This is a genomic window from Tardiphaga sp. GW821-FHT12E02, assembly GCF_058807155.1.
The window spans coordinates 4,503,071-4,557,163 of record NZ_JBXAQK010000001.1; the positions used below are offsets into that span (position 1 = coordinate 4,503,071).

Consider the following 54,093-nt stretch of genomic DNA (forward strand, 5'->3'; position numbering starts at 1 on the left):
ATCTCGCCTGGCGCTCGACCATTCCCGGCCGCTTCCACGGCTGCGGTCATGACGGCCACACCACCATGCTGCTCGGCACCGCGCGCTATCTCGCCGAAACCCGCAACTTCGATGGCACCGTGCATTTCATCTTCCAGCCCGCCGAGGAAGGCCTTGGCGGCGCGCGCGCGATGATCAAGGACGGGCTGTTCAAGCAGTTTCCCTGCGACGAGATCTACGGCCTGCACAATGCGCCGGACATGAATCACGGCGAAGTCGGCATCTTCCCCGGCCCCGCCATGGCAGCCGCGGATTTCTTCGACATCCACATCAAGGGCTATGGCGCGCATGGCGCGATGCCGGAGCGCTCGAAGGATCCGGTGGTGATCGCGATGACGCTCGGTCAGGCGATGCAGTCCATCGTCAGCCGCAATGTCGATCCGTTCCAGTCGGCAGTGCTGTCGATCACCCAGATCCATTCGGGCTCGGCCTATAACGTCATCCCCGACGACGCCAAGCTGTGCGGCACTGTGCGCTGCTTCTCCGAGACCGTGCGCCAGCAGATCCGCGATCGCATGCACGCCCTCGCCAAGGGCATCGCCACGGCGTTCGATGTGGAGATCACCGTGGATATCCGCGACGGCTTCAGCGTGCTGGTCAATCAGGAAGAGCACAGCAAGGCCGTGGAAGATGTGGCCCGCATGATTGTCGGCGATGCGAACACGATCACGCGCTCGAAGCCGAAAATGGGCTCGGAAGATTTCGCCGACATGCTGCATGCGGTGCCCGGCGCCTATTTCTGGGTCGGCCATGAAGGCTCGGTGCCGGTGCACAATCCCGGCTTCTATCTCGACGACAAGATTCTCCCGATTGGTGCCAGCATGTTCGCGCGGATCATCGAGACAAGGTTGCCGGCGTAAGCTGGCTGTCATTCCGGGGCGCGCCCTTCGCGCGAACCCGGAATCTGGTAATAGCTAGAACACGATGAGATCCCGGGTTCGCGCCTGCGGCGCGCCCCGGAATGACGACAAAATCAAGAACCAAAAACAACCGGGAGAAACCGACATGGCCTATGAGACCATCCTCTACAGCGTCGAGGACCAGATCCTCACCATCACGCTGAACCGCCCCGAAAAGCTCAACGCCTATAATGCCACCATGCAGGCGGAGATGATCGACGCCTTCGACAAGGCGGATGCCGACGACAATGTGCGCGCCATCATCATCACCGGCGCCGGCCGCGGATTTTGCGCAGGCGCGGATCTCTCCTCGGGTGCCGACACGTTCGATCGCGATGCCCGCCGCGGGCCGGTGAAGCGCCATGCCGACGGCAAGGTGGATTACAGCGACGACATGGTGCGCGACGGCGGCGGCCAGGTGACCTTGCGCATGTTCAAATGCCTGAAGCCCGTGATCGGCGCCATCAATGGCCCCGCCGTCGGCATCGGCGCCACCATGCAGCTGGCGATGGATATCCGCATCGCCTCCGAGAACGCGCGCTTCGGCTTCGTGTTCTCCCAGCGCGGCATCGTGCCGGAAGCGGCCTCGAGCTGGTTCCTGCCACGCATTGTCGGCATCTCGCAGGCGCTGGAATGGTGTTATTCCGGCCGCGTGTTCCCGGCGCAGGAAGCCCTCGCCGGCCGCCTGGTCAGCAAGGTGGTGCCGCATGACGAGCTGATCCCCACCGCGCGGGCGCTGGCCAAGACGTTCATGGAGAAAACGGCGCCGGTATCGGTCGCGCTGATCCGGCAGATGATGTGGCGCCTCTCCGCCACCGACGATCCGATGGAAGCCCACAAGATCGACAGCCGCGGCATTTATGCGCGCGGGCGTTCGGAGGACGTGAAGGAAGGCGTCGTTGCCTTTCTTGAAAAACGCCCGGCTGAGTTCAAGAACAAGGTCAGCACCGACATGCCCGATTACTTCCCCTGGTGGGACGAGCGCGGCTATAAGTAGGGCGGATGAGCGCAGCGTCATCCGCCGGCGGAGTTAAAAGCTGAAACTCCGCGGCGGATGACGGCTTCGCCTTATCCGCCGCTACGGCAACACATTAGGCTTCTGAATGACTTCGCCCTCCTCCGATCGTCCATCCGAGGGCGTCGTTTTCCTGCACGGCATCAGCCGCTCGTTTCGCTCTCTCATCAAGCTGCAGCAGGCGGTGGACAAAGCCGGCTTCGCCACGCGCAACATCGGCTATCCCAGCCGCGAGAAGGCGCTGTCGGCGCTGGTGGATGACATTCATCCGGCCATCGCGCCCTTTGCCGACGCCAATGACGGCGCCACGCATTTCGTCTGCCATTCCATGGGCGGTTTGCTGGCGCGCGCCTATATCGCGCGCTATCGCCCGCAACGGCTCGGCCGCGTGGTGATGCTGGGCACGCCGAATGGCGGCAGCGAGATTGCTGACAAACTCAAGGACTGGCTGCTCTACCGGCTGTATTTCGGCCCGGCAGGACAGCAGTTGGTGACGGCACGCGATGCTGCGACGGCCGCCTTGTTGCCGGCCGTTGACTATCCCGTGGGCATCATCGCCGGCAATCGCTCGCTCGATCCGATCGCGTCGGGCTTCATGCTGCCCGGCGCGAATGATGGGCGCGTGACGGTGGCGCGGACGAAACTCGATGGAATGGCGGATCACATGGTGATCCCTGCCTCGCATGCGTTCATGATGCGCAACAAGGCGGCGATTGCCCAGACCATCGCATTCCTGAAGGACGGACGCTTCACGGCCCGCTAGCAGTTCCATACGCTCACCGCATACGCGTCTGCAGTGAGTTTGCTGCACCGCAGCGCCGATCGCCTCTATGATCCCCGCTCACGCAACGCGCTATGGGGACACGATGCGTCTGCTGACATTGCTACTTCTCACCTTGCCGCTGGCCGGCTGCGCCGACCGCGAAGCGAAATGGGCCACGCAGGGTCGCACCTCACTGATCGGTCTCGATCAATCCACCATCCGCATGTGCGCGGGATTGCCCAGCGGCACCGTGAAGGACGGCCGCACCGAGATCTGGATGTATGAGCGCAACACCTCGTCGCCGGCCGGCGTGGCGCCCGTGGCGGTGACGCTGCCGCTCGGCCTCAGCGTCGGGGGCGCGACACCTGTCGGCTATTGCCGCGTGCAGATGCGCTTTGCCGGCGGCAAGGTCAGCGAAGTGCATTATGCCGGCGCAACGGACATCGCGAGCCATCGCGATGCCGCCTGCGGACAGATCGTGCGCAGCTGCCTGCCCCGGGAAGGACGGCCGATCGACTAGGCGTCTAGTCGATCATCAGGGCCACGCGTCCGATCGCCTTGCGCTCGGTCAGCAACCGCATCGCCTGCGCGACATCCGCAAGCGGCAGCCGATGCGAGACATTGGGGCGGATCTTGCCGGCCTCCGCCCATGCGAACAGCGTCTTCAAGCGCGCCTCGCCGATTGTCGGATCGCGCCGCGCCGCTTCTCCGGCACGCACGCCGAGCACGCTGGCGCCCTTGATCAGCACGAGATTGGTCTTCGCCACGCCGATGCCGCCGGTGAAGCCGATCACCAGCAGGCGCGCGCCCCAATTGATGCAGCGCAGGCTCTGCTCGAAGATTTCGCCACCGACGGGATCGAACACGACATCGGCGCCGCGGCCGTCGGTGATGCGCTTCACGGCATCCCTGAACGGCTCGGCACCATAGAGAATGCCGTGATCGGCGCCGCGCGCCTTGGCGACGTCGAGCTTCGCCTGTGACGATGCCGCAGCGATCACCGTGGCGCCCAGCAGCTTGCCGATCTCGACAGCGGCCAGACCGACGCCGCCACCGGCGCCATGCACCAGCAACACCTCGCCGGGCTTGAGCTGCCCGCGATCCACCAGCGCATGATGCGCGGTGCCGTGGGCGGCAAGGAAGGTGGCGCCTTCCGCGTAATCGAAGGTGGACGGCAGATGCGTGAGCTGCGAGGGCGTGACGACGACCTCATCGGCATAGCCGCCGAAGCGGAGTTTGACGATGACGCGATCGCCCACGCTGAATCCTGCCCCGTCATCCGCGATCTCGCTGATATCGCCGGCGGCTTCCATGCCCGGCGTAAATGGCAGCTCGGGCTTGAGCTGATATTCGCCCGCGGCCATCAGGATGTCCGGAAAATTGATCCCGGCGGCGCGGATGCGGACACGCACCTGCCCAGGCTTCAGCGGCTGTGAAGGAAACTCTTCAAGGCTCAGCGTTTCGGGCGGGCCGAGTTCGCGGCAGACGATTGCTTTCGGCATCACGCAGCACTCCGGCGCTGCAGCGCCTCGCGGATCAATGGCATGCGGTCGTTGCCGAAATACATGTCGGTCTTGTCGAGATAGATGGTGGGTGAGCCGAAGCCACCGCGGGCCATGACTTCATCGGTGTTGAGTTTCAACTCGTCCTTGATGACCTGCTCGCTGATGCCGGCAAAGAAGGCCGCAGGATCGAGGCCGACGCGTTGGCAGACTTCGGTCAGCACCTCGTCCTTGGAGATGTCCTTGTCTTCGCCCCAGTAGATTTCGAACACCGTGCGCGCGAACGGCACCATGGTCTCCGGCTGCTCGTGCTGCAACCAGATGCAGCCGCGCATGGCCTTGACGCTGTTCACGGGAAACACCGTGGGCGGCATCTTGATGGCGAGGCCAGAGGAGCGCGCCCAGTCGGCGAGATCCTTCTTCATGTAGCGCGCCTTCGCCGGCACCGGCGTCTCGCGCGAGGCATAGACGGACGGATTGACGGTGTTGAAGATGCCGCCGACAAGGATGGGGCGCCAGGCGATGTCGACGTTAACTTCCCTGGCCAGCGGCTGGATGTTGTGGAAGGCGAGATAGGTCCAGGGGCTGGAACAGTCGAAGAAGAATTCGATCATGGGTGTTTCCTCATATTCTTGTTGGTGCTTGACGTGTCCGCCCTCTGCTTTGTCATCACCCGCGAAAGCGGGTGATCCAGTACACGCCGAAGCAGGGGTGTTTACGGGGTCACCCGGTCAAGCCGGGTGACGACAAGAGCGTTTTACTGCTGTTGTTGCGCATGCGCGGGCGCATCGACACCGAACATGATCTTCCGCGCCTGCTCGTCCATCGGCTTGCGCTCGGCCTTGCCCACCGCAAGCCCGGCCTGCACCTGCGGCCGGGCGCGAATGAGCGCGTACCAGCGCTTCACGTTGGGAAACTCATCCAGCGTCAGGCCTTGCGCCTTGTGGGTCATGATCCAGGGGAAGCAGGCCATGTCGGCGATGGAATAATCGCCGGCGATGTAATCGCGTCCCTCGCCGAGATGCGCATCGAGCACGCCATAGAGCCGCTTCGCCTCGCGGGTGTAACGATCGATCGCATAAGGGATCTTCTCCGGCGCGTAGAGCAGGAAATGCCCGTTCTGGCCGAGCATCGGGCCGAGCCCGCCCATCTGCCACATCACCCATTGCATCACATTGAAACGGCCACGCTGGTCCGCCGGCATGAAGCGGCCGGATTTTTCGGCGAGATAGATCAGGATCGCGCCGCTCTCGAACATGGTGATGTCAGCGCCACCATCGGCCGGCGCATGATCGACGATGGCAGGCATCCGGCCATTGGGCGAGAGTTTGAGAAAATCAGGCTGGTGCTGATCGCCGCGGCCGAGTTGCATCGGCACCACCGTGTAAGGCAGGCCGCATTCCTCCAGCATGATGGTGATCTTCCAGCCATTCGGCGTCGGCGCATAATGCAGGTCGATCATCGGTTTCCTCGCAGTGTTTTACGCGATCCTAGCCCTCGCCCAAGGATGCGCAATCCCATATACGCGGGACGCGGAACATGGCAGATAGGCCGCCATAACGAACAATTCCGGGGAGCGAACAATGCTGTTTCCAACCACCATCGCCGGCTCGCTGCCGAAGCCCGAATGGCTCGCCGAGCCGAACAAGCTGTGGCCGACCTGGCGCGCCCAGGGCGCCGAACTGCAGCGCGCCAAGCGCGACGCCACGCTGCTGGCAGTGAAGGTGCAGGAAGATGCCGGTATCGACATCGTCACCGACGGCGAACTGGCGCGGCAGCACTTCGTCCACGGCTTCCTCGAAAAAGTCGAGGGCATCGACTTCAAGAACAAGGTCGAGATGGGCATCCGCAACGATCGCTACAAGGCGATGGTGCCGCAGGTGATCGCACCGCTGAAGCTCAGCGGCCGCGTGCATGATTTCGAAGCGCAGGCAACGCGCGCGCATACGACCCGCAAATTCAAGTTCACCCTGCCCGGCCCGATGACCATCATCGATACGCTGTCGAACAGCCATTACAGCGACCGCGTCGAGATGGCGTTTGCCTTTGCCGAACTCCTCAATCAGGAAGCGCTGGCGCTGCAGGCTGATGGCGTGGACATGATCCAGTTCGACGAGCCCGCCTTCAACGTGTTCATGAAGGACGCGGCCGACTGGGGCGTGAAGGCGCTGGAGCGCGCGGCGCAGGGGCTGACTTGCGCCACCGCCGTGCACATCTGCTACGGTTACGGCATCAAGGCCAATACCGACTGGAAGGAAACGCTGGGCGGCGAGTGGCGGCAATATGAAGAGATTTTCCCGGCCATTGATGCCTCGCCGATCCAGCAGGTGGCCATCGAATGTCGCAATTCGCGGGTGCCGCTGGAACTGCTGGGACTGCTGAAGAACAAGGTGGTGCAGGCCGGCGTCATCGATGTCGCCAGCGATGACGTCGAGACGCCGGAGGACGTGGTCGCCACCATCGAGGCTGTCATGAAGCACGTGCCGAAGGAGCGTATCGTGCCGACCACCAATTGCGGCATGGCGCCGATGCAGCGGGATATTTCCGAGGCGAAACTGCGGGCGCTGGGTGCGGGCGCGAAGCTGGCGAGGGAGAAGCTGGCGTAAGGCTCGACTCCCTCCACATCTTGGCCGGGCTCGACGGGTGCAAAACACTCAGTCCCTCATGGTGAGGAGGCGCGCGACGCGCGCCGTCTCGAACCATGAGTTGCTCGCGCTCCGTCGCCATCCTTCGAGACGCGGCCGAAGGCGGCCGCTCCTCAGGATGAGGGTGGAGTGTGTGGGAACGCGCTAGAGTGGAATACCGGGCGATAGCCTGCGCCAAAGGCGCGCAGCGTTGACGGCGGTGTCAACAGTTGGGCATCGCGAAGGGCATCATTAATCGCCGCGTAACCCGCGAACGACCACCGCAGTACACGTCCTTGCGCAATCAGGTAGCTCTCGCCACCTACCTCCACCATCGCGCCATCCGGCAATGAGTCGAGAGGTCCATCCAGCGCATGCAATCGTTTCACGCGCCCATCCAGCCGCTCGGCATGCAGCACGCGATCGATCTCCGTCGCCTTCACGCCGTTCACCTCATTGCCCTCCTCCCAAGCCGCACGAAACCGATTGGCGTCATCACGTCGGCAGTAGAAACACGGACGATGGCCGGCGGCGAAGGATGTGGCTTCGTCCAGGAAGAACAGTTCGGTCCAACTCCGCGTCGCCATCACATCGCGGCGACGGCCGCGGAAGTCGCAGACGCAGGTGATCCAGGCCGGATTGGACCAGCGGCGGTTCAGCAGGGTCTTGGTGTCGGGATCATGGATGATGCCGCGATTGCCGGTGAACAGGCCGCGCTCGGATGTGGCGACAATGTCGCCGAAGGGAGTGACGCGGTTCTGAAGGGGCATGTCGCGCGTCTCGCTCACTCTCCTTGTCATCGCCCGGCTTGACCGGGCGATCCAGTACACTCCGACCTCCGTTTACTGGATCGCCCGCTTTCGCGGGCGATGACAGTCAGAGCTACGCTGCCCCGTCCCGCATCGGCGGCTGAAACGACAAACCAAGATCCCACGGGAAGAAGATCCACGTATCCTGCGACACTTCCGTGATGAACGTATCCACCAGCGGGCGCCCCATCGGCTTCGCATAGACCGTGGCAAAATGCGCGTCGGGCAACATCTCGCGGACCATGCGGGCGGTCTTGCCGGTGTCGACGAGATCATCGACGATCAGCAATCCCTTGCCGGTCCCCTTGCCGAGCTTCACGGTGGCATCGGAGACACCTTTCAGCACCTGCAGCTCGCCCTGCTTGTTATGCGCGTAGCTCGCGATGCACACCGTATCGATCACGCGCACGCCGAGTTCACGCGCGACGATCGCGGCCGGCACCAGACCGCCACGGGTGATCGCGACGATCGCATCGAACGGACCGGCGCTGTTGAGCCGCCAGGTCAGTGCGCGGCAGTCGCGATGAAACTGATCCCACGACACCGGAAACGCCTTGCCGGCGCGCTCTTGCGCGCTCAGCTCCGGATGGTCTGCCATAACAACACTCCTAAAAAATCACTTCGCGGCGGCAAGCCCCGCCAGCATCTCCTGCACGGCCGCCATGGCGGCATCGAGCTTGGCCTGGTCGCGCGAGCGCACCACGAGATTGGTGTTCGGCTTGCCCGCCTCGTCCATGAACGGATAGCTGCCGATGATCGTGTCGGGATGCGCCGCGGCGATTTCGCGCAAGGGGCCGCCGACATCGCCCTCACGGGCATTGGCCTTCACGGTGTCCGACAACATGCGCACGCCGGATTTCAGCTTCGGCGCCACGATGTCCATCATCGCCTGCATGATCGAGGGCACGCCGGCCATCACGATGACATTCTCGATCTTGAAGCCGGGCGCCAGGATGGTCGCGCTCTGGATCAGGTCGGCGCCATCGGGGATGCGGGCCATACGCAAGCGTGCTTCATTCAGGTCAGCGCCGAAGCGCTCCTGGAAACGCGCCACCACTTCCGGATGATGGTCGATGCTGACGCCAAACGCCTTGGCGACCGCATCTGCGGTGATGTCGTCATGGGTCGGCCCGATGCCGCCCGTGGTAAAAACGTAGTCGTAGCGTTTGCGCAGCGCGTCGAGCGCGGCCACGATATCCGCCTCGTCATCGGAGACCACGCGGACTTCCTTGAGGTCGATGCCGATATTGGTGAGGTATTCGGCGATATAGCCGATATTCTTGTCCTTGGTCCGGCCCGACAGAATTTCGTCGCCGATCACCAGAATGGACGCCGTCACGATCTCGGTCATGTCTCACTTCCTCGCCTGATCGGACACCATGCGCAGGCACGGAGCCGATGTCATCCGGTTATGCCGCCCAAACGTGCAGCGTCCAGCCGTTTTTTCGGGCAGCTTTTAGGCATCCCCACCAAATTGCCCGTCCGGAATGCATATTGTGCTGGCCCGCCCCTTGCTACCATCCCGGTTAGTCGTGCAGTCTTAGAAACGGTCTCGAACACAGTCAGGGGTATATGGCAGTCGCGTTCGACGAAATGAATGGGCATGATGGCGCACTTCGCCCAGCCTATGAGGAACTCTCCCGCTGGCTCGCCGAAACGCCGCCAGATGCACTCGACCATCGCCGCGAAGAGGCAGAGCTGCTGTTTCGCCGCATCGGCATCACCTTCGCCGTTTATGGCGAGGCTGAGTCCACCGAACGGCTGATCCCCTTCGACGTCATCCCCCGCATCATTTCCGGCAAGGAATGGACACGGCTGGAAACCGGGCTGAAGCAGCGCACCCGCGCCATCAACATGTTCCTGAGAGATCTCTATCACGGCCGCGACATTCTGCGCGCCGGCGTGGTGCCTGACGATCTCGTGTTTCAGAACCCGGCGTTCCGGCCCGAGATGAATGGCCAGGACGTGCCGCACGACGTCTATGTGCATATTGCCGGCATCGACATCGTCCGCACCGATCCCGACGAATTCTATGTGCTCGAGGACAATGCCCGCACGCCCTCGGGCGTCTCCTATATGCTGGAGAACCGCGAGATCATGATGCGGCTGTTTCCGGACCTGTTCGCGCGCCATCGCGTGGCACCGGTCGAGAAATATCCCGACGAGCTGTTGTCATGCCTGCGCTCGGTGGCGCCGCGCTCGGCCTCCACCGAACCGACCGTCGCGCTGCTGACGCCCGGCGTCTACAATTCCGCTTTCTATGAACATTCGTTTTTGGCCGACAAGCTCGGTGTCGAACTGGTCGAGGGCCGCGATCTCATCGTCAAGAACGACGAAGTCTTCATGCGCACCACCGAGGGGCTGAAGCGCGTCGATGTGCTGTATCGTCGGCTCGACGACGACTTCATCGATCCCCTCACCTTCCGCCCGGATTCCGCGCTTGGCGTGCCCGGCCTGATGTCGGCCTACATGGCCGGCAATATCACGCTGGCCAATGCGGTGGGCACGGGGATCGCCGATGACAAGGCGATGTACAGCTACATGCCGGACATCGTGAAATTCTATCTCGGCGAAGAGCCGATCCTGAAGAACGTCCCGACCTGGCGCTGCCGCGAGGCCGGCGATCTCGCTTATGTCCTCGACAATCTCGGCGATCTCGTCGTCAAGGAAGTGCACGGCTCCGGCGGCTACGGCATGCTGATCGGCCCGGCCGCGACGAAGGCAACGATCGAGGCATTTCGCGACAAGCTGAAGCGTGATCCGGAAGGCTTTATCGCGCAGCCGACGCTGGCGCTCTCGACCTGCCCGACCTGCACCGCCAGTGGCCTGGCACCGCGTCATGTGGATCTGCGACCATTCGTGCTGACGGGCGCCAAGGAAAGCAGAATCGTGCCCGGCGGTCTCACGCGCGTGGCGCTGCAGGAGGGGTCGCTGGTGGTGAATTCGAGCCAGGGCGGCGGCACGAAAGATACGTGGATTTTGGATGAGTAAACGCCGTCATTGCGAGCGCAGCGAAGCAATCCAAAAAGCCAAGAACTGGATTGCTTCGTCGCTTCGCTCCTCGCAATGACGACTGAGAGTATTTGAGAAAGACCATTATCGCCCATGCTGTCGCGCACCGCTGAAAATCTTTACTGGCTGGCCCGCTATATCGAACGCGCGGAATATCTCGCGCGCACCATCGAGGCAACGCTGCGTGTCACCGCATTGCCGAGCGCCTATATCGGCCAGACCAATGAATGGGACTCCGCACTGCTGACTGCCGGCATCGGCGCCGGCTTCTACAATTCCCATACGGTCGCCGATGAAGAGAGCGTCGTCCAATATATCGCTTTCGCGCCGGACAATCCGTCATCGATCCGCAACTGCATCGAGGCCGCGCGCCTGAATGCGCGCTCGGTGCGCACCGCGCTCACCGGCGAGATGTGGGACACCATCAACGGTGCCTGGCTCGAATTGCAATCGGTGTGGAGCAACGGCGCGAAATCACGCGAACAGCTCGCGCGCTTCCTGCGCTTCGTGCAGGAGACCTCGCTGCGCTTCGACGGTTCGGCCTACCGGACCATGCTGCGCAACGACGCCTACTGGTTCTCGCGGCTCGGCCTGCATCTGGAACGCGCCGACAACACCGCGCGTATTCTCGACGTCAAATATCATCTGCTGCTGCCGGAGGACGAACATGTCGGCGGCCCCCTCGATTACTATCAGTGGACCTCGATCCTGCGCTCGGTATCGGCGCTGACGGCCTATCACTGGGTGTATCGCGAGACGCTGAAACCGTGGCTGATCGCGGATCTTTTGATCCTCAACGACACGCTGCCGCGCTCGCTGGCGAGCTGTTACGGTAACCTCGTGCGCAATCTCGACCAGATCGGCGTCGCCTATGGCCGCCAGGGCGCGGCGCAAAGACATGCGAGGGGTGTGCGCAACAGGCTTGAACACAGCAATATGGACGATATCTTCCAGCGCGGCCTGCATGAGTTCATCCAGGAATTCCTGAGCGACAATAGCCGGCTCGGCGAAATCATCGGCAAACAGTATTTGATTTGAAACATGCGCCTCCGCATCGCCCATTCGACCACCTATCGCTATGAGCCGGCGGCGTCCGGCGTCATCCAGATTCTGCGGATGACGCCCGGCAGCCATGACAGCCAGTATGTGGCCGACTGGCAGATCGACGTCTCCACCGATTCGCGCCTCGACAAGCACGAGGATGCGTTCGGCAATGTCACCCACGTGCTGACCCATGGCCCGTTGTCGGACCTGACCGTCAGTGTCGAGGGGCTGATCGAGACCCAGGATACCGGCGGCGTGCTGCGCGGCACCGACGAGCGCTTTCCGCCCAGCATGTTCCTGCGGCCCACGAATCTCACCGACCTGACGCCGGCGATGGAAAGTTTTGCGCGCGAGCTGACGCCCTCGGCATCGAGCGACCCGCTCGGTTACCTGCATGCACTGATGCTCGGCATCAACACCCATATGACCTTCGACACCGACCCGACCAGCAGCGGCACCACCGCCAGCGAGGCATTCGCGGGCAAGCGCGGCGTCTGCCAGGATTACGCGCATATTTTCATTGCCTGCGCGCGGATCGGCGGCATTCCGGCCCGTTTCGTCTCCGGCCATTTCTGGCGGGCAGACGGCAAGAATCAGCAGGAGGCCGGCCATGCCTGGGCCGAGGCCCATGTGCCCGGGCTCGGCTGGGTCGGCTTCGACCCGGCCAATGCCATCTGCATCACCGATGCCCATGCCCGGATCGCCATCGGTCTGGATTATCTCGGGGCTGCGCCGGTACGCGGCACCCGCTATGGTGGCGGCGCGGAGACGCTGACCGTGGCGGTGCGCGTGGATAAAGTGCCGGAGCGCGGCCAATCGCAGTCCCAGTTCCAGAGTTGAGCGCCTGAATAACGGGCAAGCACGGTTGCCCGTGCCGCGCTCGACGCGTAAGACCCTTCGCAGGTTAAGAGGCTGGCGATGACTTACTGCTGCGGAATTCTGGTGAAAGACGGTCTGGTGATGATCGCGGACACGCGCACCAATGCCGGGCTCGACAATGTCTCCACCTTCCGCAAGCTGCACATCTTCAACCAGCCCGGCGACCGCATCATGGCGATCGCCTCGGCCGGCAATCTCGCCATCAGCCAGTCGGTGATCTCGACCCTCAATGAGGGGCTGGAGAATCCCGAGACCGGCGAGATCGAGACGCTGTTGAGCGCGCCCACCATGTTCCAGGCGGCCAAGCGGATCGGTCGCGCGATCCGGCATGTCTCCACGACCGAGGGCAAGGCGCTGGAAGCCGAAGACATCGATTTCAATGTCTCCTTCCTGTTCGGCGGCCAGATCGCCGGCGAGAAGATGCGGCTGTTCATGATCTATCCGGCCGGCAATTTCATCGAATGCACGGTGGATACGCCTTACCTGCAGATCGGCGAGCACAAATACGGCAAGCCGGTGCTCGACCGCGCGATGCATTACGATGTCGAGCTCTATGAGGCGCTGAAGACCGGTCTGATCTCGATGGATTCGACCATGCGCTCGAATATCGGCGTCGGCCTGCCCATCGACGTGCTGGTGGTCCGCACGGATGTCTGCGATGCCGACCTCAATCACCGCATCGAGGCCGGCGAGCCCTATTTCCACGACCTGCGCTCGCGCTGGTCGGCAGCGCTGCGCGCGGCGCATCAGAACATCCCGCGACCGCCTTATAAAAATGCATGATCGTAGGATGGGTTGAGCGCAGGCGCGTAGCGCCGGAGCGATACCCATCACCACATGTTCCGGAGATTGTGGTGATGGGTATCGCTACGCTCAACCCATCCTACACCTGGCGCCCGATGACCGGCGGCGATCTCCCCACGGTCAAAGCACTCGCCGATATCATCCATCCCGCCTTTCCTGAAAGCAGTGCCGTCTTCGCCAATCGCCTCGCGCTGCACGCCTCTGGCTGCGAGGTGCTGGACGGCGATGATGGCCTCAAAGGCTATGTACTCAGCCATCCCTGGCAGGACCGCGCGCCGCCGCCGCTCGATGCGGTGCTGGAGCCCGTGGCGTCGCCCTCGACCTACTACATCCACGATCTCGCGCTGCTGCCCGCGACCCGCGGCAGCGGCGCCGGCACGGCGATTGTGGGTATCCTCGCCGCCCGCGCACGCGCACTGGGCCTGCCGAACATGACCCTTGTTGCCGTCAACAATTCGGTTCATTTTTGGCAGCGGCAGGGCTTTACCGTCAGTGATGATCCCGCACTCACCGCCAAGCTCGCGAGCTATGGCGATCAGGCGCGCTTCATGACCAAAGACCTCTCCTAGAAACTCGCGTCTAAATCAGGGAAGAAACCAATGACCGCCAAGATCGCCATCGTCACCGGAGCCGGCACCGGCGTCGGCCGCGCCGCCTCGCTCGCGCTGATGAACACCGGCTTCACCGTCGTGCTCGCCGGCCGCCGCCTGGAGCTGCTGCAGGAGACGCAGAAGCTCGGCGCAGAAAAAGGTGGCAAGAGCCTGCCCGTCACCGCCGACATGCAGGACCCCGCCTCGATCGCGGCGCTGTTCGCCAAGACCGTGCAGGAATTCGGCCGGCTCGACGTGCTGTTCAACAATGCCGGCATGGGCGCGCCGGCGATCCCGTTCGAGGATCTCGGCCTCGAGCAGTGGAAGGCCGTGGTCGATACCAACCTCACCGCGCCGTTCCTGTGCACCCAGCACGCCTTCCGCATCATGAAGGACCAGACCCCGCGCGGCGGCCGCATCATCAATAACGGCTCGATCTCCGCGCATGCGCCGCGGCCGTTCTCGGCCGCCTACACATCGACCAAGCACGCCATCACCGGCCTCACCAAGGCCAGCAATCTCGACGGCCGCGCCTATGACATCGCCGTCGGCCAGGTCGATATCGGCAATGCCGCCACCCCCATGACCGACCGCATGGTCAACGGCCCCGGCGTGCTGCAGCCCGACGGCACCTCGAAGCAGGAGCCGCGCATGGATTCGAAGGCCGTGGGCGATGCCGTGGCCTATATGGCCGGCCTGCCGCTGGATGCGAATGTGCTGACGATGACTGTGATGGCGACGAAGATGCCGTTTGTCGGACGGGGCTGATATTTAACAGTGGGAGGCGGGCCGCTCGTTCGCCTCCAAAAACTTGACCATTTCGCCCGTATCCTATAGGATACTACATGTTCGAGGTCTTGAAGACCAGCGAATATCAGAAATGGGTGACCTCCCTCACCGACCTGCGCGCGCAGGCATTGATTACGGCGCGTGTCGATCGTTTGCAGGTCGGCAATCCCGGCAATGTCAAAGCCGTCGGCGATGGCGTCAGTGAATTGAAGATCAATTTCGGGCCGGGATACCGCGTCTATTTCACACGAACCGGCAAGACCGTCGTGCTGCTTCTGTGCGGCGGCGACAAGTCTTCCCAGGCGAAAGACATTCGACGCGCGAAGCAGATCGCCGCCTCATTGTGAAGGACAGGCTATGGTGGAAGTTTCCAAATTCGACGCGGCTGAATATCTCAAGACTCCGGAGATGATTGCTGTCTATCTCACAGACGCTTTTGAGACTGATGATCCTGTTTTCATCTCACTCGCGATCGGAACGGCAGCACGCGCCAAAGGCATGGCTGAAGTTGCAAAGGCAGCCGGCGTCTCGCGTGAGAGCCTCTACAAGTCGCTCAATGGGCAATCCAAACCTGAATTCGACACCGTCCGCCGCGTGCTGACGGCTCTCGGTATCAAATTGGTTGCTGAGCCGATTAACGATTCCGAGGCGGCGCTTTGCGTATCAGGCACCAACGTTGCATGACCTCTCCTGCCGCGGCATCATTGCTGCGGTTCTGGGGGATGCATGCTTCAGCTTCAGTCGGCCTTTGGCATTATCGCATTGCTTGGCCTTGCCTGGCTATGCGGTGAAAATCGCAGCAAGGTGTCGTTGCGCAAGGCTGCGATCGGGCTCGTTATCACGATCGCCACGGCGGTTATTCTCCTGAAGCTTCCCATCGTTACCCGCGCATTCGGCACCATCAATGATGCCGTTTCGACCATTGCCGCCGCCTCACGCGCTGGCACGTCTTTCGTGTTCGGCTATCTTGGCGGCGGCGCGCTGCCGTTCGACCTCAAAGAACCAGGTGCCGATTTCGTGCTGGCGTTGCAGGCGCTGCCCGTGGTGCTGGTCATCAGCGTGCTGACCACGCTGCTGTTCTACTGGCGCATCCTGCCGCCGATCGTGCGCGGGATGGCGTGGGTGCTGGAGCGTACGCTGGGCATCGGCGGCGCGGTCGGGCTTTCAACCGCCGCGAACATCTTTCTCGGCATGGTGGAAGCGCCGCTGTTCATCCGCCCCTATATCGCGCAGCTCACACGCAGTGAGCTTTTCCTCGTGATGACCGGCGGCATGGCGGGGATCGCGGGCACGGTGCTGGTGCTTTATGCCACCTTCATGGCGCCGCTGCTGCCGGATGCCTCCGCGCATTTCGTCATCGCGTCGGTACTGGCAGCGCCCGCCGCCATCCTCGTCAGCCTGATCATGGTGCCCGAGACCGAGGATCGCCGCACCGGTGGCTTGCTCGCCAATCCTGACTCGCCTGCCAACAGCACGATGGATGCCATCGTCAAGGGCACGACGGCCGGCATCGAGTTGCTCGTCAATATCGTTGCGTTGTTGCTGGTCTTCGTGGCGCTGATGTATCTGATGAACGCGATCCTCATGCTGTTTCCGACCGTGGGCGGCGCGCCGCTCACCGGCCAGCGCATTGTCGGCTATGTGATGGCGCCGATCTGCTGGCTGATGGGCCTGCCCTGGGATCAGGCGCTCACCGCGGGATCGCTGATGGGCGTCAAGACGATCCTCAACGAGCTGATCGCCTATGTGCAGCTCGCAAAACTTGGCCCCGACGCACTCGATCAACGTTCGAGGCTCATCATGCTCTACGCACTCTGCGGCTTCGCCAATTTTGCCAGCCTCGGCATCATGATCGGCGGCCTTGGCACCATGGCGCCCGAGCGTCGCGACGAGATCAATGCGCTCGGCCTGAAGTCGATTTTATCGGGAACGCTGACGACCTGTCTCATGGGCGCCATTGTCGGCGTGCTCCATTAAGCGGCAGATGCCTGCCGGAAGTTGAGCCCGCAAAAATCCCGCCACATCCGAGTTGTGCGTTTCATGCGACAACTTTCCGCTGCAAGAATCGCCGGTTTCTGCGGGTTTTTTGCATCCTCCATCAAACTGTAATCTCGCTGTCAAATCTCTCGCCTATCGGTGCCGCCATCGACGCACGCAATGGTGATGGAGCTGCACGATGGCGAAGATCGAGCTCAGCGGCATTCGCAAGACCTTCGAAGGCAACGAGATCCTCAAGGGGATCGACCTCGCCATCGACGATGGCGAGTTCATCGCACTGATCGGCCCGTCCGGTTGCGGCAAGTCCACGCTGCTGCGGATCATCGCAGGCCTCGAGACGCAGGACTCCGGCAATGTCCGCATCGACGACGCCGTCGTCGATGGCATCCGGCCGAGCGCGCGCAATCTCGCAATGGTGTTTCAATCCTACGCGCTGTATCCGCATCTCTCCGTCTACGACAATATCGCCGTGCCGCTGCGCATGCGCCGGCTGACGGCATTTCAGCGCTTTCCGCTGCTGGGCAAGCTGTTTCCCGAGCGCCATCGCATCGAGCGCAGCATTCGCGACGATGTCGAACGCGTCGCCGAACAGCTCGAAATCACACAGCTCTTGAAGCGCAAGCCCGGACAGCTCTCCGGCGGCCAGCGCCAGCGTGTCGCGGTCGGCCGCTCCATCGTGCGCGATCCCGTCGGCTTCCTGTTCGATGAGCCGCTGTCCAATCTGGATGCGAAACTGCGCGTGCATATGCGCGCCGAGATCGCGCAGCTGCACCGTCAGATGCAAAGCACCTTCATCTATGTGACGCATGATCAGGCCGAAGCGATGACCATGTCGAGCCGGATTGCGGTCATGATCGAAGGCCGTATCGTGCAGATCGGCGCGCCCGCCGACGTCTATGAAAATCCGCGCGACCTGCGCGTCGCCGAATTCGTCGGCAGCCCGAAGATCAATGTGCTGCCCGGCACCGTCGGCAGCGATGGCGCGCTTGCGGCGCTCGGCCAGATGCTCGGCCTCACCACACCGGCGCCTGCCGGCCGCTGTGCGATCGGCGTGCGGCCGGAGCGCATCCGGCTTGGCGACGGCAGCTTTGCCGGCGATGTCGTGCATATCGAGAATCTCGGTGCCGAAGCCTTCATCCATATCCGGCATGACGGCATTCCCCTGCCGGTCGTTGCGCGGATCGATCACGACCGTGCGCTGCCAGCCATCGGCAGCCGGATCGCCTTCTCTTTCGCGCCAGATGCCGTTCGCGCTTTCGATGCCCAGGGCCGCCGCATCGATACGAAGCTGCAGGCACGTCGCGAGCAGATACTGGAGGTGGCCCTTGGTTGACCTCACCGCATCCTCCGCCACCATTCCCGACACACGCACCACCACCACCTCTGCAAAAGCGCCGCGCATCGGCCGCGGCGGCGCGGCGATGGCGATGTCCGCGCCGGCCATCGTACTGATGCTGCTGATGCTGATCGGCCCGCTCTGTGCCGTGATCGCGCTGTCCTTCACGGATTACCAGCTCGGCGCGCCCTCGCTCGCCTGGATCGGCCTCGCCAATTACCAGGAGATGCTCGATGATCGCGTGTTCTGGATCGCCCTCACCAACACGATCGTCTATGTCGCCATCGTCGTGCCGCTCGCCGTCGGCCTCGGTCTTGGCATTGCGTTGCTGATCGAAAGCGGCAGCAGCCTGCGTAGCTGGTATCGCACCATCTATTTCCTGCCCGTCATGGCCACGCTGATCGCCATGTCGATCGTGTGGGAGTTCATGCTGCATCCGCAATTCGGCCTCATCAATGCCCTGCTCGCGAGCATCGGCATCGAGGGCTATAGCTGGCTGCAGGATCGCCGCACCGCGCTTTATGCGCTTTGCGCCATCGGCATCTGGCAGGCGCTCGGCTTCAACATGGTGCTGTTCCTCGCCGGACTGATGTCGATCCCGCGCCATCTCTACGATGCCGCCGAGATCGACGGTGCACGGAGCGGGTGGGACAAGTTCCGCCTCGTCACCTGGCCGATGCTCGGGCCGACCACGCTATTCGTGATCATCATCACCAGCATTCGCGGCTTCCAGGTGTTCGACACCGTGCATGTGCTGACCAAAGGTGGGCCGTCGAAATCCACCGAAGTGCTGATCCATCGCATGTATGTCGAGGGATTCGAGTTCTTCCGCTCCGGCTATGGCGCGGCGCTCACCATCGTATTCCTCGCCTTCGTACTGCTGCTCACCCTCATCAAGGCACAGCTCGCCGGCCGCCGGGTGCATTACACATGACACTGAACCGCGCGCTCGCCTGGCCCGTCATTCGCCACACGCTGCTGTTGCTTGGCGCCGTCGTGATGCTGCTGCCTTTCGTCTGGATGATCTCGACGGCGTCAAAGCCGCAGACCGAGATCTTCACCACCGATGTGCATCTGATCCCGCACACTTTTGCGCTGTGGGACAATCTGAAGACCGCGTTTGGCAAGGCCGATCTCGTCCGTTTCCTGATCAATGGCGTGATCGTCACCGCGGCGATCTTCGTGCTGCAGGTCCTGGTCGCACTGCCAGCCGCCTATGCGCTGGCAAAGCTGCGCTTTGTCGGCCGCGATGTGCTGTTCGCGCTGGTGCTGTTTTGCATCCTGATCCCGCCGCAGGCGACCGCCATCCCGGTATTCCTGCTGCTGCATCATCTCGGCATCCTCGACACCTATGCGGCGCTGGTGGTGCCCTTCACCATCTCTGCCTTCGGCATCTTCCTGATGCGGCAGTTCTTCAAGACCGTGCCCGACGACCTCATCGACGCCGCGCGGATGGACGGCATCAGCGAATTCGGCATCGTCTGGCGCGTGATGCTGCCGACCGCCATTCCGGCGCTCACCGCCTTCGGCATCTTCTCGGTGGTGGCGCACTGGAACGACTATTTCTGGCCGCTGATCGTCCTCACCAGCGAGCATCTGCGCACGCCGCCGCTCGGCGTCGCCGCGTTCCGCAATGAGGAAGCCGGCACCAATTACGGGCCGCTGATGGCGGCCGCCATCGTCATCATCGCGCCGCTCGTCGTCGCGTTCCTGCTTGCCCAGCGCCGCTTCATCGAAGGCATCACGCTGACGGGCATCAAGTAGTTCGCATCAAGTAGTCCCACTGCCAACCCCGACTGGAGACCTCCCATGCTGATGAGATCGACCCTAGCGGCGCTCGCTTTGCTGTCCGGCGTCGCCGGCGCACAGGCGCAGACCAAGACCGAAGTCGTGATGCAATATCCCTTCCCCGAATTGTTCACGGAAACGCACAAGCAGATCGCCGAGGAATTCGCCAAGGTGCGCCCGGACATCAAGGTGACCATGCGCGCGCCTTACGAGTCTTACGAGGACGCTACCCAGCGCGTGCTGCGCGAGGCCGTCACCAACCAGGTGCCGGACGTCACCTTCCAGGGCCTGAACCGCATCCGCGTGCTGGTGGACAAGAACATTCCTGCGCCGCTCGACGACTACATCGCCGCGGAAAAGGATTTTGACAAGCAGGGCTTCCACCAGGCGATGTATGACATCGGCACCACGAGCGGCAAGGTCTATGCCCTGCCCTTCGCGATCTCGCTGCCGGTGGTCTATATCAACACCGATCTCGCCAAGAAGGCCGGCGCCGATATCGACAATCTGCCGACCACCTGGGACGGCCTGTTCGATCTCGCCAAGAAGATCCGCGCCGCCACGCCGGGTGCCAATGGCATGACCTATGCCTGGGACATCACCGGCAACTGGCTGTGGCAGGCACCGGTCTTCGCCCGCGGCGGCACCATGCTGAATGCAGACGAAACCAGGGTCGCCTTCAACGGCCCCGAAGGCCAGGCCGCGATCCGCACCATCGCGCGCGTCGTCACCGATGGCGGCATGCCGAATTTCGACCAGCCCGCCAGCCGCGCCGCCTTCGCCGCCGGCAAGACCGGCATCCACATCACCTCGACGTCGGATCTCAACAAGATCACCCAGATGATCGGCGACAAGTTCGTGCTCAAAACGCATACCTTCCCCGACGTGATCGCGCCGAATGGCCGCCTGCCCGCCGGCGGCAATGTGGTGATGATCACCGCGAAGGACAAAGCCAAGCGCGACGCGTCCTGGGAAGTCGTGAAATTCTGGACCGGCCCGAAGGGCGCGGCAATCATGGCCGAGACCACCGGCTACATGCCGCCGAACAAGGTCGCCAACGACACCTATCTCAAAGATTTCTACGTCAAGAACCCGAACAACTACACCGCCGTGAAGCAACTGCCGCTGCTCACCAAATGGTACGCCTTCCCCGGCGACAACGGCCTGAAGATCACCGACGTGCTGAAGGACCACCTCAACAGCATCATCTCTGGCGCCCGCACCAAGGAGCCCGAGGCCGTGCTCGCGGACATGACGGCGGACGTCCAGAAGCTGCTGCCGAAATCGGTCGGCGCTGCGAAGTAACGCTCACGACATCAGCCGCGGAGCTACACGCTCCGCGGCTATCCTCTCCGAAAGCGGCGTCATGAAACTGATCCACCTGAGCGATATCCACCTCACAACACCCGGCCAAACCATCGGCGGCCGCGATCCCCGCGCCAATTTCGAGCGCGCTCTGGCCCATGTGCTGCGCGGCCACGCCGATGCCGAGTTGATGGTGATCACGGGCGATCTTTCTGATTGGGCAGATCGCACCGACTACGAATGGCTGAAAGAACGTCTGCAGGAATTTCCGCTGCCGGTCCGCCTGTGCATCGGCAATCACGATGACCGCACGACCTTCCTGAGCGTATTCCCCGAATGCAATGACGGCGGCTTTGCGCAGGGCGCAAAAGACATCGCCGCCGGGCGCTGCCTGTTCCTCGATACATGGGGACCGGAGAGCCATGCCGGCTTCTATTGCGACGCGCGCCAGCAATGGCTTGAGCAGCAGCTCTCCGAGGGCGACGGCCCGTTCTTCCTGTTCATGCATCACAATCCGATCCCGACCCATCTCGGCCCGATGGACAAGATCGGCCTGCGCGACGATGCCGCCTTCCGCCGCATCGTCCGCCGTCACCGCGACAAGATCCGCCATATTTTCTTTGGCCATTGCCATATCCCCATGGCCGGTTCGACGGCCGGCGTACCGACCACGTCGCTGCGCGGCACCAATCATGCGAGCTATGTGGATTTCGCCGAAACCAAAATGCTGCTCGGCTCCGACCTGCCGGAATCCTACGGCGTCGCCTTTATCGGCGAGGATTATGTCACTGTGCACATGATCGAGTTCGGCTATCAAGGCGAGATCCGTTCCGGCGGCTCGCCCGACTACAAAGCGTGGGACCGGGAGACGATGCAGCGATGAAATTCATTGTTCTCACCGACACCCATTTCGTCCCCGCCGGCCGCAAGCTGTACGGGCTCGATCCCGCAGCGCGCCTGGCGATCGCGGTCGACAAGATCAACGCCACGCATCGCGACATCGCTTTTGTCATCGTCACCGGCGACCTCGCCCATTGGGGCGAGCAAGGCGCCTATGAAAGCCTCGCGACACAACTCGGCCGGCTCAATGCGCCGGTCATCACGATGCTCGGCAACCACGACAAGCGCGATGCATTTCGCGCTGTCTTCCCGCATGCCGACCGCGACGACCACGGCTTCGTGCAAAGCCTGCGCATCACCGATGCCGCGACCATCGTCACGCTGGACACGCTGAACGAAGACACGCCGGATCACGCTGGTATCCTCTGCGACAACAGGCTGGCGTTTCTGGAAGACGCTCTGAAGTCAGCGCCGACCGATCGCCCGCTGCTGCTGTTCCAGCATCATCCGCCCTTCGACAGCGGTTTGCGCTACATGGATACGATCAAGCTCGCCAATGGCGAAGCCGAATGGGACGTGATCGCGCGCACGCGCAAGCCCGATTACCTCTTCATGGGGCACCTGCATCGCCCCATCGCCGGCGCATGGCGCGGCATCCCGTTCCACATCCAGCGCGCGCTGACGCATCAGGTGGCGTTCGATTTCGAGGCGGACGGCCATATTCCCGGCACGCATGAGGCGCCGGATTATGCGTTCGTGACTGTCGCTGACGGGAACGTCGTCATTCACCAGTGCTCGTTCCTGTATGACGGGCCGCGCTTCTCGCTGCATGATGCCGAGGCGCAGGCTGCGCAATCGGTGGACGAGTTGAAGCGCACGGCGGATCAGCCCTTCACTTCCACCGTCCTGAATTGCGCCGGCAAAATCACTTCGAGCAGTTCGCAATTGTCGGAATAGTCGCGGATCAGATGCTTGATGCGCGGCGGCTGGGTCCAGCACGAGCCCGGCCGCATGGTCTGCTCGCCGACGCCGTCCATATAGGTCTTCACCCAGCCATTCAGCACATAGACGAGTTGAAACTCGGCGTCGTGATAATGCAGCTTTGAAACTTCCTTGGGATCGCACGGTCCGATCAGGCGGATCACATGCGCTTGGGCCAGACCACCGCTCGCTTCGGCCACGCCGAGATCGCGATACTTGGCGTAAGCGCGCAAGCCGGTCGCAAAATCCTCCTCGCGATAGTGGCTGATGGCCGGGCGCTGCTTGCGTCGTTTACCTGACTCAGGGACTGCGGTGACCTTCTTTGCAGTAACAGTCGTGGGCTTCTTCGCTGCGGCGATTTTCTTGGCCGCTGTCGCCACACTTGCTTTTCGCGCTGCTGTCTTGGGCGCGACACGCTTCGCCGCTTTCGTCGCACTGATCTTTGACGCTCGCTTCTGCTTCGCCATCACGTACTTCCCAGCTTCCGCATGCGCCGGACAGCGGCGTTGCGCGCGAGAAACTAACTGCAGTTCGACACATCGGCAATTCGTTGGATGTGTTGAGTAGCAACACGCTCTGCAACCCTGAAACGCAGAAATGCAAAGCCCGCAAGAGATACCATCATCCTGCGACGCAACAGCTCGCTGCAATGTCGCGTGACGATCGACGACGATAGACAACTTAAACTTGCATTTTCTCTATTCGGTAGTCATGATCCTCGCATCGCATGCGATGCGAATGGGAGACGCTGCACTCCTCATTTCCTGCAGTTGAATGTCTTTTTGCGCACGGGCACGCCCATGAAACGGACGTCGGGACGCAGAGGCGGACCCATTCGCAGATCCATCGGCAATGTCATCTGCTTTCCGGATGTCGCGACTTGCCTGGGAACGACACCGGCGTGTCCTGCCGCACGTCAAGTCAGCGAGCTACACATCACACGACGTCTGGTGCCGGGACGGCACCCGAGCCGATATGGCCTTTGCCGTAGCAGACGCGGCGTGATCCAATTCAGTGAAGGGAAAACGTGATGAAACTCGATGAAGCCCAGGTCGATATCAAGATCATCCAGGACTATGTACCGGTCGGCAACAGCAATCGTCCGGCCGGCAGGCTGGTGCCCACCTCGATCACCATCCACAACACCGACAACGACTCCAAAGGCGCCAATGCGGCCGCGCATGCGAAATATATGAAAGGGCCCGATGCGCAGAAGCGCAAAGTGTCGTGGCACTTCACCGTCGATGACAAATTCGTCTATCAGAGCCTGCCAACCACAGAGACCGCCTGGCACTCCGGCACTGCGGCCGGGAATCGTTCGAGCATCGGCATCGAGATCTGCGAACATTCCGACATGCCGGATCCTCCCGCCGCCTATCGTCGTGCAGCGCTGCTTGCTGCGTGGCTGGCCTATCGCCTCAATATCAGCGTGCCTGATGGCATCCTGCAGCATCACGACTGGTCAGGGAAAAATTGCCCGCATCTGTTGCGCACGAACAGCGGCAAGGGCTGGAAGGATTTTGTGAAGCAGGTGCAGAAGTTCTACGACGAGCTTGAGCCGGTCGATGCGATCCTGATCTCGCACCATGACCACGACCATCACGGTGCCTCGGCATCAACCGTCTAGATACGGGAGTGTGACGATGCACGCGCCGATGAAATGGACGGCCATTCTTGCCCTCGCGATCCTGAGCGGCCTCGCCCCGGCAGCCGCCAAAGACCCGAAAGCGTGGAAAGTCCAGGGCAAGCTGCTTGGCGAGGTCGATGGCAACGACGTCGAGAAAGCCAAGGATGTGAGCGGCATTGCATGTGCACCAGACGTCAGCCTGCCACGGCTTTGCCTGATCGTCGATGACGAGACCCAGGGCGCACAGATCGTGCTGCTCCATAAGGATAGCCTGACCGCCGGCGAATTCATTCGCCTGACCTACGGCCAATATGAGGGCGAGCCGCTCGAACTGGATGCCGAGGCCGTCGCCTTCGACAACAACAATTTCTATGTGGTCGGCTCCCATGGCCGGGCGCGCCATGAGACGCACGATGCCTCGGAAGAAAAGAAAAACACCGCCAAGGCTGACGCAAGCCGGTTCATCTTTCGCGTTTTCCTGAAGCCTTCACAGGTCGATATGACCACCGGCAAACTGACGGACAAGCCGCTCATTTCGCCGCCGGCCACGCTGACTGGCATCCTCCAGCGCCTTCCCGATATCGCTAAAGCCTATGACGAGCCGCTTGCCAAGAATGGCCTGACCATTGAAGGCATCGCTGTGAAAGACAAAAAACTGTATGTCGGAATGCGCGGGCCTGTGATCGGAGACAAAGCCTCCGTCGTTTCTGTGGGACTCGCTGCCGTGTTCGATGGCGCACCGCCAGCGCCAGAACTGCATGGGTTAAAACTCGGCACGGACAAGCGCGGCAACGTTCGCGGTATCCGTGACATCGTGCGCCACGGCGACGGCTTTCTCGTCTTGGCGGGCCCGGTGAATGATCCCGAGGGCGATGCAGTCGAGGATGGTGACTACGCGATCTATCCTTGGGACGGAGAAAATCAGCCCGGCGCGCGGGCCGATATCAAATCCTTCGGCAAGAAGGTGAAGCCCGAGGCGCTGCTACCGCTCGAAGGCGATGCGCAAAGCGCGCGTATCCTCGTGCTGTTCGATGGTCCCAAAGAGGGATCGCCGACCCCGATCGACGTGGAATTCAAGTAGATCGCCGTTCACCCGCAAAACGGCCCGCGATGGCGGCGGCTGCAGCGCGATCCGTGCTGGCGCCCGCTGGTGCGCGGCATGCGATGACCGTCCAGGCAGGGGCACCAGCGAACCGATCATAGCCGACATCCGGCAAGACCTGACTTCACTCGCCGGCTGCCTGACATTGCCCGCCGATCCTGCCCGATCCTCGTCCGGTCGGTACCCCTTAACCAAATTGGCACCCGTCACATTTGAGTGCCAAATAATTTGCTACAGCACCTTGCTCGCGGGGAACGATCGGCCTATCTCCGCTACAGCCGCGCTGGCACTTTGTGCCCGTGACTGCCAATTTCGAAATTCTCTGTTATTACAGAAACTTAGGAGGACTGCATGAAATTCCGTCCGCTTCACGACCGCGTCGTGGTCAAGCGCATCGACGCCGAAGAGAAGTCTGCTGGCGGCATCATCATCCCGGACAGCGCCAAAGAGAAGCCCTCCCAGGGCGAGATCGTGTCCGTCGGCGCCGGTGGCCGCGACGAGGCTGGCAAGCTGATCCCGATCGATCTCAAGGTCGGCGAGCGCGTGCTGTTCGGCAAGTGGTCTGGCACCGAAGTGAAGATCGACGGTCAGGACCTCCTGATCATGAAGGAAAGCGACATCATGGGCGTCCTCGAAGGCGCTGCCGCTCCTGCTGCCAAGAAGAAGGCCTAAGGGCCTCTCCTTCCTTCCCCTTCCCTTTTGATATTCAAGGACATCCAACATGGCTTCCAAAGAAGTTAAATTCGGCGTTGACGCGCGCGACAAGATGCTGCGCGGCGTGGACATCCTCGCCAACGCCGTGAAGGTGACGCTCGGTCCGAAGGGCCGCAACGTCGTGATCGAGAAGTCGTTCGGCGCCCCCCGCATCACCAAGGACGGCGTCACCGTCGCCAAGGAAATCGAGCTCGAGGACAAGTTCGAGAACATGGGCGCCCAGATGGTGCGCGAAGTGGCTTCGAAGTCGGCTGACGCAGCTGGCGACGGCACCACCACCGCGACCGTGCTGGCCCAGGCCATCGTGAAGGAAGGCGCCAAGTCGGTCGCCGCCGGCATGAACCCGATGGATCTGAAGCGCGGCATCGACCTGGCTGTGGAAGCCGTGGTCGCCGACCTCGTCAAGAATTCCAAGAAGGTCACCTCGAACGACGAGATCGCGCAGGTCGGCACCATCTCGGCCAACGGCGACTCGGAAATCGGCAAGTTCCTGGCTGACGCCATGAAGAAGGTCGGCAACGAGGGCGTCATCACGGTTGAAGAAGCCAAGTCGCTCGAAACCGAACTCGACGTCGTCGAAGGCATGCAGTTCGATCGTGGCTACATCTCGCCCTACTTCGTCACCAATGCCGACAAGATGCGCGTTGAATTCGACGACGCCTACATCCTGATCAACGAGAAGAAGCTCTCCTCGCTGAACGAGATGCTGCCGCTGCTCGAAGCCGTCGTGCAGACCGGCAAGCCGCTCGTCATCGTCGCGGAAGACGTCGAAGGCGAAGCCCTCGCCACCCTCGTCGTCAACCGTCTGCGTGGCGGCCTCAAGGTTGCTGCCGTCAAGGCTCCGGGCTTCGGCGATCGCCGCAAGGCCATGCTGCAGGACATCGCGATCCTGACCGGCGGCCAGGCGATCTCGGAAGATCTCGGCATCAAGATGGAGAACGTCACCCTCGCCATGCTCGGCCGCGCCAAGAAGGTGATGATCGACAAGGAAAACTCCACCATCGTCAACGGCGCCGGCAAGAAGGCCGACATCGAAGCCCGCGTGGCGCAGATCAAGGCGCAGATCGAAGAGACCACGTCGGACTACGACCGTGAGAAGCTGCAGGAGCGTCTCGCCAAGCTGGCTGGCGGCGTTGCCGTCATCCGCGTCGGCGGCGCGACCGAAGTCGAAGTCAAGGAGCGCAAGGACCGCGTTGATGACGCGATGCATGCGACCCGCGCAGCGGTTGAAGAAGGCATCGTCCCCGGCGGCGGCGTCGCTCTGCTCCGCGCTTCGGAACAGCTGAAGAAGATCAAGACCGCGAACGACGACCAGAAGACCGGCGTCGAGATCGTCCGCAAGGCCCTGTCGGCTCCGGCCCGCCAGATCGCCGTCAATGCAGGCGAAGACGGTTCGGTCATCGTCGGCAAGGTGCTCGAGACCGCGACCTATGCTTACGGCTTCGACTCCCAGAGCGGCACCTATGGTGACATGCTCAAGAAGGGCATCATCGACCCGACCAAGGTTGTGCGCGCCGCGATCCAGAACGCAGCCTCGGTTGCCTCGCTGCTGATCACGACAGAAGCCATGGTCGCTGAGCTTCCGAAGAAGGGTGGCGCCGGTGCCGGCGGCATGCCTCCGGGCGGCGGCATGGGCGGCATGGACTTCTAAGTCCGGGCTTAGCTCGCACTATCGAATGCAGAACCCCGGCAGCGATGCCGGGGTTTTCGTTTTTGGCAGGAGATTCACGCGATCTTCGCAGCGTAAAGCCGTCCGACAACGACGATTCGAACCAAAGAGAAATTGCACTGTCCAAAGCTTGAGCTACCATTGAACAAACGAGCTAAATGCTCCCAAGCTGAAGCGGCTCACATGTTTCAAACGGCTAGCGACAAAATTAGACAATGGCTGGTCGGCTTGTTCGCCACCGCTCTCAAAAATGCGATCAGACCTGAGGACCGGATTTCGGCGATCCGCTGGCTCGCTCAATCGCGCGAAATTGTCGGGAGCGACCTTCGCTCCGTTGCGAAATTTCGCCAGTTGAACGAGCTCATCAATTCACGCTCGGCTTTCAAAGCAATTGGCGGAAGCGTCGCAGTTGCTGTTGCCAATTATCGTCAATCCAATCTTCCGCTATCCGTAAAGATCGCGATCCCTGCCACTCTTGCCGCGCTGCCGATCGTCGGCGGTCAAGGAGCAGGTATTGCTGCATTCGGCGGAGCCTTGGGCGTCCCCGTCTTGCTTCTGATCTTTCTTGGCGCTGCCGGCATCACATCGATTATTGAGGCCGTCATCACCAATCCGGAATCGCGCCCACACATAGCCGACATCATCGACATCATCATCGAAGACGAGCGTTTGCGACAAACCAGTGCAGCGATGAAAGCTGCCATGAAGCAGCAGCCCGCAGACCCCACCCGTTACAAGATGCCTACGGACGATTTTGATTTATCCGCAAGTCTCCTCGAAATGGACCCGTTCCGCTTCGAGCAACACGTCATGAGCTTTTATGCAAGCGCAGGTCTTGAAGCGTGGCCTACCCGCAAATCAAACGACTTTGGTGTCGATGGTTTTGCTGTCCACAACGAAGGCCTGCTCGTGATCCAATGCAAACGAAACACCACGGAAAATCGTGTTGGTCGTCCTGTCATTCAACAATTCAAGGGCGTTGTAGAAGAACAAGGCGCCTTTCGAGGTTATATAGTGACGACATCCACGTTTACTGACGAGGCGAAGCAATCCGCAGCAATGTCAGACAAGATTGAACTGATAGATATGGATCGGCTCGTCGAATGGCACCGTTCTTCTCCAACGTTTAGTAGCCCTACAACGGGTTAGCAGATTACTGTTTGCGCGACCGCTAAGTAGCTTCGTTGCGTCGAGGTCGTTGGGCCTGACCGAGATCAGCATTATGCTCCGCGTTGGCGTCAGTCGCCATTACAGTGAATTCCTGTTCCAGCGCATCGTATTCCTTGCGATATGCGTCGTCCTTGCTCCAAGTCTTGTGCAGGTCCTTGATCTTCGTCATCGCTTGATCCTTACCTGACGCTCTTCGCGCGTCGGCGCGCCACTTCGACACAACTGACGCACAAGATGCTGGGTCGTCAGCTCGCAGCCACCGCCGCCCCATCACTCATCGAATGCGCCAGGATCGCCATCAGCAGCCCCGGAAACCGCGCCTCGATATCCGCCGCCCGCACCGTGTTCTGATGCTCCACGCCCTTCTTGCTGGTCTGCACCAGCCCGGCCTCGCGCAGCACGCGAAAATGGTTCGACAATGTGGACTTGGCGATGGTCGGGCATGGCGAGGCCGCGGTGCAGGACAGGCAGCCGCTCTCCTGCAGCAGGCCGCGGACGATCTGCAGCCGGATGGGATCGGCCAGCGCGGACAGCACGCCTGCTAGCGTGATGTCTATCGTCGCGGGGTGAACGAACTGTGCCATGAAAAAAGATATAGGCGCCCCCTTGCGCTTGTTCAATAGTCCCATACTTCCGAACTATTGAAGCATCCAATAGGGGATCACGATCATGACCAAGACATTCGAAGGCAAAGTGGCGCTGGTGACCGGCGCATCGAAGGGCATCGGCGCCGAGATCGCCATTCAGCTGGCCGCGGCTGGCGCTGCGGTCGGCGTCAATTATGCGTCGAGCAAGGCGGGCGCCGACAAGGTCGTAGCCGCCATCACCCAAGGGCGGCAAGGCGATCGCGGTGCATGGCGATCTCGCCTCATCGGGCGGCGCTGCAGCGGCGGTGGCTGAGACGGTCAAGGCGTTCGGGCCGATCGACATCCTGGTCAACAATGCAGGCATCTACGCTTTCTCCCCGCTCGACGGCATCACGCCGGAGCACTTTCACAGCCAGTTCGGCGTGAACGTGCTGGGGCTGCTGCTGGCCTCGCAGGAGGCCGTGCGGCATTTCAATCCGAATGGCGGCAGCATCATCAATATCTCGTCGGGCGTCTCGACGATGGCACCGCCGAACAGCGCGGTCTACACCGCCACCAAGGCGTCGGTGGATGCCATCACTTCGGTGCTGTCGAAAGAACTCGCGCCGAAGAAGATCCGCGTCAATGCCGTCAATCCCGGCATGATCGTTACCGAGGGCGTGGTGTCGGCTGGATTTCATGAAGGCGAGATGCGCAACTGGGTCGAGAGCGTGACGCCGCTCGGCCGCGTCGGCAAGGTTGAAGAGATCGCGTCGGTGGTGGCGTTCCTCGCATCGGATGCAGCGTCTTACGTGACGGGCGAGACGCTGCATGTCACGGGTGGCGCGCGATAATCAAACGCGCCAACATTCGCTCCGAAGCAGACGGAAGCTCCGGCAGCGATGCCGGGGCTTTTCGGTTCTGAAGGACACGCTCGAGCGGCATCGACACGCGCGCCCCCTTCCCGCCGCATTTTCTTCAGCTTCGGTTCATTCGAAACACGTAACTCTCGCGCATGCGCCGATAACCTTATCGGCCTGCGTCAAGGAGAATACCCGTGAAGAAATTTGCTTTTGCCATTGCCGCTGCCGCCACGATTGGTCTGGCCTCGCTTGTCTCGCCCGCGTCTGCGACGACAATCACCATCGACAAGACGAATGTCGCAGCGCCGCTCACGGACTTCTCGTCGCAGCATCGCCACTATCACGGCCGTCCGCATCACGCTGGCCGCACCACCATCATTCGTCGCGGTCCGGTCTGCACCGTGCGCACGGTCGTGAAGCGTGGCCCTTATGGGCGTCGCGTCGTGAACAAGGTTCGCGTCTGCCGCTAAGCGTCGGCTTGCGCGCATAGGATAAAGGCGGCGCAGATCAGCGCCGCCTTTATCATTTCCGGCTCGCGTCGCTCACTCGTCGTCGGGCTCGGGTCCCGGCGGCACCTGTGGCATGGATGGATTCTGCGGGCGCTGCGGTGCCGATGGCTGCATGCGATCACGCGTCGGCGCTTGGCCGCGTGTGACCTGATTGGGTGCGGCGGCCTGCTGGGGATAAAACACGTCGTAGCAGGCGCGGCTCAATCGTGGCCCTGCGGCGCGCAAACAATTTTCAACGCGCCCTTCGTCGGGCATCGACGTCGCACACAGCTTGAACGCGTCGGGCATGCAGGCCTCGCGCTGCGCCTCGGTGCCACCCTGCGCATGCGCAGTGACAACGGTTCCGATCATCATGGCTACCGCCATCATGGTGGATGCGAGCTTCGAGACATTTGTATTCAAGATCACAGTATTCGAGGCCATGGTCGGGTGTCCTCCGCGCTTGTGACAAATCAAATTCATCACCCCGCTCTCGGTTCCCCCATATGCCCGCGCATCGCTGCTGAAAATGGCGGCGTTTCGCCCGCGAATCAATTCGGGCGCGGCGCGACGCCTTCATCGACTTCGTCGGTCCATACCTTGAAGCTCAGCAGCGTATTCGGCCCGAATGTCTGCGTGATCGGAACATCGGCCGCATCGCGGCCCTGGGCGATCAGCACGCGGCCGATGCGCGGGATGTTGTTGCGGGCATCGAATGTATGCCAGGCGCCGCCGAGATAGGCCTCGAACCAGCCGGCAAAGTCGCCATCGGCCCACGGCTTCGGCATGCCGATATCGCCGAGATAGCCGGTACAATAGCGCGCGGGAATATTCATGCAGCGGCAGAAGGTAATGGCGAGATGCGCGTAATCGCGGCACACGCCCTTGCCTTCGTTATAAACATCGAACGCGGTCATGGTGGCGCGGGCATCCATGTAGTTGAAGGCGATGTGATTGTGCACGAAATCGCAGATCGCCTGCACGCGCGCCCAGCCCGGTTCGGTTTTCTCGAACAGTTGCCACGCGGTCTCCGACAGCCGATCGGTCTCGCAATAGCGGCTGCCGAGCAGATAGACGATGGTCTCAGCCGGCAGATCTTCCACCGCATGCTGAACCGCCCCCGGCACGATGGCATCGGGCTTGCCGCTGTCATTGACGATGCCATCCGCGGTCAGCCGCATCCGACCGGCCGGCGCCACGATGCGGCTGCACCAGTTGCCGAAGCCATCGCGATAGGGCGTGATCGGCACGGCAGGCTCGGTGACCAGGAAATCCGGCACGATGACGTCCGACATCCGGGTGAAATGCGTGCCCATCACGATCAGCATCGGCGTGGCCTGCGGGAAATCATAGACCATCTCGTAGCCGACGCGGATCTTCATGCGATGCACCTCATGCGAATTGCCTCATTGCTTCAACAGCATGCGCAGTTCTCTCCGGCAATTGCGAGCATAAAGCGCGGCATGGCAGCGCGATTGATCCTGCTGCCCAGAAATAGATAGCTAATCGCCACGAATAGGCGCACCGTCATGCGATGCCAGACCTTTACAACGGTGCGCGCGCATGACGACCAGATCGCGGCGCGAAAGCATCACGTTCAAGCATCCGTTTCGGCTGACCAGCATCGACCGGCTGCTTCCCGCCGGCACTTACGATGTCGTCACCGACGAAGAGATGATCGAAGGCCTGTCCTTTGCGAGCTATCGGCGCACAGCCACGATGATCACGGTGCCTTGCGCGCCGCCGCATGGCAATTCCATGGAGATGATTTCCATCGGCTCTATCGAACTGTCCGATGCGCAGCGCATCGATGCGAGTGTGTCCGATGACGGATGAGCCCGTCGAACTCGACAGCCGCCGCGGCATGGCCGCGCAGAAGGCGACCGATCTGCGCCGGGCGCTCGCGGATGTCGAAGCGAACGCGAAAGACTTGCGCGATCGCCAGAGCGAGATCGAAGTGCAATTGCTCGCCACGCGCGCGAGTACCTGGCCGGAAGCAGCTGCCAATGCGCGCTACGTTCTCAATCTCTACGCCGCGTCGCTCGGTCCGCAGGACACCCGCCATCGCGACCTGATTGCCATGGTGCTCGACGATTTCACGCGGCTTGCCGAGAGCAACTGATCCTGCAGGCAGCAAACGACAATAAAGGAGGCCATCATGGCCCTGACCAGCGGCGCCTATCAGAGCTTTGACGATGACCGGGGTGTCGTACGCTTCTCGATGATGAACGCAGAGGCGGAGGTCGCTTGCGCCATCTCGACATCGGCGATGGACGATCTCGATCAATCGAGCCGCACGAAGCCGGAGCAGCGCCAAGAGCAATTCCTGCGGCTGCGCGATCGCATCGAGGACAGCGCGAACAAGAAATTCGAGAAGAACGAGTTCGAAGGAACGCCGCGCGGAATCATCTTGCGCAGTGTCGATTTTCGCTGAGCGTGATCGGCGGGCGCCGCGCGCCCAAGCTAGAACTTAGTCGAGCTTGGCGACAACCACGATGCGCTTCACTTCACCGCGGCGATAGGCCTGGATGAACTTGTCGTATTCCTTGAAGGAAATGCAGCCGTTGGAGTCGCCGTTCGGCCCGAGCAGGTAGCTGTGGGTCAGGAGACCATTGCGGCCATAGATGGCGCTCTCGCCGCCGATGGGCGTCATGCGCAGCGCGGGCACGCCGTGGAAGAGAGCTTCGCGTGGCTTGAGATCGTAGATGTGCGGCGGCGTCACGCCGCGCATGCGCTCATGGGCGTAGGACGGATTGTCCATGCGCGAGCCGAGACCGGAATGGGCTTCCAGCCGCGTGCCGTCGGGCATGTAGACGCGCTTGGCGGTGATGTCATAGACGGCCGTCAGACGATCGATTTCGCCGGGCTGGTCGGCGGCTGGCTCGGCATCCTGGCCATTCGGCAGCACGCCGCCGTCATGGCCAGCATAAGCGAGCACCGGGCCGTTCTTCGGCGCGCTGCCGCCGAACAGTTTTTCGAAGATGTTGAGGCTGGCGTTCTTCGGCTGCGAGGCCAGCGCCATGCGGGCGCGCTGCACCAGCGCGTCATGACCATAAGCGCCGCCCTTCGGCGTCGGCGCCTGTGCGGTCTGCTGATTGCCCTGTGATGTCTCGCGCGCATCCTGCGGACGCACGGCGGGCATCGGGATGCTGGCAATGAGTTGCTTCACCGTCGGCGACGGCTGCATCAGGGCGACTTCCTGCGACTTCACAGCAGGCGCAGGCACGGTCGGCTGATCGGCAACGCGGCGCGCGAAACGATCCGGCGAGGCGCCCATGGAATTCGGCGCGAACCAGGCGACCTGTCCGCGATCCTGCTTCGGTGCCGCCATCGGCGCGGAGCCAGCCAGCGGCGTGCGGCGTGCAGGCTCGAAACGGTCGGAGAAATTGGCGTTGGCTTCGGTGCGCTGATTGAAGCGCTCCGCGAAGGACGAGTTACCGACACCGGAATCGGGACCGAGGCTTGCAGTCACCATCGCCGGTTCGAGTTCGCCGGAGTGGAAAAGCTTACCGGCGAGCGTCCATCCGCCGGTGAGAGCAACCGCTGCCAATGCGGCGCCTGCCCAGAAGAACGTGCGTGAATTGGTCGACCGGGAATTGTTGGAAAGCGTGTTCGTCACTGCCTGGCCTTGGCGAGAGGGCGCTCGGGAATTCAACGCTCGTCCACGATTACTCATACGCCTGACGTCCACACAAAATGACTGCGCGTCCCGGGAGACTTGCGCCAGTGGACCAAACCATCCACGGCAGCAATCCCGCAGGAATGCGAAGCGCCATTAAGGCGAGTTTTAGTTAAATGCGGATTAATCGGAAGATCCCCACCAAGTCCCCATCGGCGTCTAAAAGCCTGCCAATAATGGCCTTTTTGCGTGCCAGGTGAAGAGAAATTAACGTGCCTGCGGTGGTTTTTTACGTCCCGTTTCGGGACACAAATCCCCGGCCTCGTCGGCACCCATCCGGCCTGACGCACTCAATTCTGAGGGAACTTTAGCCGTCGCGCCTTGTCTGGAACTGTTCTGCGCGATTGGCAACCGATCCAGCCGCCGTCACAATCCGCCGGATCACAAGCTCAAGCTGCTGAATTTGTTAATAATTCAGCTTTGGATACCAGTCGGTTCCACGCCCTTCCGGGGTGCAATCGAGGATGGTCCAGATCGGCATCAGGTCGGGGGCGCCGCGGGGGTCCTGGCCGGGATCGGCCGTGGCGCCACTCATCTCCCCGGCCCAGAAGTGCCGGATGGAACCGTCCCGGCGGGTGAAGACATTGAACGCGGCGTCGTCCCCGCCCTCCTTGGTCAGCCCGAAATAGTCCCGGCTGAAGTCCCCGGACGGGTCGGAATACAACGGCAGATGGTGCCAGCCGCGCTCGCGCTTGAACGCCGTGAGTCGCGCGATGGGCGAGCGCGCGATCACGGCCAGGGCGACGCGCTGGGTGATGTCGGGCACCTCGCCATCCCAGGCCGACAGCAGCGAGGTGCACATCGGGCATGGCCGCTCGCGTTGTGGGCCGAACATGTAGGAGTAGGTCACCAGCGTCTGCTTGTCGCCGAACAGGCCTTCGAAGGATACCGGGCCACTCTCGCCGATGAATTGATAGTTGGCCGTCACCGCCCCGCCATCGGGCAGCGTGCGGCGCATCTCCGCGACTCGCTCGATATGGCGGCGCAATTCGATCTCCTCGACCAGCAGCGCATTGCGCGCGGCGCGATAATCAGTGCTTTCATTGGGGAAGCGATAGGTGTTCGACGTCACGAGGTCGGCGGCGGGGGTCAGGGTACCGGTCATGACATATCCTCCGTAAGCGGGTTGAACGTGCCGTGATTGGAAGACGTTCCGGAACCAGACTTGCCGACACACGCGTGAAAAGAGATCGCAAGGATTGACGCCTCAGGCGCACCTGTCATTGAGTGCGCGGATGCGCCTGTTCCATTTCAGCCCCCAGAGCAATATCGACGTCGTGATGCCGCAGCCCGATCCGCAAGGGGTTGCCGAGCCACTGGTGTGGGCGATCGATGACTGGCATCAGGCGATGTATCTGTTTCCGCGTGATTGCCCGCGGGTCTTCGTCTGGCCAACCGAGGCGACGACGCCGGAATATCTCACCGCCTACAAGAAGATGACGTCCTGCCGCATGGTCGCGCATATCGAGCTCGGCTGGCTCGACCGCCTCTCGCAGATCACCATCTATCGCTACGAGCTTGCGCCCGATGGCTTCGAGTCACTGGGCAATGCAGGCATGTGGGTGTCGCCTGCACCGACCATGCCGATCAATGTCGAGCGCATCGACAATATCGAAAAGGCCCTGAGCGATGCCGGCGTCGAACTGCGCGTGCTGTCCTCGCTGAAGACGCTGGAGCCGCTGTGGGAGACCTCGCTGCATGTGAGCGGCATCGGGCTGGGGAACGCGAAGGATGCGCCGATCCGGCGGCCGAAATTGGTGAATTGAGAGATTATTTCTTCTCCCTCCCCACTGCGCGTGGCTGCGCCACGCTTGAGGGAGGGAGCACAACGGTCCGCGCGCGACTTCCTGATCGACCTGTCAAACAGCCACGCTCTCGCAGTCTCGCGGCGCTCGTGGCGTCCGAGGTGTGAGCAGGTCTCCCCTCGCAGACATGAGGGGAGGTGGCACGCCGCAAGGCGCACGTGAGTGGACTTGACGCTGCCCCTGCCTGCTGGATCGCCAGCAAGCCTGAGCCGCGCAACGCCTTACGGCGCGCCACCGCGACGTCTTGTTAGTCGAAGGACCGTTCTTCCGGGTACTGGGCACTCCCATCGGGAGTCATCCGACGGATTTCTCCGCCTTCGCCCGCACCACGTCCAGCCGCGCTAGCGGCAGGGCCCCGTATTGGGCCCGGACGGTGACCCTCGACCACCCGAGTGCGAGAGGCTGCGTTTGCCTCAAGCCCGCAGGCGCCGCATCTACGTTCCGCTCAAAAGACGCCTCATGAGAGCGCCCCTCACCGAACGAGACGGGAGGGATCATGATGAATATGGGAATTTTGTCAAGAACAAAATAAGAACAAATGGCTTTGACCCGTAGGGCGGATGAGCGCAGCGTCATCCGCCGGCCGAGGTTATGGCTGAAACTCCGCGGCGGATGACGGCTTCGCCTCATCCGCCCTACGCCCACACATTGACATGCGAACTAATCACGGACAATAAATATCCATGATTAGTTGAAGGCGTCTCCCGATGAAGATGAGCGATGGTGTCGAGCAGGCCATTCACAGCGTGGCCATGATGGCGGGACTCACCAGTGATGGCGTGCTGTCGGCGGCCGCACTCGCCGACTTCCACGGTGTCTCCACCAGCTATCTGCTGAAGCACCTGCAGGCGCTGTCGGGCGCCGGCATTGTCGCAGCGAAGCCAGGCCCGACCGGCGGCTATCGCCTCGCCCGCGCGCCACAGGACATCACGCTGCTCGATCTGGTGCTCGCCATCGAAGGCACGGCGCCCGCGTTTCGCTGCGCCGAGATCCGCCAGCGCGGTCCCAATCCGCTGCCGGGCAAGCCGAAAGCGCCCTGCTCCATCAATGCCGCGATGCTGCGCGCCGAGCGCGTCTATCGCGACGAACTGGCAAAAGTCACCCTCGCCGATGTGCTCGGCGATCTCCGGTCCAAGGACAGCGATGGCGCGATCGCCGCGCGCGGTTGCGCCTTTCTCGAACTCAACGAACGGCGCCGCAGCGCCAACTGATCTCACTTAACCGAAGGAGAACTGTCATGTCACCGCGTATCAACTTCGCCAAGGCCTCCCCCGACGCCTACAAGGCCGTCTACAATCTCGACCGCTATGTGGTGAAGGAGAGCGGCCTCGAGCCCGCGATCATCCATCTCATCAAGCTGCGCGCCTCGATCATCAATGGCTGCGCCTATTGCGTGGACATGCATGTGAAGGAGTCGCGGCACGACGGGCTCAGCGAGCAGTGGATCAATCTCGTCTCGGTGTGGCACGAGGCGACGCTTTACACGCCGCGCGAACGCGCGCTGCTCGCCTGGGTCGATGCGGTCACGCTGATCGCACAGACGCGCGCGCCGGACGACGCCTATGACGAACTCCGCAAGCATTTTTCCGACGACGAATGCGTGAAGATCACCACGGCCATCGGCGCCATCAATGTGTGGAACAGGCTGGCGGTCGCATTTCGTGCGCCGCATCCGATCGATGCGAAGGCGGCGGCGTAAGACGTCGGGTGGGCGACGGCGCGAAGCGACGTGCCCACCATTTCGCACGCGACCGACAATGGTGGGCACGCTTGCGCCGTCGCGCTTCGCGCTATGGCGGACAAGTCGCTTTGCCCACCCTACAGAAAACGAGAAGGGCCGGGTTGAAATTCAACCCGGCCCTTCTTCATTTCATAGCTAGACCGAAGCTCAATACAGCTTGGCGCCGGCGGCATCCACGACCTTGCCCCAGCGGACATGGTCATCCTTGATGGTCCTGGCGAAGGCTTCGCGGGTCGAGGTGGTGACGTCGAGGCCCTGCGCTTCCAGGCGTTCTTTCACATCCGGCAGCGCGCCGATGCGGACCACTTCGGCATTCAGGCGATCAACGATGGCGTCGGGCGTCCCGGCCGGCACCACGAGCCCGAACCAGCTATCGACGACGAAGTCCTTCACGCCGGCTTCAGCAGCGGTCGGCACGTTCGGCAGTTGCGGCGAACGCTCGCGGCTGGTGACGAGCAGACCCTTCACCTTGCCGTCGCGGATCTGCGGGGCAAGCACAGTAAGCGTATCGAAGGACAGGTTGACCTGATTGCCGAGCAGCGCATTCACCGCAGGTGCCGAGCCCTTGAACGGGACGTGCAGCAGATCGGTGTCGGTGAGGCTCTTGAACAGTTCACCGCTCAGATGGCACAGCGTGCCGGGGCCGCAGGACGAATAGGTGAACTTGCCGGGCTCGCGCTTGGCAGCCGCCACCAGTTCCTTGACGTTCGACACCGGCGCGTCGGGGCTGGCGGCGAGCACATAGGGCACCGAGGTCAGGATCGAGACCGGGGTGAAGCTCTTGAACGGGTCGAACTGCACCTTGGTGTTGATATGCGGCAGGATGGTGAGCTGACCGGCCGGCGCCAGCGACAGCGTGTAGCCATCGGGATCGGCCTTGGCGACGGCTTCGGCCGCAATCGCTGTGCCCGCACCGGCCTTGTTCTCGACCACCACGGTCTGCTTCAGGGATTCACCGAGCTTGTCGGCGAACACGCGCGCCGAAATATCGGCGGCGCCGCCCGGCGGGAACGGGACCACGAGCTTGATCGGACGGCTCGGCCAGACGTCAGCCGCACAGGCTGCACCAATGCCGGTGGTCAGCATGACCGAGGCGAGAGCAGCAGAGAGAAGCCGGGACAACAAAGCGGAGCGCACGATCGTGATCCTTTGGTTGAAAGACGTTGTTTCGCTGCCGCCTGCAGACACAATCGCGCGGTCCCGCTCGCGTGAGCAGGTGGCAGAAGCCGGCAATGGTGGCTGTTTTTGCTGCCGCCGTGAGCGCCTTGCGGCACATCCGACAGCTTCGGAAGCAGCTTTGTTAGCTAGCTAAAAATGTCATCGGGCCACCGTTTCGGCAAGGAAACCGCCTTGCAAATGCAGGCCCGGGCTTGGTGGATCGCTATCGTGCCGCCAGTCGGAGAAAGAAATTCTTTCTTTCTGCCTATTCGGCAGGCGGAGGCGACCGGGAACCAACGGCCGGCGGCGCCGTAGACTCGCGCTGGCACCGGAGCGAGTCATGACCACGCTGGATCAATCGACCGGAAAGAACCGCTATCTCGTCGCGCCCCGCCGCGCCGACTTCACGCTTGATCAGGACTGGACGTCCTATTCCGCTGCCGAGCACGACCGCTGGGACCGGCTGTTCGCCCGCGCGCAGACCGTCTTGCGCGGCCGCGCCTGCCACGAATTCCTGAGCGCCCTGCAGAAGCTGCAGCTCTCCGAGGGCGGCATTCCCGACATGGCCAAACTGAGCGCACGGTTGATGCCGCTGACGGGCTGGCAGGTGGTGCCCGTCGCGGAGCTGGTGCCGGACGAGGTGTTCTTCGACCATCTCGCCAACCGCCGCTTCCCGGCCGGCGCCTTCATCCGTCCGGAAAGCGAGATGGACTATCTGCAGGAGCCGGACATCTTTCACGACGTGTTCGGCCATGTGCCCTTGCTGGCCAATCCCGTCTATGCGGATTTCATGGAAGCCTATGGCAAAGGCGGCCAGCGGGCGATGGCGCTCGGCCAGCTGAAGAACCTGGCGCGGCTGTATTGGTACACGATCGAGTTCGGATTGATGAGAAGCGCGGATGGCCTGCGCATCTTCGGCGCCGGCATCCTGTCGTCAGCGACGGAGTCGGTGTTCGCGCTGGAAGACCCCTCGCCCAACCGCATCGCCTTCGATCTCGAACGGGTGATGCGGACGGATTACATCATCGACGATTTCCAGCAGACCTATTTCGTCATCGAAAGCTTTGAGAAACTGCTGGAGGAGAGCTATCGCGATTTCGGCGCGCTCTATGCGCGGCTGGCAAAGGCACAAGACATCGCGGCCGATGCAGTGATCCCGGAGGATCACGTTATCGGCCGCGGGACGCTGGAATATTTCAGAAAGACGTGAGCCGCGAATGCGTAGGATGGGTGGAGCGAAGCGATACCCATCACGACAAGCACGGAGCATGTGGTGATGGGTATCGCTCCGGCGCTATGCGCCTGCGCTCAACCCATCCTACAAGCGCCGCGCTTCACCCATTCATCGACTGAATGCGGAATTTCGCGGGCGACACGCCGAAGCGGCGGCGGAAACTGCGGTGGAAATAGGACAGCTCGTTGAAGCCGCAGCTGCCGGCGACTTCGCTGATCTTCAGCACGCATTGCCGATCCTCGGTGAGCATGCGGCGCGCCTTGTCGAGGCGGAGCTGCATGATGCGATCGGTGATGCTGAGGCCGGAGCCCTGCAGCAGATCCTGCACGTAGCGGACGGACAGACCAAGCTTCTCGGCGACCACGCGGGTCGAGAACTGCTGGTCGGCAAAGCTCTCATTGATCTGGTTGATGACGCTGGCGATACGCGCGCCGCGCAGGCCGCCGACATCGGTCAGGTTGACGACATCCGGCTGCGTGGGAGCTGCCGATGGGCTGTCCTGCAAAGGCGCCCGGTTGGTCGTGAAGTCGGAGTGGTTGCTGAAAGCAAGCTGTGTGTTGTCCATTTTCCCAATCACCGCCCATGTCTGTGTGCGGTTATGGGTCGTCGCCCCCCGGACGAAGGTTCAATCCTGCTCGCAATTTTCTTGGACGAGCTTAACGGCCGCCGAGTTCCGGCGGCAGTGAGCGATCGAATACCTCACCGGTCGGGCCTTCGAGCAGGTCGAGCTCGACATCCTCGATCACCAGCGGGCCACGCTTGCGCGTGAGGTCGGCGACCTTTTCCACGCGACTGAAGGTCCCGCGCCAGTCGGGGTCATTCATCAGGCCCGGGCTCGCGACCAGTAGCAGCTTGCCGGCCAGTTGCCGCGCAGAGGGCTCGGGCATGTTGATCCAGCGAATGCGTTGACCACGCTGGGCCACACAGGTGCCTTTCGGCAGGTAGAACATCAGCCAGCTCGTGGTTCCATAGTCCGGCCCCAGCACGCAGGTGGCGCCGGTGCGCTGGCGGACGGCCTCGATCTCGGCGGCGAGTTCGGGGAAGCCGACGCCGATGCTGCGCACGGTGGCATCGCGCTTGTAGCCGGACAGGAGGCCGGTATTGGCCTGGACCACCAGTGCCACGAACATCACGGCGCCGACCGGCGTGGCCCAGCGCAGACAGGTCTCGACGGTGCGCTGTGCCCGGCCCTGCCACCGCACCATGGTGGCAGCGACGGCGGCGGCGATGGCGAAGGCGGGATAGATCGGCGCGAACCAGTTGGCCTCGACCCGCGCATGCAGCGCGTGCCAGGCGAAATACAGCGCGATGACCCAGACCATGGCGCTGACCAGCACCCGCGCCGACAGCGCGCCGGACGGACGGCGGGCCAGCGCGTAGAGGCCCATGGTGCCGAGAATGAAGACCAAAGGCGTCGCGAAGATGAACTGGGTCGGGATCAGCTCGGCGATATAGGCGGCCCTGAACTCATCGATCCGGGCGCGGCCGAGCTGCTTGATGAACGACACCCACTGGTGATCGGCATTCCACAACAGCACCGGCGAGAACACCGCGAAGGCGGTGATGCCGCCGAGATAGGGCCAAAGCGAGATCAGCCAGCGGCGGTTGTTTGGCACGGCGACGAGCCAGATCAGGATCGCGGCGCCGAAGAACAGTGCGGTGTATTTCGACAGCAGCGCGAGGCCGACGGCGACGCCGACCGCGAGCCACCAGACGCCCCGCCCTGTCGCGGCGACCTGCGCCAGTGCGAGAATGACGAAGCTCGATGCGACCAATAGCGGCGCATCGGGTGTCACGATCATCAGGCCGACCGAGACGATCATGGTCGCATTGAGCAGCAGCATCGCAGACACCGCGATGCGCTTGCCGCCGAACAGGAGCTCCGTGGCCCGATAGATCGCCCAGCTCATGGGCAGCGTGAGCAGCACGGAGAACAGGCGGACGCCGAGCGGCGTATCGCCGGCGATCAGGGTGCCGATGCGGATGACGACGGCGACCATCGGCGGGTGATCGTAATAGCCGCCGGCGAGATGCTTCGACCAGGTCCAGTAATAGGCTTCGTCGAAGGTCAGCGGCGTCCATGCGGAGGCTGCGAGGCGCAACAACACGAGGCCGATGACCACGGCAAACGCGCCGCGGACCATGCGCGTATCGGTAGCCGTCACCGCTTGCGCCACACGAACAGGCCGGACATGGCGTAATTCCAGACGACGCCCATCAGCGCGCCGGCAGCACCGGCGATCCACCACACCGGCTCATTGTCGAATACCGACCAGGCGACGCCGACATTGGCGAGCAGGCCCACGCTGCAGACGAGATAGAACAGGATCAGGCCCTGCAGGATGCGGAGGCCCTTCAGGCGCTGGTCGCGATAGGTGAGGAAGTTGTTGAGCAGGAAATTGCTGGTCATGGCGCAGAAGGCGGCGATGCCCTGCGCCTCCGCAAAGGGCAGCGCAAAGGCCTCGAGCCCGACGAACAGCACGGAGAAATGCACGACCAGACCGATCGAGCCGACCAGCGCGAACAGCAGGAAGCGCAGCGAGACGATGTCGTTGGTGAGCTTTGCCAGAATGAGGCCGAGGAAATCCAGCGCCACCATGGAATCGAGCTTGCTCTCGCCATGCAGGCGCGAGCCGAATGTATAGGGCACTTCCTGGATGCGCAGCGTGCCGCGCGCGGTGGCGACGACATCGAGCAGGATCTTGAAGCCCTGCGTCGAGAGCTGCGGCGCCAACTGCTCGAAGCGATCGCGGCGGACCATGAAGAAGCCGCTCATGGGATCGGCGACACGCACGCGCAGCACCTGCTGGGCGAGAACAGTCGCGAATTTGCTGAAGCCGGCGCGCTTGTTGTCAAAACTGTCGGCGCTGCCGCCGTCGATATAGCGGCTGCCGATGACGAGATCGGCGTGGCCTTGCTCGATCAGGCCGAGCATTTTTGCGAGCTGCGTTTCGTCATGCTGCAAATCGCCGTCGATGACGGCGGCACACGGCGCAGAGGATGCCAGCATTCCTTCGATACATGCACCGGACAGGCCGCGGCGGCCAATGCGACGGATGCAGCGAACGCGCGAATCGGTCCGCGCCAGATCGCGCACGGCATCCGTGGTGCCATCGGGGGAATTGTCGTCGACGAAAATGACTTCCCACGCGATGCCCTTGAGGGCTGCGTCGAGGCGCTGGACCAGGGTGGCCACATTGCCGCGCTCGTTGAAAGTGGGGACGACGACAGAAAGCTGCAGCGGCATGCCCGCGCGCTCGACCTGTCCGTTCCCAAGTGTGATGGCATCGCTCATGGCGCCAGCATATATCTGCCGGGCGACAGCCTGCCAAGGCGCAGCGGGAACGCGTCAACCGTTTGATTGTATGCGGGAAACGGGTGGCATTGCCCTTGGCAACAGCCCAAAATGCAAACGACCCCGAACAACCCGGCGCACGTACATCCGGCGCGCCTATCCCATTTAAGGTCTTGGTCATTCAAGGTCGTCTCGGCCGCGGAGCTATTAAGCATCGACGTTGCCGTTGAATGAGAGATAGGAATGGGTTGGCCGTTCCGCAAGGGGTGGCCGCAAGAAACCTGGAGGACCTGGAATGGCAGCGAAAACCGGCAAAATCCGCATCGGCATCGGTGGCTGGACCTTCGAGCCCTGGCGCGGGACGTTTTATCCGGACAAGCTGACGCAGGCGAAGGAACTCAATTACGCCGCCTCGAAACTGACCTCCATCGAGATCAACGGCACCTATTACGGCTCGCAAAAGCCCGAGAGCTTTCGCAAATGGGCGAGCGAGGTGCCGGATGATTTTGTCTTCTCGCTGAAGGGCCCCCGCTTCGCCACCAACCGCAAAGTGCTGGCCGAGGCCGGCGACAGCGTGAAGCGGTTCTATGATTCCGGCGTGCTCGAACTCGGCGACAAGCTCGGCCCGGTGCTGTGGCAATTCATGCCGACCAAGAAATTCGACGAGGCCGATTTCGGCGCCTTCCTCGACCTGCTGCCACGTGAACTGGATGGCCGCGCGCTGCGCCATGTGGTCGAGGTGCGGCATGATAGTTTCTGCACGCCGGCTTTCATTGCCCTGCTCCGCGAACACAAGATCCCCGTGGTGTTCTCGGAACACGCGACCTATCCCGCGATCGCCGACATCACCTCGGACTTCGTCTATCTGCGTCTGCAGAAAGGCGAAGACTCGATCCCGACGGCATACGCGCCGAAGGCGCTGGATGCCTGGGCCAAACGTTTTCAGGATTTTGCCGGCGGCAGCGAGCCAGCCGACCTGCCGCGTATCGGCGATGGCAAGGTGAAGAAGCAGCCGCGCGATGTATTTGCCTATGTCATCCACGAAGCCAAGGTTCGCGCGCCGCATGGCGCGATGGCGCTGATCGAGCGGGTGTAGTCAGGAGCAGCGCATGGCCAAGGCGCGACAGACAAAACTCTTCACCATCGGCTATGAGCAGACACCTTCGAAAGCCGTGCTCGACGAGTTGGAAGCCGCCGGCGTGAAGCTGCTGGTGGATGTCCGCGCTGTCGCCGCTTCGCGCCGGCCGGGATTTTCAAAGTCGCAGCTCAAGGCCGGGCTCGACGAGCGCGGCATCGGCTATGTGCATCTCCGCGGCCTGGGCACGCCGAAGGAAGGCCGCGAGGCGGCGCGGTCAGGCAATATCGCTCAGCTGGAGAGAGTGTATAGCGCGCATCTCACGACGCCGCAGGCGCGCGAGGAGATGGACGAGCTTACCGCGCTGGTGATGAAAGCAGGTCCGGTCTGCGTGCTCTGCTATGAGCGCGACCATACGCACTGTCATCGGCGCTGGATCGCGGAGATCATCGAGGATCGTGAGGGTGTCGCGATCGAGAATTTGGTGGCGCCGCAGGTGTAAGGTCGGTGTTTGCGGCCGTCCTTCGAGGCTCGCCCTGCGGGCGAGCGCCTCAGGATGACGGGAGAGTGTGTGGCGAGAGGTGAAACGAGCTGCTCACATCGCAAGCCCCCTGCTCCGCCGTCATCCTGAGGCGCGAGCCCTTGCGAGCCTCGAAGGATGGGCCGCAGGCGACGGCGCCTGTCGCCGCCCTTGCCAAGCGGCCACCTAAAATATTCTTCCGGTGTTCTCCCATCGTTCACTTATCCACACTGGACGTCGGCTTATCCCCAGATAATCTACCTTAAGTTGAATTAACGGTTGCATTCTGTTGCGTTGGGTGGGGGCTCGATGCGTTGGGAACGACTGATGCGAGGCGCGGGGCTGGCCTTGGCCCTCACCATGGCGACCACTGCCAGCGCCCAGGAGGAAATCGACGAGCTCGATCTCGAATTCAATATCCTGCCTTCCGCCCGGTCGAAGTCGTTCTGGTCGCAACTCACCGACAACCGCGCGACGCGCAAGCGACCGTTCGACTATCTGTCCGGCGGCATGCCCGACAAGCTCGTCTATTTCGGCGGGATCGACGCCTCGAAATGGAGTTTTGGCGCCTTCGCCGGCGTGCAATGGATGCCGAGCGGCTTCGATCGGGAGGGCTTCATCCTGCGCCTGTTCGTCTCCGAAAGCCTGGAGCGCTACACCGACCGCTTCGGCAGATACGACACCCAGATCGGCCGCGCCTTTGTGCTGCCCGGCTACATGATCCGCGCCGGCCGACTGGAAGCGCAGTTTCTCGTCGGTCCCGATGCGGAAGTTGATTTCTTTTTCCAGAACGGCCGTCCCGATCGCTGGCGTCCGCGCTTCGGGCTGCGCGGCATCGCCGATCTGTGGTGGGAGCCGACATCCGAATTGATGGTGCAATATGCATTGTCCGGCACCACCATCGATTCCGGTTACACCACGCGCATCGCCGCGGGCTGGCGGTTGTTCGACTCATTCTGGATCGGACCGGAGGCCGCTCTGTCGAGCGACTATTTCAGTCGGCAGACACGCCTCGGCGTTCATCTCACCGGGCTGCGCACCGACGAGTATGAGTGGACCTTCGCCGCCGGCCGCGTCTCCGACGATTTCGGCCGCGACGGCCTCTATGGCCGATTCGGCATCATGCTGCGGCCGAAGCGGGCCCCCTTCTTCGACAACTAGCCGAGCCGCCACACCGCTTGCGGTCGCTCATAGCCACGGACCTGGACATCGCCGAGAAATGTCGCGTCGCGTGCTGATTCACCCGCGGCATCGCACACCGCGGCGGAAATCAGCAGCTGCGACCCGAACTCCTTGTTCAGCGCCTCGAGGCGGGCGGCGAAATTCACGGTGTCGCCCATGACGGTGTATTCCTTGCGACGGGGCGAACCGACATTGCCGGCGATGACCGCGCCCATATGGATGCCGATGCCGATCCGCAGCGGCCAGGCGCTGCCCTTGTTGTTCTGTTCCAGCGCCGCCAGCATTTTTCGCGCCGCATCGACGGCGCATTGCGCGGCGTGCTCGTCCTCGATCGGCGCGCCGAACAGCGCGAGAAATCCGTCGCCGAGAAACTTGTTCACGATGCCGGAATGGCTGTCGAGCACATCGACCAGAATCGCAAAGGCTTCATCGAGGCGCTCCACCACCTGGCGCGGCGTGTGGACGCGCGTCGCGGCGGTGAAATTGCGGATATCGACGAACATCACGGCGACCTGCCGCATCTCGGTGGTCGGTGCCGCACCGCTGGCAAGCAGGCGCTCCACAACTTGCGGCGACACATGCTGGCCGAACAGATTGGTGACATGATCGCGTGCGGCGGTGGCCGCGATGCTCGCCTCGAATTGCCGCCGCAGCTGCATGCCGACCGCGCCCGCCAGCACGCCACCGACCAAAAGCATGATGGCACGCACGAACTGGAACGGGCCCTCCGGCATCGGCTCGAAGGCGAAGCCGGCTGGCTGATACAGCATGGCCAGCGCGAACATCTCCGCCGCCGCCACGAAGCCGGTGAAGGTGGACAGCCAGAAATCCAGCCGCAGCGTCGAGAGAATGATGAAAACGAAATAAGTCAGCGGGGCAGCGAAGGCGAGTGCCGTGTTCGCGCCCATCCATGTCATATGCAGATAGAGCGCGGCGGTGGGCACGCTGGTTTCGATCAGCGCACTGAGATAGCGCCGCCCGACCGGCACGTCCTTGTTCTGCGCGACCCGGCGGCCGACCAGATAGAGGCCGAGCAACTCGAGCGCCAGAAACGGCAGGAAGATGACATAGGTCGAGCCAAGCTCGAACCCGCCGTTGGAAATGCCGATGAAGACATCGGGCAGAACCATCTGCACGAGGGTCACCAGGACAGTCAGGATGGCCACTGTTGCGATGACCGCCTTGATGCGCAGCTGCTCGGTGAGCAGCACCTGACGGTTCAAGGCGTCGCGGGCCGCCTGAAGCTCGGGGCTTTCGGCAGCGGGTGTGAACATGGTTCGTCGGAGCGGCATCATCGGCACCAGAATAACCGCCGATGGCGGATTCAACGAGGCCAAATATGGGCAGCCTCGTCGCGGATATTGCCGACGTTGAAGCGAGCTAGCCCTTGCCGTCACAGGCCCAGGCGCGGATGACGCATTCCTTGCCGCCATGCTCGTAGCACTTCTTGGTGGCCTCGTTCAGCGTCGAGGAAATGCGCGGAGCCACGGCATAACCATGAGCACCGCAGGGATTGGCCATATCCACCGCCAATGCCGCGCAAGCACGGTTCATGGTCAGCGTGGTGCAATCGCCCTTGCAGGCCTTCTTGGCCGCAGCGAGTGCAGACGATTGCGCCGGATGGTCATAAGCCTGGCCATAGGCACCGCATTTACCGATGGCGAGCGCACCGGCACCAATTGCCGGTTGCAGGGATGCAAGACTGAAAATGAGCGTAACGACAAAAAACGCGCGAGAGCGCGCAGCCATATGAGATGACAATTTCCCCTCCCCCGAGGTGCAGTCGGCACGACGTTACCGCGAGGGAGTTTCGACTTGGTGAATGAAGGGAACCTTCCGCGACGAAGCTTACGGCAAACGACTGTGGGAGCGTATCCGTTCGAGATCTTCGGGGTCCACCGGATTGTAGACCACCATGGTGAGATCGGTACGACCATCGATCACGAAAGCAGAATATTCGAAGGTTAGCGGACCCAAAGCGGGATGACGGATACGCTTGACGCCATCGCCATGCGGGGCCTGCACGTCATTGTCGCGCCACATACTCGCAAATTCGGGGCTGAGGCGGCACAGCTCGTTCACGAGCGGCTCGACCTCGGCGGTGGCGCCGGCGCGGGAGGCATCGATCCTGAACGCACCGACGACAAAGCGCGCCACGCTGTGCCAGTCATATTGCGCGGCCCGCGAACGCGGATCGAGAAAGACGAAACGCAGGATGTTGCGCTGCTCGGGCGGCAGCGCGCCGTAGTCGGTGAGCATCACTGTCGCCGCTCGATTCCACGCGACCACATCCCAGATCGCCGTTCGAATCAAAGCCGGACTCGGCTCCAGCGCATCGAGCACGCGTTGCAACCGCGGCGTGACGCCTTCGCTTTTGCGATAGCGCACTTCGGGCGGACGACCGAGACCGATCAGAAACAGATGCTCGCGCTCAACATCGGTCAGCATCAGTGCGCGCGCGATGCGGTCGAGCACATCAGCGGATGGCGCGCCGCCGCGGCCCTGTTCGAGGAAGGTGTACCAGGTCGAACTGATATTGGCGCGCTGCGCCACCTCTTCACGGCGCAGACCGAGCGTGCGCCGTCGCGTGGTCGAAAAGCCGAAAGACCCCGGATCAAGCCTGGTCCGGCGGTCGCGGAGATAGTCTCCAAGAGTGTTGTCGCTCGCTGGAAGGACGCTCATCCTGTCAACCATTATACTATGATAAAGTCTCGACTTTACCATGATAGCAGACGCCGCCAGTTTTGTCCCACCAAACCAAGAGCGGAGTTTTCGCATGCGCGTATTCGTCACCGGGGCCACCGGATTCATCGGTCTGGCCACCACCAGGGATCTGATAGCCGCCGGCCATGAAGTCATCGGGCTGTGCCGGTCCGAAGCCAAGGCGCAGGCGCTGGCCGAGACCGGCGCCGAGGTTTATCGCGGCTCGATCGACGACCTCGATGGGCTCAAGGACGGTCTCGCCCGCGCGGACGGTGTGATCCATCTCGCCTTCAAACACGATTTCTCGAATTTCGTTGCCAATTGCCTTGACGACCGCCGCGTCGTCACCGGGCTTGGTGCGGCGCTCAAGCGCTCCGACCGGCCGCTGATCGTGACCTCAGGCACCGGCCTCGCCAGCACCGTGCCGGGCGAGCCCGCCAGGGAGGACAATGCGATCATCGGATCGGACCGGCATCCGCGCGCGATCTCCGAAGAAGCTGCGGCCGATGTGGCGGCCACGGGCGTGAATGTGTCCGTGGTCCGGCTGCCGCAGGTGCATGATCCCCGGCGGCAGGGGCTGATCTCACCAGCCATCGATATCTATCGGCAGCAAGGCGCCTGCGCCTATGTCGGCGACGGCGCGACGCGCTGGCCGGCCGCGCATGTGCTGGATGTCGCCCGCCTCTACCGACTTGCAATCGAGAAGGCGGAGCCCGGCGCAAAATATCATGCCGTCGCAGAAGAAGGCGTGACGCTGCGGGCAATCGCGGAAACCATCGGCAAGCGGCTCGATCTGCCCGTGAAGTCGATCGCACCTGAAGAGGCACCAGCGTTCTTCGGCTGGCTCGCGATGTTCGCCACACATGACGTGCCGGCGTCGAGCGCGCAGACGCGGGAGAGACTGAAGTGGACGCCGACGGGACCGGGTCTGCTGGAGGACCTGGCGCAGTTGGTTGTCGAGGACGCTTAAGCCAAGCATCTCACTGTCATCGCCCGGCTTGACCGGGCGATCCAGTACACACCGGTGGAGCGATAAAAGCGCGAATGCCGGCGTCTACTGGATCACTCGCCTTCGCGGGTGATGACAGCTGGAGTGTAGATCAAACTGCAAAAGACCCGCCCCTGGCCTCTTCCAGCGCCTGCGGCGTGTCGATGTCGAGGAAGGCGCCGCGCCCTTCGACGGGGACATCGGCGACGACTTCGGCATGTTTGATGATCAGATTGCGCGCGCCGATATCGCCGTCCAGCGTCATCAATTCCGGGAAGAAACGGCGTGACCACAGCACCGGATTGCCGCGGCGGCCTTCGCTGACAGGGGCCGCGATGAGATGACCACGATCCGGCGCGAAAGCGTCGATCAGACGGTCGATCAGCTTGGTGTCGATCAGCGGCATGTCACCGAGACAGACCACGGCACCATCGGCATCGCGCGGCACGGCGGCGATGCCGGCTTTCACCGAACTGGCAATGCCATCGGGATAATCGGGATTGTAGACGAAGGTGACGTTGAGGCCGCGCAACGCCTTCTCGACCTCCGCGGCTTCATGGCCGGTCACCACGGTCACGCTGCTCGCTTTCGATTTCATCAGGTGTTCGGCAACGATACGCACGAGCGGCTTGCCGTTGAGATCGGCAAGCAGCTTGTTGGGGCCACCCATCCGCGTGCCGCGACCTGCGGCGAGAACGAGTGCGGCAACGCTACGCTTGCCATCGCTTTCAACCGGCACGCGCGGCTGCGGGCGGGTGATGATCTCCATCAACAGACCACCGACGCCCATGCCAACGAGATCGGCGCGCGTGACTTCCAACCCCGCCAGCAGGCGCATCAGCACCCAGTCAAATCCGTTCTCGACGGGTGAGCGCGCACAGCCGGGTGCGCCGAGGATCGGCACAGCGCCGGCCTTGCCGATCAGCAGCAGGTTGCCGGGGTCCACCGGCATACCGAAATGCTGGATGCTGCCGCCAATCGCCTCGATGGCGGACGGAATGACGTCGCGGCGATCGGCAATGGCTGAAGCACCGAACACGATGACGAGTTCGGCACCGAGCCGCAGCAATTCGTCGATGGTTTTTGCCAGCACAATCTCGTCATGCGGCACGCGGCGCTCGGCGATGATCTTTGCACCGGCCGGGGCGAGACGCTCCTCGGTGACGCGCAGGGTCTTGTCGATGACTTTTGGCGACAGGCCGGGCAGCAGCGTGGAGACGATGCCGACTTTCCTCACCTTGTAAGGCGCGACCCGCATCGCGGTGTTGCCCGCGGCCGTCACGGCAGCATCGCGCAAGGTGGCGGCGACGCCGAACGGGATCAGCTTCACGGTGGCGATCATCTCGTTCTCGACCACCGGCTTGAACGCATCGAGGGTCGCGAAGGTGATCGCTTCGTCCACGCCATTGATGCGATCGACAGCGGCGCGATCGATCACCAGCACGCCGGGCTTGGCGGCGAACAGATTGGCGCGGCCGGTAAAGGCGCGCTCCACAGTGACGCCCTCGCCGGCCACCGCCTGCGCGATGCTGGCAGCTGCAGCGTCTTCCGACACATCGCCATCCTCAAGACGAACGACGACAACTTCCTTGACGCCGGCGCGCGTGAGCGCAGCGACCTCGTCAGCCCCGATGGCGGTGCCCTTCTTGAGAACAAGATCGCCTTGCCGCAGGGTATGAACCGTCACGCCGCCGAGCGCGTCGGCCGGGCTGGCCGGACCGAACTTCATGCCGCAGCCGCCTTCGCGTCTTTAGGCAGACGCAACTCGGCGGTGATCTCGGCCATGATCGAGACCGCGATCTCGGATGGCGAGACGGCGCCGATATTGAGGCCGATGGGCGCCTTGATCTTTGCGAGATCGGCATCCGTTGCACCCTGCGCCTTCAGGCGATCGAGGCGCTTGGCATGCGTCTTCCGCGAACCGAGGGCGCCGATATAGAAGCAGCCCTTTTCGAAGGCGTGCAGCAGCGCGGGATCATCGATCTTGGGATCATGGGTCACCGCGACAAAGGCCGTCCAGCGATCGATGCCAAGCGGCGGCAGTGCCTCGTCCGGCCATTCGGCGATCAGATTCACATCCGGAAAGCGCTCGGGGCTGGCAAAGGCGGTGCGCGGATCGACGACCGTGACGTCGTAGTCGAGCGAACGGGCCAGCGGCGCAAGCGCCTGGCTGATATGGACGGCGCCGATAATCACGAGTTTTGCGGTGGGTGCATAGACATTGAGAAACTGCTTCTTGCCGTCCACCTCGACCATGGCGCTCTTGCCCATGCGCAGCTGTTTCTCCAGCTCCGCATGCAAGGGGTCGGCGGCGAAGTCTACCGCCTTCACCAGGCGTTGTATACCGTCGGATATATCGGTCACGACGATGACCGGCCGGCGCGCGGCGCGCTCGGCATTGAGCAGCGCCAGGGTTTCGATTTTCACGATCAGCCTACCTTTTCGACAAAGACGCGGATGGTGCCGCCGCAGGACAGACCGACATTCCAGGCGGTCTCGTCGGCCACGCCGAATTCGAGCAGTTTCGGCTTGCCGCTCTCGATCACATCGAGCGCTTCGGTGACCACGGCGCCCTCGACGCAGCCGCCGGAGACGGAGCCGAGAAACGTGCCGTCATCATTGATGACCAGATTGGAGCCGGCCGGGCGCGGCGCCGAGCCCCATGTCTCGACCACCGTGGCCAGGGCCACGCCGTGGCCGGCCTTTTGCCAGGCTTCGGCGGCCTGCAGGATGTCTTCTTCGCGATTGAGCATCAGACTTATCCTTATGCAGCGGGGCGGATCAGCGGACGGTGATGGCCGGAGGCCGGCGCAGACAGCGCTTTGATCAGCCCGTCGATGGACGTCAAATTATGCACCGGACGGAATTCGTCAACGTGCGGCAGCATCATTTTGATGCCCTGCGCCTTCGGCTCGAAGCCATCGAAGCGCAGCAGCGGGTTCAGCCAGATCAGTTTCCGGCAGGAGCGATGCAGCCGGTCCATCTCGAAGGCAAGCTGCGAATCCGCCTCGCGCTCGAGCCCGTCGGAGATCAGCAGCACGATGGCGCCCTGCCCGAGTACGCGGCGGCCCCACAGCTTGTTGAAGTTGTGCAGCGACGCCGAGATGCGGGTGCCGCCGGCCCAGTCCTCCACCGAGGCCGTGCAAGCGGCCAGCGCCTCATCGGGATCGCGTGCCCGCAATGAGCGGGTGACATTGGTGAGGCGGGTGCCGAACAGGAATACCGAGACACGCTTGCGCGCATCGGTGACGGCATGCAGGAAATGCAGGAACAGGCGGGTATATTCGCTCATCGAGCCGGAGATATCGAGCAGCGCCACGATGGGTGCCGGCTTGTCGATCAGACCGAGGCGACGGAGATCGACGATATCGCCGCCGGTGCGCAGCGACGCGCGGAGTGTACGGCGAAGATCGAGGCGGGCGCCGCTCTTGTCTGGCCGGGTGCGGCGGGTGCGCAGCTCCGCCTGCGGCAACCGCATATTGGCGATGGCGCGGGTG

General features: G+C 62.6%; 61 protein-coding genes and 1 pseudogene (2 of these 62 only partly in view). 38 read left to right on the forward strand and 24 right to left on the reverse strand.

Going from position 1 to position 54,093, the window contains the following annotated elements:
* The 4 genes from AC1RQ5_RS21400 to AC1RQ5_RS21415 form a co-directional block, all read left to right on the forward strand.
* Positions 1-899, forward strand: the 3' portion of a protein-coding gene (locus AC1RQ5_RS21400) for a M20 aminoacylase family protein (protein ID WP_398474640.1). It extends 262 nt beyond the left edge of the window; the window shows 899 of its 1,161 coding nt (coding positions 263-1,161); its start codon lies beyond the left edge, outside the window; the stop codon is at positions 897-899.
* Between the two features lie 145 nt (positions 900-1,044).
* A complete protein-coding gene (locus AC1RQ5_RS21405; protein WP_493201625.1) occupies positions 1,045-1,935 on the forward strand; it encodes a crotonase/enoyl-CoA hydratase family protein in 891 nt (296 codons plus the stop codon).
* A 106-nt stretch (positions 1,936-2,041) separates the two neighbouring features.
* The gene (locus AC1RQ5_RS21410) at positions 2,042-2,716 is read left to right on the forward strand and encodes an alpha/beta fold hydrolase (protein ID WP_493201627.1); all 675 of its coding nucleotides are present in this window, start codon (positions 2,042-2,044) and stop codon (positions 2,714-2,716) included.
* 103 nt (positions 2,717-2,819) lie between these two features.
* Positions 2,820-3,236 (forward strand): hypothetical protein, encoded by a 417-nt coding sequence (locus tag AC1RQ5_RS21415; protein ID WP_493201629.1) that lies wholly within the window; start codon positions 2,820-2,822, stop codon positions 3,234-3,236.
* Positions 3,237-3,240: 4 nt separating this feature from the next.
* On the opposite strand, the gene AC1RQ5_RS21420 is transcribed toward AC1RQ5_RS21415, so the two are convergent.
* The 3 genes from AC1RQ5_RS21420 to AC1RQ5_RS21430 all read right to left on the reverse strand — a co-directional run bounded on the left by AC1RQ5_RS21420 (position 3,241) and on the right by AC1RQ5_RS21430 (position 5,680).
* Positions 3,241-4,218 (reverse strand): NADPH:quinone oxidoreductase family protein, encoded by a 978-nt coding sequence (locus AC1RQ5_RS21420; RefSeq protein WP_493201631.1) that lies wholly within the window; start codon positions 4,216-4,218, stop codon positions 3,241-3,243.
* The gene (locus tag AC1RQ5_RS21425) at positions 4,218-4,832 is read right to left on the reverse strand and encodes a 2-hydroxychromene-2-carboxylate isomerase (RefSeq protein ID WP_493201633.1); all 615 of its coding nucleotides are present in this window, start codon (positions 4,830-4,832) and stop codon (positions 4,218-4,220) included. The genes AC1RQ5_RS21420 and AC1RQ5_RS21425 overlap by 1 nt, the downstream gene beginning before the upstream one ends.
* Positions 4,833-4,975: 143 nt before the next feature.
* Positions 4,976-5,680 (reverse strand): glutathione S-transferase N-terminal domain-containing protein, encoded by a 705-nt coding sequence (locus tag AC1RQ5_RS21430; RefSeq protein ID WP_493201634.1) that lies wholly within the window; start codon positions 5,678-5,680, stop codon positions 4,976-4,978.
* Positions 5,681-5,801: 121 nt separating this feature from the next.
* Between AC1RQ5_RS21430 and AC1RQ5_RS21435 the strand changes: the two genes are divergently transcribed.
* A complete protein-coding gene (locus AC1RQ5_RS21435) occupies positions 5,802-6,824 on the forward strand; it encodes a methionine synthase (protein WP_398474653.1) in 1,023 nt (340 codons plus the stop codon).
* A gap of 152 nt (positions 6,825-6,976) precedes the next feature.
* Here AC1RQ5_RS21435 and AC1RQ5_RS21440 read toward each other — a convergent pair whose 3' ends face one another.
* From AC1RQ5_RS21440 to AC1RQ5_RS21450, 3 genes are all read right to left on the reverse strand, one after another.
* On the reverse strand, positions 6,977-7,612 hold the full coding sequence (locus AC1RQ5_RS21440; protein WP_493203505.1) for a hypothetical protein: 636 nt from the start codon (positions 7,610-7,612) through the stop codon (positions 6,977-6,979).
* 112 nt (positions 7,613-7,724) lie between these two features.
* Entirely contained in the window at positions 7,725-8,249 is a 525-nt protein-coding gene (gpt, locus tag AC1RQ5_RS21445; RefSeq protein WP_493201635.1) for a xanthine phosphoribosyltransferase, read from the reverse strand.
* An 18-nt stretch (positions 8,250-8,267) separates the two neighbouring features.
* Positions 8,268-9,002, reverse strand: a complete 735-nt coding sequence (locus tag AC1RQ5_RS21450; RefSeq protein WP_398474660.1) for a competence/damage-inducible protein A — start codon at positions 9,000-9,002, stop codon at positions 8,268-8,270.
* A 221-nt stretch (positions 9,003-9,223) separates the two neighbouring features.
* Here AC1RQ5_RS21450 and AC1RQ5_RS21455 point away from each other — a divergent pair, with 221 nt between their 5' ends.
* From AC1RQ5_RS21455 to AC1RQ5_RS21525, 15 genes are all read left to right on the forward strand, one after another.
* Entirely contained in the window at positions 9,224-10,642 is a 1,419-nt protein-coding gene (locus tag AC1RQ5_RS21455; protein WP_398474662.1) for a circularly permuted type 2 ATP-grasp protein, read from the forward strand.
* Positions 10,643-10,756: 114 nt separating this feature from the next.
* Complete coding sequence (locus AC1RQ5_RS21460; protein ID WP_398474664.1) at positions 10,757-11,701, forward strand: alpha-E domain-containing protein; 945 nt, start codon at positions 10,757-10,759, stop codon at positions 11,699-11,701.
* Between the two features lie 3 nt (positions 11,702-11,704).
* The gene (locus AC1RQ5_RS21465; RefSeq protein WP_398474666.1) at positions 11,705-12,547 is read left to right on the forward strand and encodes a transglutaminase family protein; all 843 of its coding nucleotides are present in this window, start codon (positions 11,705-11,707) and stop codon (positions 12,545-12,547) included.
* Positions 12,548-12,625: 78 nt separating this feature from the next.
* Entirely contained in the window at positions 12,626-13,369 is a 744-nt protein-coding gene (locus AC1RQ5_RS21470) for a proteasome-type protease (protein WP_398474668.1), read from the forward strand.
* Between the two features lie 74 nt (positions 13,370-13,443).
* Entirely contained in the window at positions 13,444-13,959 is a 516-nt protein-coding gene (locus AC1RQ5_RS21475; protein WP_493201638.1) for a GNAT family N-acetyltransferase, read from the forward strand.
* Between the two features lie 30 nt (positions 13,960-13,989).
* A complete protein-coding gene (locus AC1RQ5_RS21480; protein ID WP_398474670.1) occupies positions 13,990-14,748 on the forward strand; it encodes an SDR family oxidoreductase in 759 nt (252 codons plus the stop codon).
* Positions 14,749-14,825: 77 nt separating this feature from the next.
* Positions 14,826-15,116, forward strand: coding sequence for a type II toxin-antitoxin system RelE/ParE family toxin (locus AC1RQ5_RS21485; protein ID WP_493201641.1), 291 nt, complete (start codon positions 14,826-14,828; stop codon positions 15,114-15,116).
* 10 nt (positions 15,117-15,126) lie between these two features.
* A complete protein-coding gene (locus AC1RQ5_RS21490) occupies positions 15,127-15,453 on the forward strand; it encodes an addiction module antidote protein (protein ID WP_493201643.1) in 327 nt (108 codons plus the stop codon).
* Positions 15,454-15,495: 42 nt separating this feature from the next.
* On the forward strand, positions 15,496-16,746 hold the full coding sequence (locus tag AC1RQ5_RS21495) for a NupC/NupG family nucleoside CNT transporter (protein WP_493201645.1): 1,251 nt from the start codon (positions 15,496-15,498) through the stop codon (positions 16,744-16,746).
* 199 nt (positions 16,747-16,945) lie between these two features.
* A complete protein-coding gene (locus AC1RQ5_RS21500; RefSeq protein ID WP_493201647.1) occupies positions 16,946-18,100 on the forward strand; it encodes an ABC transporter ATP-binding protein in 1,155 nt (384 codons plus the stop codon).
* On the forward strand, positions 18,093-19,037 hold the full coding sequence (locus tag AC1RQ5_RS21505) for a carbohydrate ABC transporter permease (protein WP_493201649.1): 945 nt from the start codon (positions 18,093-18,095) through the stop codon (positions 19,035-19,037). The genes AC1RQ5_RS21500 and AC1RQ5_RS21505 overlap by 8 nt, the downstream gene beginning before the upstream one ends.
* A complete protein-coding gene (locus AC1RQ5_RS21510; RefSeq protein WP_493201651.1) occupies positions 19,034-19,867 on the forward strand; it encodes a carbohydrate ABC transporter permease in 834 nt (277 codons plus the stop codon). The genes AC1RQ5_RS21505 and AC1RQ5_RS21510 overlap by 4 nt, the downstream gene beginning before the upstream one ends.
* A gap of 45 nt (positions 19,868-19,912) precedes the next feature.
* On the forward strand, positions 19,913-21,196 hold the full coding sequence (locus AC1RQ5_RS21515) for an ABC transporter substrate-binding protein (RefSeq protein WP_493201653.1): 1,284 nt from the start codon (positions 19,913-19,915) through the stop codon (positions 21,194-21,196).
* 61 nt (positions 21,197-21,257) lie between these two features.
* A complete protein-coding gene (locus AC1RQ5_RS21520) occupies positions 21,258-22,079 on the forward strand; it encodes a phosphodiesterase (protein WP_493201655.1) in 822 nt (273 codons plus the stop codon).
* On the forward strand, positions 22,076-22,993 hold the full coding sequence (locus AC1RQ5_RS21525; RefSeq protein ID WP_493201656.1) for a phosphodiesterase: 918 nt from the start codon (positions 22,076-22,078) through the stop codon (positions 22,991-22,993). Before AC1RQ5_RS21520 ends, AC1RQ5_RS21525 begins: the two co-directional genes overlap by 4 nt.
* Here the strand turns inward: AC1RQ5_RS21525 and AC1RQ5_RS21530 are convergent.
* Positions 22,921-23,484, reverse strand: coding sequence for a cupin domain-containing protein (locus AC1RQ5_RS21530; protein ID WP_398474691.1), 564 nt, complete (start codon positions 23,482-23,484; stop codon positions 22,921-22,923). The two genes, AC1RQ5_RS21525 and AC1RQ5_RS21530, sit on opposite strands and share 73 nt — an antisense overlap.
* A 563-nt stretch (positions 23,485-24,047) precedes the next feature.
* Between AC1RQ5_RS21530 and AC1RQ5_RS21535 the strand changes: the two genes are divergently transcribed.
* The 5 genes from AC1RQ5_RS21535 to AC1RQ5_RS21555 all read left to right on the forward strand — a co-directional run bounded on the left by AC1RQ5_RS21535 (position 24,048) and on the right by AC1RQ5_RS21555 (position 29,278).
* The gene (locus AC1RQ5_RS21535; protein ID WP_493201657.1) at positions 24,048-24,644 is read left to right on the forward strand and encodes a peptidoglycan recognition protein family protein; all 597 of its coding nucleotides are present in this window, start codon (positions 24,048-24,050) and stop codon (positions 24,642-24,644) included.
* A gap of 16 nt (positions 24,645-24,660) precedes the next feature.
* The gene (locus AC1RQ5_RS21540; RefSeq protein ID WP_493201659.1) at positions 24,661-25,725 is read left to right on the forward strand and encodes a DUF3616 domain-containing protein; all 1,065 of its coding nucleotides are present in this window, start codon (positions 24,661-24,663) and stop codon (positions 25,723-25,725) included.
* A 372-nt stretch (positions 25,726-26,097) separates the two neighbouring features.
* Entirely contained in the window at positions 26,098-26,418 is a 321-nt protein-coding gene (locus tag AC1RQ5_RS21545) for a co-chaperone GroES (RefSeq protein WP_398474697.1), read from the forward strand.
* 49 nt (positions 26,419-26,467) lie between these two features.
* Positions 26,468-28,111, forward strand: coding sequence for a chaperonin GroEL (gene groL / locus AC1RQ5_RS21550; RefSeq protein ID WP_493201662.1), 1,644 nt, complete (start codon positions 26,468-26,470; stop codon positions 28,109-28,111).
* Positions 28,112-28,312: 201 nt separating this feature from the next.
* Complete coding sequence (locus AC1RQ5_RS21555) at positions 28,313-29,278, forward strand: restriction endonuclease (protein ID WP_493201664.1); 966 nt, start codon at positions 28,313-28,315, stop codon at positions 29,276-29,278.
* Between the two features lie 22 nt (positions 29,279-29,300).
* Here the strand turns inward: AC1RQ5_RS21555 and AC1RQ5_RS21560 are convergent, their stop codons facing one another.
* Together AC1RQ5_RS21560 and AC1RQ5_RS21565 are read right to left on the reverse strand one after the other, a co-directional pair.
* Positions 29,301-29,468, reverse strand: a complete 168-nt coding sequence (locus AC1RQ5_RS21560) for a hypothetical protein (protein WP_493201666.1) — start codon at positions 29,466-29,468, stop codon at positions 29,301-29,303.
* A 76-nt stretch (positions 29,469-29,544) separates the two neighbouring features.
* Positions 29,545-29,883 (reverse strand): ArsR/SmtB family transcription factor, encoded by a 339-nt coding sequence (locus AC1RQ5_RS21565; RefSeq protein ID WP_493201668.1) that lies wholly within the window; start codon positions 29,881-29,883, stop codon positions 29,545-29,547.
* A gap of 85 nt (positions 29,884-29,968) precedes the next feature.
* Between AC1RQ5_RS21565 and AC1RQ5_RS21570 the strand changes: the two are divergent.
* Positions 29,969-30,719 (forward strand): annotated as a pseudogene (locus AC1RQ5_RS21570) (SDR family NAD(P)-dependent oxidoreductase).
* Between the two features lie 203 nt (positions 30,720-30,922).
* On the forward strand, positions 30,923-31,198 hold the full coding sequence (locus AC1RQ5_RS21575) for a hypothetical protein (RefSeq protein ID WP_493201670.1): 276 nt from the start codon (positions 30,923-30,925) through the stop codon (positions 31,196-31,198).
* Between the two features lie 72 nt (positions 31,199-31,270).
* On the opposite strand, the gene AC1RQ5_RS21580 is transcribed toward AC1RQ5_RS21575, so the two are convergent.
* Both AC1RQ5_RS21580 and AC1RQ5_RS21585 read right to left on the reverse strand, forming a co-directional pair.
* Positions 31,271-31,660, reverse strand: coding sequence for a hypothetical protein (locus tag AC1RQ5_RS21580; RefSeq protein WP_493201671.1), 390 nt, complete (start codon positions 31,658-31,660; stop codon positions 31,271-31,273).
* A gap of 107 nt (positions 31,661-31,767) precedes the next feature.
* Entirely contained in the window at positions 31,768-32,598 is an 831-nt protein-coding gene (locus tag AC1RQ5_RS21585) for a transglutaminase-like domain-containing protein (protein ID WP_493201673.1), read from the reverse strand.
* A 181-nt stretch (positions 32,599-32,779) separates the two neighbouring features.
* On the opposite strand from AC1RQ5_RS21585, the gene AC1RQ5_RS21590 reads away from it, so the two are divergent.
* The 3 genes from AC1RQ5_RS21590 to AC1RQ5_RS21600 are packed head-to-tail and all read left to right on the forward strand — an operon-like array spanning position 32,780 to position 33,650.
* The gene (locus tag AC1RQ5_RS21590) at positions 32,780-33,052 is read left to right on the forward strand and encodes a hypothetical protein (protein WP_493201675.1); all 273 of its coding nucleotides are present in this window, start codon (positions 32,780-32,782) and stop codon (positions 33,050-33,052) included.
* A complete protein-coding gene (locus tag AC1RQ5_RS21595) occupies positions 33,042-33,338 on the forward strand; it encodes a hypothetical protein (RefSeq protein ID WP_398474717.1) in 297 nt (98 codons plus the stop codon). The genes AC1RQ5_RS21590 and AC1RQ5_RS21595 overlap by 11 nt, the downstream gene beginning before the upstream one ends.
* 36 nt (positions 33,339-33,374) lie before the next feature.
* Positions 33,375-33,650 carry a DUF1488 family protein gene (locus AC1RQ5_RS21600; protein ID WP_493201677.1) on the forward strand — a complete coding sequence of 92 codons (276 nt, stop codon included), beginning with the start codon at positions 33,375-33,377 and terminating at the stop codon, positions 33,648-33,650.
* A gap of 36 nt (positions 33,651-33,686) precedes the next feature.
* Here the strand turns inward: AC1RQ5_RS21600 and AC1RQ5_RS21605 are convergent, their stop codons facing one another.
* Positions 33,687-34,835: a DUF2778 domain-containing protein gene (locus AC1RQ5_RS21605; protein WP_398474721.1), complete on the reverse strand. Its 1,149-nt coding sequence runs from the start codon at positions 34,833-34,835 to the stop codon at positions 33,687-33,689.
* A 466-nt stretch (positions 34,836-35,301) separates the two neighbouring features.
* Positions 35,302-36,000, reverse strand: coding sequence for a DUF899 family protein (locus AC1RQ5_RS21610; RefSeq protein WP_398474723.1), 699 nt, complete (start codon positions 35,998-36,000; stop codon positions 35,302-35,304).
* Positions 36,001-36,130: 130 nt separating this feature from the next.
* Here AC1RQ5_RS21610 and AC1RQ5_RS21615 point away from each other — a divergent pair, with 130 nt between their 5' ends.
* From AC1RQ5_RS21615 to AC1RQ5_RS21625, 3 genes are all read left to right on the forward strand, one after another.
* Positions 36,131-36,661, forward strand: coding sequence for a DUF6886 family protein (locus AC1RQ5_RS21615; protein WP_398474725.1), 531 nt, complete (start codon positions 36,131-36,133; stop codon positions 36,659-36,661).
* Between the two features lie 746 nt (positions 36,662-37,407).
* Positions 37,408-37,911, forward strand: coding sequence for an RrF2 family transcriptional regulator (locus tag AC1RQ5_RS21620; RefSeq protein WP_398474727.1), 504 nt, complete (start codon positions 37,408-37,410; stop codon positions 37,909-37,911).
* A gap of 26 nt (positions 37,912-37,937) precedes the next feature.
* Positions 37,938-38,399 (forward strand): carboxymuconolactone decarboxylase family protein, encoded by a 462-nt coding sequence (locus tag AC1RQ5_RS21625; protein ID WP_398474729.1) that lies wholly within the window; start codon positions 37,938-37,940, stop codon positions 38,397-38,399.
* A gap of 189 nt (positions 38,400-38,588) precedes the next feature.
* On the opposite strand, the gene AC1RQ5_RS21630 is transcribed toward AC1RQ5_RS21625, so the two are convergent.
* Entirely contained in the window at positions 38,589-39,578 is a 990-nt protein-coding gene (locus AC1RQ5_RS21630) for a Bug family tripartite tricarboxylate transporter substrate binding protein (RefSeq protein ID WP_398474731.1), read from the reverse strand.
* 361 nt (positions 39,579-39,939) lie between these two features.
* On the opposite strand from AC1RQ5_RS21630, the gene phhA reads away from it, so the two are divergent.
* The gene (gene phhA / locus AC1RQ5_RS21635) at positions 39,940-40,809 is read left to right on the forward strand and encodes a phenylalanine 4-monooxygenase (RefSeq protein WP_493201682.1); all 870 of its coding nucleotides are present in this window, start codon (positions 39,940-39,942) and stop codon (positions 40,807-40,809) included.
* A gap of 124 nt (positions 40,810-40,933) precedes the next feature.
* Here phhA and AC1RQ5_RS21640 read toward each other — a convergent pair whose 3' ends face one another.
* The 3 genes from AC1RQ5_RS21640 to AC1RQ5_RS21650 form a co-directional block, all read right to left on the reverse strand.
* On the reverse strand, positions 40,934-41,398 hold the full coding sequence (locus AC1RQ5_RS21640; RefSeq protein WP_398474735.1) for a helix-turn-helix domain-containing protein: 465 nt from the start codon (positions 41,396-41,398) through the stop codon (positions 40,934-40,936).
* Between the two features lie 91 nt (positions 41,399-41,489).
* Positions 41,490-42,977, reverse strand: a complete 1,488-nt coding sequence (locus AC1RQ5_RS21645) for a glycosyltransferase family 39 protein (RefSeq protein ID WP_493203507.1) — start codon at positions 42,975-42,977, stop codon at positions 41,490-41,492.
* 17 nt (positions 42,978-42,994) lie between these two features.
* Positions 42,995-44,128 (reverse strand): glycosyltransferase, encoded by a 1,134-nt coding sequence (locus tag AC1RQ5_RS21650; RefSeq protein ID WP_493201684.1) that lies wholly within the window; start codon positions 44,126-44,128, stop codon positions 42,995-42,997.
* Between the two features lie 295 nt (positions 44,129-44,423).
* Here AC1RQ5_RS21650 and AC1RQ5_RS21655 point away from each other — a divergent pair, with 295 nt between their 5' ends.
* The 3 genes from AC1RQ5_RS21655 to bcsS all read left to right on the forward strand — a co-directional run bounded on the left by AC1RQ5_RS21655 (position 44,424) and on the right by bcsS (position 46,884).
* Entirely contained in the window at positions 44,424-45,224 is an 801-nt protein-coding gene (locus AC1RQ5_RS21655) for a DUF72 domain-containing protein (protein WP_493201686.1), read from the forward strand.
* Between the two features lie 13 nt (positions 45,225-45,237).
* On the forward strand, positions 45,238-45,705 hold the full coding sequence (locus AC1RQ5_RS21660; protein ID WP_493201687.1) for a DUF488 domain-containing protein: 468 nt from the start codon (positions 45,238-45,240) through the stop codon (positions 45,703-45,705).
* A gap of 327 nt (positions 45,706-46,032) precedes the next feature.
* Positions 46,033-46,884, forward strand: coding sequence for a cellulose biosynthesis protein BcsS (gene bcsS, locus AC1RQ5_RS21665; protein ID WP_493201689.1), 852 nt, complete (start codon positions 46,033-46,035; stop codon positions 46,882-46,884).
* On the opposite strand, the gene AC1RQ5_RS21670 is transcribed toward bcsS, so the two are convergent.
* The 3 genes from AC1RQ5_RS21670 to AC1RQ5_RS21680 form a co-directional block, all read right to left on the reverse strand.
* Positions 46,881-48,179, reverse strand: a complete 1,299-nt coding sequence (locus tag AC1RQ5_RS21670; RefSeq protein ID WP_493201691.1) for an adenylate/guanylate cyclase domain-containing protein — start codon at positions 48,177-48,179, stop codon at positions 46,881-46,883. The two genes, bcsS and AC1RQ5_RS21670, sit on opposite strands and share 4 nt — an antisense overlap.
* Before the next feature lie 106 nt (positions 48,180-48,285).
* Complete coding sequence (locus tag AC1RQ5_RS21675) at positions 48,286-48,654, reverse strand: DUF4189 domain-containing protein (protein ID WP_398474747.1); 369 nt, start codon at positions 48,652-48,654, stop codon at positions 48,286-48,288.
* A 99-nt stretch (positions 48,655-48,753) separates the two neighbouring features.
* Complete coding sequence (locus tag AC1RQ5_RS21680; RefSeq protein WP_493201693.1) at positions 48,754-49,587, reverse strand: helix-turn-helix transcriptional regulator; 834 nt, start codon at positions 49,585-49,587, stop codon at positions 48,754-48,756.
* Positions 49,588-49,681: 94 nt separating this feature from the next.
* Here AC1RQ5_RS21680 and AC1RQ5_RS21685 point away from each other — a divergent pair, with 94 nt between their 5' ends.
* Positions 49,682-50,578: an SDR family oxidoreductase gene (locus AC1RQ5_RS21685; RefSeq protein ID WP_493201695.1), complete on the forward strand. Its 897-nt coding sequence runs from the start codon at positions 49,682-49,684 to the stop codon at positions 50,576-50,578.
* Positions 50,579-50,708: 130 nt separating this feature from the next.
* Here the strand turns inward: AC1RQ5_RS21685 and AC1RQ5_RS21690 are convergent, their stop codons facing one another.
* The 4 genes in view from AC1RQ5_RS21690 to AC1RQ5_RS21705 are tightly spaced (at most 11 nt apart) and all read right to left on the reverse strand, a layout consistent with a single transcriptional unit that may run on beyond the window.
* The gene (locus AC1RQ5_RS21690) at positions 50,709-52,325 is read right to left on the reverse strand and encodes an NTP transferase domain-containing protein (protein ID WP_493201697.1); all 1,617 of its coding nucleotides are present in this window, start codon (positions 52,323-52,325) and stop codon (positions 50,709-50,711) included.
* Positions 52,322-53,023, reverse strand: coding sequence for an XdhC family protein (locus AC1RQ5_RS21695; protein ID WP_493201698.1), 702 nt, complete (start codon positions 53,021-53,023; stop codon positions 52,322-52,324). The genes AC1RQ5_RS21690 and AC1RQ5_RS21695 overlap by 4 nt, the downstream gene beginning before the upstream one ends.
* A gap of 2 nt (positions 53,024-53,025) precedes the next feature.
* Positions 53,026-53,349 carry an XdhC family protein gene (locus AC1RQ5_RS21700; RefSeq protein WP_211909372.1) on the reverse strand — a complete coding sequence of 108 codons (324 nt, stop codon included), beginning with the start codon at positions 53,347-53,349 and terminating at the stop codon, positions 53,026-53,028.
* Positions 53,350-53,360: 11 nt separating this feature from the next.
* Positions 53,361-54,093: the 3' portion of a vWA domain-containing protein gene (locus AC1RQ5_RS21705; RefSeq protein ID WP_398474757.1), read on the reverse strand. The gene runs 470 nt beyond the window's last position; the window shows 733 of its 1,203 coding nt (coding positions 471-1,203); the start codon falls outside the window, past its right edge; its stop codon occupies positions 53,361-53,363.

What these genes read in the sequence shown, in the direction of transcription:
- AC1RQ5_RS21405 (WP_493201625.1), top strand. Translation starts at nt 1,045, where the DNA reads ATGGCCTATGAGACCATCCTCTACAGCGTCGAGGACCAGATCCTCACC.
- AC1RQ5_RS21410 (WP_493201627.1), top strand. Translation starts at nt 2,042, where the DNA reads ATGACTTCGCCCTCCTCCGATCGTCCATCCGAGGGCGTCGTTTTCCTG.
- AC1RQ5_RS21415 (WP_493201629.1), top strand. Translation starts at nt 2,820, where the DNA reads ATGCGTCTGCTGACATTGCTACTTCTCACCTTGCCGCTGGCCGGCTGC.
- AC1RQ5_RS21420 (WP_493201631.1), bottom strand. Translation starts at nt 4,218, where the DNA reads ATGCCGAAAGCAATCGTCTGCCGCGAACTCGGCCCGCCCGAAACGCTG.
- AC1RQ5_RS21425 (WP_493201633.1), bottom strand. Translation starts at nt 4,832, where the DNA reads ATGATCGAATTCTTCTTCGACTGTTCCAGCCCCTGGACCTATCTCGCC.
- AC1RQ5_RS21430 (WP_493201634.1), bottom strand. Translation starts at nt 5,680, where the DNA reads ATGATCGACCTGCATTATGCGCCGACGCCGAATGGCTGGAAGATCACC.
- AC1RQ5_RS21435 (WP_398474653.1), top strand. Translation starts at nt 5,802, where the DNA reads ATGCTGTTTCCAACCACCATCGCCGGCTCGCTGCCGAAGCCCGAATGG.
- AC1RQ5_RS21440 (WP_493203505.1), bottom strand. Translation starts at nt 7,612, where the DNA reads ATGCCCCTTCAGAACCGCGTCACTCCCTTCGGCGACATTGTCGCCACA.
- gpt (WP_493201635.1), bottom strand. Translation starts at nt 8,249, where the DNA reads ATGGCAGACCATCCGGAGCTGAGCGCGCAAGAGCGCGCCGGCAAGGCG.
- AC1RQ5_RS21450 (WP_398474660.1), bottom strand. Translation starts at nt 9,002, where the DNA reads ATGACCGAGATCGTGACGGCGTCCATTCTGGTGATCGGCGACGAAATT.
- AC1RQ5_RS21455 (WP_398474662.1), top strand. Translation starts at nt 9,224, where the DNA reads ATGGCAGTCGCGTTCGACGAAATGAATGGGCATGATGGCGCACTTCGC.
- AC1RQ5_RS21460 (WP_398474664.1), top strand. Translation starts at nt 10,757, where the DNA reads ATGCTGTCGCGCACCGCTGAAAATCTTTACTGGCTGGCCCGCTATATC.
- AC1RQ5_RS21465 (WP_398474666.1), top strand. Translation starts at nt 11,705, where the DNA reads ATGCGCCTCCGCATCGCCCATTCGACCACCTATCGCTATGAGCCGGCG.
- AC1RQ5_RS21470 (WP_398474668.1), top strand. Translation starts at nt 12,626, where the DNA reads ATGACTTACTGCTGCGGAATTCTGGTGAAAGACGGTCTGGTGATGATC.
- AC1RQ5_RS21475 (WP_493201638.1), top strand. Translation starts at nt 13,444, where the DNA reads ATGGGTATCGCTACGCTCAACCCATCCTACACCTGGCGCCCGATGACC.
- AC1RQ5_RS21480 (WP_398474670.1), top strand. Translation starts at nt 13,990, where the DNA reads ATGACCGCCAAGATCGCCATCGTCACCGGAGCCGGCACCGGCGTCGGC.
- AC1RQ5_RS21485 (WP_493201641.1), top strand. Translation starts at nt 14,826, where the DNA reads ATGTTCGAGGTCTTGAAGACCAGCGAATATCAGAAATGGGTGACCTCC.
- AC1RQ5_RS21490 (WP_493201643.1), top strand. Translation starts at nt 15,127, where the DNA reads ATGGTGGAAGTTTCCAAATTCGACGCGGCTGAATATCTCAAGACTCCG.
- AC1RQ5_RS21495 (WP_493201645.1), top strand. Translation starts at nt 15,496, where the DNA reads ATGCTTCAGCTTCAGTCGGCCTTTGGCATTATCGCATTGCTTGGCCTT.
- AC1RQ5_RS21500 (WP_493201647.1), top strand. Translation starts at nt 16,946, where the DNA reads ATGGCGAAGATCGAGCTCAGCGGCATTCGCAAGACCTTCGAAGGCAAC.
- AC1RQ5_RS21510 (WP_493201651.1), top strand. Translation starts at nt 19,034, where the DNA reads ATGACACTGAACCGCGCGCTCGCCTGGCCCGTCATTCGCCACACGCTG.
- AC1RQ5_RS21515 (WP_493201653.1), top strand. Translation starts at nt 19,913, where the DNA reads ATGCTGATGAGATCGACCCTAGCGGCGCTCGCTTTGCTGTCCGGCGTC.
- AC1RQ5_RS21520 (WP_493201655.1), top strand. Translation starts at nt 21,258, where the DNA reads ATGAAACTGATCCACCTGAGCGATATCCACCTCACAACACCCGGCCAA.
- AC1RQ5_RS21525 (WP_493201656.1), top strand. Translation starts at nt 22,076, where the DNA reads ATGAAATTCATTGTTCTCACCGACACCCATTTCGTCCCCGCCGGCCGC.
- AC1RQ5_RS21530 (WP_398474691.1), bottom strand. Translation starts at nt 23,484, where the DNA reads ATGGCGAAGCAGAAGCGAGCGTCAAAGATCAGTGCGACGAAAGCGGCG.
- AC1RQ5_RS21535 (WP_493201657.1), top strand. Translation starts at nt 24,048, where the DNA reads ATGAAACTCGATGAAGCCCAGGTCGATATCAAGATCATCCAGGACTAT.
- AC1RQ5_RS21540 (WP_493201659.1), top strand. Translation starts at nt 24,661, where the DNA reads ATGCACGCGCCGATGAAATGGACGGCCATTCTTGCCCTCGCGATCCTG.
- AC1RQ5_RS21545 (WP_398474697.1), top strand. Translation starts at nt 26,098, where the DNA reads ATGAAATTCCGTCCGCTTCACGACCGCGTCGTGGTCAAGCGCATCGAC.
- groL (WP_493201662.1), top strand. Translation starts at nt 26,468, where the DNA reads ATGGCTTCCAAAGAAGTTAAATTCGGCGTTGACGCGCGCGACAAGATG.
- AC1RQ5_RS21555 (WP_493201664.1), top strand. Translation starts at nt 28,313, where the DNA reads ATGTTTCAAACGGCTAGCGACAAAATTAGACAATGGCTGGTCGGCTTG.
- AC1RQ5_RS21560 (WP_493201666.1), bottom strand. Translation starts at nt 29,468, where the DNA reads ATGACGAAGATCAAGGACCTGCACAAGACTTGGAGCAAGGACGACGCA.
- AC1RQ5_RS21565 (WP_493201668.1), bottom strand. Translation starts at nt 29,883, where the DNA reads ATGGCACAGTTCGTTCACCCCGCGACGATAGACATCACGCTAGCAGGC.
- AC1RQ5_RS21580 (WP_493201671.1), bottom strand. Translation starts at nt 31,660, where the DNA reads ATGGCCTCGAATACTGTGATCTTGAATACAAATGTCTCGAAGCTCGCA.
- AC1RQ5_RS21585 (WP_493201673.1), bottom strand. Translation starts at nt 32,598, where the DNA reads ATGAAGATCCGCGTCGGCTACGAGATGGTCTATGATTTCCCGCAGGCC.
- AC1RQ5_RS21590 (WP_493201675.1), top strand. Translation starts at nt 32,780, where the DNA reads ATGACGACCAGATCGCGGCGCGAAAGCATCACGTTCAAGCATCCGTTT.
- AC1RQ5_RS21595 (WP_398474717.1), top strand. Translation starts at nt 33,042, where the DNA reads ATGACGGATGAGCCCGTCGAACTCGACAGCCGCCGCGGCATGGCCGCG.
- AC1RQ5_RS21600 (WP_493201677.1), top strand. Translation starts at nt 33,375, where the DNA reads ATGGCCCTGACCAGCGGCGCCTATCAGAGCTTTGACGATGACCGGGGT.
- AC1RQ5_RS21610 (WP_398474723.1), bottom strand. Translation starts at nt 36,000, where the DNA reads ATGACCGGTACCCTGACCCCCGCCGCCGACCTCGTGACGTCGAACACC.
- AC1RQ5_RS21615 (WP_398474725.1), top strand. Translation starts at nt 36,131, where the DNA reads ATGCGCCTGTTCCATTTCAGCCCCCAGAGCAATATCGACGTCGTGATG.
- AC1RQ5_RS21620 (WP_398474727.1), top strand. Translation starts at nt 37,408, where the DNA reads ATGAAGATGAGCGATGGTGTCGAGCAGGCCATTCACAGCGTGGCCATG.
- AC1RQ5_RS21625 (WP_398474729.1), top strand. Translation starts at nt 37,938, where the DNA reads ATGTCACCGCGTATCAACTTCGCCAAGGCCTCCCCCGACGCCTACAAG.
- phhA (WP_493201682.1), top strand. Translation starts at nt 39,940, where the DNA reads ATGACCACGCTGGATCAATCGACCGGAAAGAACCGCTATCTCGTCGCG.
- AC1RQ5_RS21640 (WP_398474735.1), bottom strand. Translation starts at nt 41,398, where the DNA reads ATGGACAACACACAGCTTGCTTTCAGCAACCACTCCGACTTCACGACC.
- AC1RQ5_RS21645 (WP_493203507.1), bottom strand. Translation starts at nt 42,977, where the DNA reads ATGGTCCGCGGCGCGTTTGCCGTGGTCATCGGCCTCGTGTTGTTGCGC.
- AC1RQ5_RS21650 (WP_493201684.1), bottom strand. Translation starts at nt 44,128, where the DNA reads ATGAGCGATGCCATCACACTTGGGAACGGACAGGTCGAGCGCGCGGGC.
- AC1RQ5_RS21655 (WP_493201686.1), top strand. Translation starts at nt 44,424, where the DNA reads ATGGCAGCGAAAACCGGCAAAATCCGCATCGGCATCGGTGGCTGGACC.
- AC1RQ5_RS21660 (WP_493201687.1), top strand. Translation starts at nt 45,238, where the DNA reads ATGGCCAAGGCGCGACAGACAAAACTCTTCACCATCGGCTATGAGCAG.
- bcsS (WP_493201689.1), top strand. Translation starts at nt 46,033, where the DNA reads ATGCGTTGGGAACGACTGATGCGAGGCGCGGGGCTGGCCTTGGCCCTC.
- AC1RQ5_RS21670 (WP_493201691.1), bottom strand. Translation starts at nt 48,179, where the DNA reads ATGTTCACACCCGCTGCCGAAAGCCCCGAGCTTCAGGCGGCCCGCGAC.
- AC1RQ5_RS21675 (WP_398474747.1), bottom strand. Translation starts at nt 48,654, where the DNA reads ATGGCTGCGCGCTCTCGCGCGTTTTTTGTCGTTACGCTCATTTTCAGT.
- AC1RQ5_RS21680 (WP_493201693.1), bottom strand. Translation starts at nt 49,587, where the DNA reads ATGAGCGTCCTTCCAGCGAGCGACAACACTCTTGGAGACTATCTCCGC.
- AC1RQ5_RS21685 (WP_493201695.1), top strand. Translation starts at nt 49,682, where the DNA reads ATGCGCGTATTCGTCACCGGGGCCACCGGATTCATCGGTCTGGCCACC.
- AC1RQ5_RS21690 (WP_493201697.1), bottom strand. Translation starts at nt 52,325, where the DNA reads ATGAAGTTCGGTCCGGCCAGCCCGGCCGACGCGCTCGGCGGCGTGACG.
- AC1RQ5_RS21700 (WP_211909372.1), bottom strand. Translation starts at nt 53,349, where the DNA reads ATGCTCAATCGCGAAGAAGACATCCTGCAGGCCGCCGAAGCCTGGCAA.